Annotated in this window: 36 protein-coding genes (1 of these 36 cut by a window edge); 20 read left to right on the top strand and 16 right to left on the bottom strand. The window is 62.7% G+C overall.

Features of this window, described 5'->3' with window-relative positions:
* The first annotated feature begins 267 nt into the window (after positions 1-267).
* From NKJ26_RS22610 to NKJ26_RS22590, 5 genes are read left to right on the top strand one after another with little or no spacing between them, the layout of a single operon-like run.
* Entirely contained in the window at positions 268-549 is a 282-nt protein-coding gene (locus tag NKJ26_RS22610; protein ID WP_010909964.1) for an acyl carrier protein, read from the top strand.
* A 56-nt stretch (positions 550-605) separates the two neighbouring features.
* Positions 606-1,796: a beta-ketoacyl-ACP synthase gene (locus NKJ26_RS22605; RefSeq protein WP_352697224.1), complete on the top strand. Its 1,191-nt coding sequence runs from the start codon at positions 606-608 to the stop codon at positions 1,794-1,796.
* A gap of 49 nt (positions 1,797-1,845) precedes the next feature.
* Positions 1,846-3,117: a beta-ketoacyl-ACP synthase gene (locus tag NKJ26_RS22600; protein WP_352697222.1), complete on the top strand. Its 1,272-nt coding sequence runs from the start codon at positions 1,846-1,848 to the stop codon at positions 3,115-3,117.
* A 36-nt stretch (positions 3,118-3,153) separates the two neighbouring features.
* A complete protein-coding gene (locus tag NKJ26_RS22595) occupies positions 3,154-4,182 on the top strand; it encodes a zinc-binding dehydrogenase (protein WP_352697220.1) in 1,029 nt (342 codons plus the stop codon).
* A 5-nt stretch (positions 4,183-4,187) separates the two neighbouring features.
* Positions 4,188-5,174, top strand: a complete 987-nt coding sequence (locus NKJ26_RS22590; protein ID WP_352697218.1) for a lipid A biosynthesis lauroyl acyltransferase — start codon at positions 4,188-4,190, stop codon at positions 5,172-5,174.
* A gap of 113 nt (positions 5,175-5,287) precedes the next feature.
* On the opposite strand, the gene NKJ26_RS22585 is transcribed toward NKJ26_RS22590, so the two are convergent.
* A complete protein-coding gene (locus tag NKJ26_RS22585; RefSeq protein WP_352697234.1) occupies positions 5,288-5,716 on the bottom strand; it encodes a L,D-transpeptidase in 429 nt (142 codons plus the stop codon).
* A gap of 221 nt (positions 5,717-5,937) precedes the next feature.
* On the opposite strand from NKJ26_RS22585, the gene NKJ26_RS22580 reads away from it, so the two are divergent.
* The 5 genes from NKJ26_RS22580 (at position 5,938) to NKJ26_RS22560 (ending at position 12,469) form a co-directional block, all read left to right on the top strand.
* Complete coding sequence (locus NKJ26_RS22580) at positions 5,938-7,218, top strand: acetylornithine deacetylase/succinyl-diaminopimelate desuccinylase family protein (RefSeq protein WP_352697216.1); 1,281 nt, start codon at positions 5,938-5,940, stop codon at positions 7,216-7,218.
* A 161-nt stretch (positions 7,219-7,379) separates the two neighbouring features.
* Entirely contained in the window at positions 7,380-8,858 is a 1,479-nt protein-coding gene (locus NKJ26_RS22575; RefSeq protein WP_352697214.1) for an ABC transporter substrate-binding protein, read from the top strand.
* Positions 8,859-9,036: 178 nt separating this feature from the next.
* Positions 9,037-9,984: an ABC transporter permease gene (locus NKJ26_RS22570; RefSeq protein WP_352597981.1), complete on the top strand. Its 948-nt coding sequence runs from the start codon at positions 9,037-9,039 to the stop codon at positions 9,982-9,984.
* A complete protein-coding gene (locus tag NKJ26_RS22565) occupies positions 9,981-10,850 on the top strand; it encodes an ABC transporter permease (protein ID WP_352697212.1) in 870 nt (289 codons plus the stop codon). Before NKJ26_RS22570 ends, NKJ26_RS22565 begins: the two co-directional genes overlap by 4 nt.
* On the top strand, positions 10,847-12,469 hold the full coding sequence (locus NKJ26_RS22560; RefSeq protein WP_352697210.1) for an ABC transporter ATP-binding protein: 1,623 nt from the start codon (positions 10,847-10,849) through the stop codon (positions 12,467-12,469). The genes NKJ26_RS22565 and NKJ26_RS22560 overlap by 4 nt, the downstream gene beginning before the upstream one ends.
* Before the next feature lie 196 nt (positions 12,470-12,665).
* Here NKJ26_RS22560 and NKJ26_RS22555 read toward each other — a convergent pair whose 3' ends face one another.
* The 6 genes from NKJ26_RS22555 to NKJ26_RS22530 form a co-directional block, all read right to left on the bottom strand.
* On the bottom strand, positions 12,666-13,553 hold the full coding sequence (locus NKJ26_RS22555) for a LysR family transcriptional regulator (protein ID WP_352697208.1): 888 nt from the start codon (positions 13,551-13,553) through the stop codon (positions 12,666-12,668).
* Positions 13,554-13,814: 261 nt separating this feature from the next.
* Positions 13,815-14,438 carry a L,D-transpeptidase gene (locus tag NKJ26_RS22550; RefSeq protein WP_352597977.1) on the bottom strand — a complete coding sequence of 208 codons (624 nt, stop codon included), beginning with the start codon at positions 14,436-14,438 and terminating at the stop codon, positions 13,815-13,817.
* Between the two features lie 225 nt (positions 14,439-14,663).
* Complete coding sequence (locus NKJ26_RS22545; RefSeq protein ID WP_352697206.1) at positions 14,664-15,095, bottom strand: invasion associated locus B family protein; 432 nt, start codon at positions 15,093-15,095, stop codon at positions 14,664-14,666.
* 490 nt (positions 15,096-15,585) lie between these two features.
* Positions 15,586-17,490, bottom strand: coding sequence for an autotransporter family protein (locus NKJ26_RS22540; RefSeq protein WP_352697204.1), 1,905 nt, complete (start codon positions 17,488-17,490; stop codon positions 15,586-15,588).
* A complete protein-coding gene (locus tag NKJ26_RS22535) occupies positions 17,429-19,780 on the bottom strand; it encodes a beta strand repeat-containing protein (RefSeq protein ID WP_352697202.1) in 2,352 nt (783 codons plus the stop codon). The genes NKJ26_RS22540 and NKJ26_RS22535 overlap by 62 nt, the downstream gene beginning before the upstream one ends.
* 782 nt (positions 19,781-20,562) lie before the next feature.
* On the bottom strand, positions 20,563-20,994 hold the full coding sequence (locus NKJ26_RS22530; RefSeq protein WP_352697200.1) for a TerB family tellurite resistance protein: 432 nt from the start codon (positions 20,992-20,994) through the stop codon (positions 20,563-20,565).
* 120 nt (positions 20,995-21,114) lie between these two features.
* On the opposite strand from NKJ26_RS22530, the gene NKJ26_RS22525 reads away from it, so the two are divergent.
* Entirely contained in the window at positions 21,115-21,900 is a 786-nt protein-coding gene (locus tag NKJ26_RS22525) for a TSUP family transporter (RefSeq protein WP_352697198.1), read from the top strand.
* Between the two features lie 50 nt (positions 21,901-21,950).
* Positions 21,951-22,121, top strand: a complete 171-nt coding sequence (locus tag NKJ26_RS22520) for a hypothetical protein (protein WP_352597973.1) — start codon at positions 21,951-21,953, stop codon at positions 22,119-22,121.
* A gap of 565 nt (positions 22,122-22,686) precedes the next feature.
* On the opposite strand, the gene NKJ26_RS22515 is transcribed toward NKJ26_RS22520, so the two are convergent.
* Complete coding sequence (locus NKJ26_RS22515; protein ID WP_352697196.1) at positions 22,687-24,162, bottom strand: cobyric acid synthase; 1,476 nt, start codon at positions 24,160-24,162, stop codon at positions 22,687-22,689.
* A gap of 3 nt (positions 24,163-24,165) precedes the next feature.
* Positions 24,166-24,780, bottom strand: a complete 615-nt coding sequence (locus tag NKJ26_RS22510; protein ID WP_352697194.1) for a dimethylsulfonioproprionate lyase family protein — start codon at positions 24,778-24,780, stop codon at positions 24,166-24,168.
* Positions 24,781-24,918: 138 nt separating this feature from the next.
* On the opposite strand from NKJ26_RS22510, the gene NKJ26_RS22505 reads away from it, so the two are divergent.
* The 3 genes from NKJ26_RS22505 to mmsB are packed head-to-tail and all read left to right on the top strand — an operon-like array spanning position 24,919 to position 27,407.
* Complete coding sequence (locus NKJ26_RS22505) at positions 24,919-26,088, top strand: isobutyryl-CoA dehydrogenase (RefSeq protein ID WP_352697193.1); 1,170 nt, start codon at positions 24,919-24,921, stop codon at positions 26,086-26,088.
* Between the two features lie 21 nt (positions 26,089-26,109).
* Positions 26,110-26,478 carry a four helix bundle protein gene (locus NKJ26_RS22500; RefSeq protein WP_352597969.1) on the top strand — a complete coding sequence of 123 codons (369 nt, stop codon included), beginning with the start codon at positions 26,110-26,112 and terminating at the stop codon, positions 26,476-26,478.
* Positions 26,479-26,522: 44 nt separating this feature from the next.
* Entirely contained in the window at positions 26,523-27,407 is an 885-nt protein-coding gene (gene mmsB / locus NKJ26_RS22495) for a 3-hydroxyisobutyrate dehydrogenase (protein ID WP_352597968.1), read from the top strand.
* A 505-nt stretch (positions 27,408-27,912) separates the two neighbouring features.
* Here the strand turns inward: mmsB and NKJ26_RS22490 are convergent.
* The 5 genes from NKJ26_RS22490 to NKJ26_RS22470 all read right to left on the bottom strand — a co-directional run bounded on the left by NKJ26_RS22490 (position 27,913) and on the right by NKJ26_RS22470 (position 33,642).
* Entirely contained in the window at positions 27,913-28,557 is a 645-nt protein-coding gene (locus NKJ26_RS22490; protein ID WP_352597967.1) for a cytochrome c oxidase assembly factor Coa1 family protein, read from the bottom strand.
* Between the two features lie 136 nt (positions 28,558-28,693).
* A complete protein-coding gene (locus tag NKJ26_RS22485) occupies positions 28,694-30,073 on the bottom strand; it encodes an aspartate aminotransferase family protein (RefSeq protein ID WP_352697190.1) in 1,380 nt (459 codons plus the stop codon).
* Positions 30,074-30,123: 50 nt separating this feature from the next.
* Complete coding sequence (locus NKJ26_RS22480; protein WP_027024778.1) at positions 30,124-30,264, bottom strand: hypothetical protein; 141 nt, start codon at positions 30,262-30,264, stop codon at positions 30,124-30,126.
* 69 nt (positions 30,265-30,333) lie between these two features.
* A complete protein-coding gene (locus NKJ26_RS22475; protein ID WP_352697188.1) occupies positions 30,334-32,397 on the bottom strand; it encodes a prolyl oligopeptidase family serine peptidase in 2,064 nt (687 codons plus the stop codon).
* A gap of 84 nt (positions 32,398-32,481) precedes the next feature.
* A complete protein-coding gene (locus tag NKJ26_RS22470) occupies positions 32,482-33,642 on the bottom strand; it encodes an MFS transporter (protein WP_352697232.1) in 1,161 nt (386 codons plus the stop codon).
* Positions 33,643-33,968: 326 nt separating this feature from the next.
* On the opposite strand from NKJ26_RS22470, the gene NKJ26_RS22465 reads away from it, so the two are divergent.
* The 4 genes from NKJ26_RS22465 to NKJ26_RS22450 all read left to right on the top strand — a co-directional run bounded on the left by NKJ26_RS22465 (position 33,969) and on the right by NKJ26_RS22450 (position 40,098).
* Positions 33,969-35,546, top strand: coding sequence for a trimethylamine methyltransferase family protein (locus NKJ26_RS22465; RefSeq protein ID WP_352697187.1), 1,578 nt, complete (start codon positions 33,969-33,971; stop codon positions 35,544-35,546).
* A 134-nt stretch (positions 35,547-35,680) separates the two neighbouring features.
* On the top strand, positions 35,681-36,163 hold the full coding sequence (locus tag NKJ26_RS22460) for an endonuclease domain-containing protein (protein ID WP_502903172.1): 483 nt from the start codon (positions 35,681-35,683) through the stop codon (positions 36,161-36,163).
* Complete coding sequence (locus tag NKJ26_RS22455; RefSeq protein WP_352697185.1) at positions 36,163-38,733, top strand: GcvT family protein; 2,571 nt, start codon at positions 36,163-36,165, stop codon at positions 38,731-38,733. The genes NKJ26_RS22460 and NKJ26_RS22455 overlap by 1 nt, the downstream gene beginning before the upstream one ends.
* Before the next feature lie 9 nt (positions 38,734-38,742).
* Positions 38,743-40,098, top strand: a complete 1,356-nt coding sequence (locus NKJ26_RS22450) for a M24 family metallopeptidase (RefSeq protein ID WP_352697183.1) — start codon at positions 38,743-38,745, stop codon at positions 40,096-40,098.
* Here NKJ26_RS22450 and NKJ26_RS22445 read toward each other — a convergent pair.
* Together NKJ26_RS22445 and NKJ26_RS22440 are read right to left on the bottom strand one after the other, a co-directional pair.
* Positions 40,063-40,890: a phosphate/phosphite/phosphonate ABC transporter substrate-binding protein gene (locus NKJ26_RS22445; protein ID WP_352697181.1), complete on the bottom strand. Its 828-nt coding sequence runs from the start codon at positions 40,888-40,890 to the stop codon at positions 40,063-40,065. The genes NKJ26_RS22450 and NKJ26_RS22445 overlap by 36 nt on opposite strands.
* An 82-nt stretch (positions 40,891-40,972) precedes the next feature.
* Entirely contained in the window at positions 40,973-41,983 is a 1,011-nt protein-coding gene (locus tag NKJ26_RS22440) for a fatty acid desaturase (protein WP_352697179.1), read from the bottom strand.
* Between the two features lie 231 nt (positions 41,984-42,214).
* Between NKJ26_RS22440 and NKJ26_RS22435 the strand changes: the two genes are divergently transcribed.
* Positions 42,215-42,905 carry the 5' portion of a helix-turn-helix domain-containing protein gene (locus tag NKJ26_RS22435; RefSeq protein ID WP_352597960.1) on the top strand. 167 nt of this gene lie beyond the right edge of the window, so 691 of the gene's 858 nt are visible here — the first part of the coding sequence; the start codon lies at positions 42,215-42,217; the stop codon falls past the right edge of the window.

Genomic DNA, 42,905 nt, shown 5'->3' with positions numbered 1-42,905 from the left:
CCCCGCCGACCGCCCTGGGCACCGCTCCGGTACCGGACTGCTTGGCCGCCACCAGGGGGGGGGGTGTGGCTTACTCGAACACCCTTTTCCTCGGCCGTTCCCTAATTCACCGGGCCGTCGGGGGGCCCGGGCGCCCCTTCTTGCGTTTCTTGGGCACCTTACCCATTTGCGCCCGGCGTATCAGGCCTTTTCCTGCCGGGAAAAACCGATTAGACAGCGCCCAAACACATGCGGACAGATTCCGCCCGCAACCGAAGGAAAAGCCCCTTGTCCACCACGTTCGACAAAGTCGCCAAGATCATTGCCGACACCAGCGAGATCGATATCGACACCATTACGCCCGAGAGCCACACGATCGACGATCTCGGCATCGACAGCCTCGATTTCCTCGACATCGTCTTTGCCATCGACAAGGAATTCGGCATCAAGGTGCCGCTGGAAAAGTGGACCCAGGAAGTTAATGACGGCAAGGCATCCACCGACGATTACTTCGTCATGAAGAACCTGTGCGCCAAGATCGACGCGCTGGTCGCCGCCAAGACCGCCTGAGGTTGGGTGCGCGCGCGATCTTGACGCGCTCCGCCGCCTGACCCACAAAGCCGCTCATGAGCAGCCCCCGCGACGTCGTCATCACTGGTATCGGCCTTGTTTCCTCGCTGGGAGAAGGTCCGGAAGCCCATTGGCAGAAACTCTCGCAACCGGGTTTGCAGCCGGTGCTCGAAGCGGCACGCTTTGCGCCCTACACCATCCATCCGCTGCCGGAGATCGACTGGAACCTGCAGATCGCCAAGCGCGGCGACCAACGCCAGATGGAGACCTGGCAGCGGCTCGGCACCTATGCCGCCGGCCTTGCGCTGGACGATGCCGGCATCAAGGGCAATGACGACCTCTGCACCACCATGGACATGGTTGTTGCCGCCGGCGGCGGCGAGCGCGACGAGGCGGTCGACGCCGCCATTCTCGCCGCTTCGGAAAGCCGCAACGACCGTGACGTGCTGCTCAACGAGAAACTGACCACCGAACTTCGGCCGACCCTTTTCCTGGCGCAGCTTTCCAACCTGCTCGCGGGCAACATTTCCATCGTCCACAAGGTGACGGGCTCGTCCAGAACCTTCATGGGTGAGGAAGGTGCCGGCGTTGCCGCCGTCGAGACGGCCGCCGCGCGGATCCGCTCCGGCCAGTCGACGCATATCCTCGTGGGCGGTGCTTTCCAGACCGAACATTCCGACATGCTGCTCGGCTATGAGCTTGCCGGCTACCTGCACCGCGGCCCCTGGAAACCTGTCTGGCAAAGGCAAGGCGCCGAGGGCGGCGGCGTGGTGTCGGGCTCCGGCGGTGCCTTCCTTGTGCTGGAGCAGCGCGAACACGCGACAAAGCGCGGGCGCAGGATCTATGCCGAGCTCGGGCCGGTCGTGTCCGGCCGCGCCAGGCGCTCGCGCGGAGAGCTCGACGCCGAGATCGCCGCTCTGCTCGTCCAGGCGGCGCTGCCGGACAGAAAACTGCTCGCCCTGTCGGGCGCATCGGGGGCTCATGCGGCGACCACCGCCGAGAAGACAGCGTTCGATGCCAATCCGGCAATCGCCGCGCGCGGCTTCGCGACGCTGACCGGACATATGAAGGAAGCGCAGTTTCCTTTCGCCGTGGCGCTGGCCGCCTTGGCCGTCGACCGCAAGGCCGCCTACCCTGTTTTCGATGCCGCAGCCGAGAAGCCTTTCGAAGGCATTCCCGCAGCCGTCCTTGCAACGGCGATCGGCTATCACCAATTCGAGGGCGTGGCGCTGGTAAACGCCGCATAAGCGGCGCTGCGCGATCATGCTGCGGATATAACGCTCGAGGGGCTCCTGGATGGCCAATCTGAACGATCACATGGGCAGGCCCATCGTCGCCGTCACCGGCATCGGCGTGGTCACGTCGCTGGGCGTCGGCAAGACCGACAACTGGGCGGCGCTGACTGCCGGCAAATCGGGCATCCATCCGATCACCCGTTTTCCGATCGATCATCTCAACACCCGCATCTCCGGCATGGTCGACTTCCTGCCGTCGAGCTCGAAGGGCGCCAGCCCACTCACCTATGAACTGGCCGAAACCGCCGCGCGTGAAGCCGTCGCCGAATCCGGCCTCGATTCCGGCGATTTCGGCGGACCGCTGTTTCTCGCTTCGCCGCCGGTCGAACTCGATTGGCACGATCGCTTCTCGCTCTACAATTCCGACAAGCAGGATTCCGGCGGCGAAAGGCTGCTGCGGGTGGCGCGCGGCCTGAAGGAACTCGGCATTTTCGAGACGACGCAGTTCGGCTCGATCGCCGACCGGCTCGCCGATCTTTTCGGCACACGCGGGCTGCCGATAACGCTGTCGACTGCTTGTGCTTCCGGCGCCACAGCCATTCAACTCGGCGTCGAGGCGATCCGCCGCGGCGAATGCGACCGGGCACTGTCGATCGGCGCCGACGGCTCGGCAACCGCGGAAGCGCTGATCCGCTTCTCGCTGCTGTCGGCGCTGTCGACCCACAACGATATTCCCGAGAAGGCGTCAAAACCCTTCTCCAAGGATCGCGACGGCTTCGTGCTGGCCGAGGGCTCCGGCGCTCTCGTGCTGGAATCGCTGGAAGCAGCGTTGGCACGCGGCGCCACTGTTCTCGGCATCCTGCGTGGTTGTGGCGAAAAGGCGGACGATTTCCATCGCACCCGCTCGAAACCAGACGCTTCGCCCGCGATCGCGGCGGTCCGTGCCGTGCTTGCCGATGCGGGCCTCAGCGAAGACGAGATCGACTATGTCAACGCGCATGGCACCTCGACGCCGGAAAACGACAAGATGGAGCATCTGTCGCTGTCGACCGTGTTCGGCGAGCGCATCGGCTCCATGCCGATCTCGTCGAACAAGTCGATGATCGGCCACACGCTTTCAGCCGCGGGCGCCGTCGAGGCGGCGTTCTCGCTGATGACGATGCGCGAAAGCGTCATTCCGCCGACCATCAACTACGACAACCCGGACCCGGCCATCGTGCTCGACGTGGTGCCGAACACCAAGCGCAACGCCGAGGTTCGCACCGTTCTGTCGAACTCCTTCGGCTTCGGCGGCCAGAACACTTGCCTTGTCATGGCGCGGGAACCGGTCTAAGCGAGCCGCTTCCGCTCAACAGAACCGACGGGCTTCATGCGCGCACTGCAACTTATCGAGGATCGCCGTCTTGAAACGGTGGACCTGCCACCCCCGCCGCCGCCCGCACTCGGCGAAGTCACGCTGCGCATCAAGGCGGTGGCGCTGAACCACATCGACGTCTGGGGCTGGCGCGGCATGGCCTTCGCCAAGCGCAAGCTGCCGCTGGTCGTCGGCGCCGAAGCCTCCGGCGAGGTCGAGGCGGTCGGTCCCGGCGTTTCCAGCCTGCTGCCCGGACAATTGGTGTCGATCTATGGCGCCCGCACCTGCGGTCTTTGCCGCGCCTGCCGCGAAGGCCGCGACAATCTCTGCGAACATGTTTCGGGGGTTCACGGCTTCCATCTCGACGGCTTCGCGCAGGAGAAGATCAACCTGCCGGCTCGCCTACTGGTCCCCGCCCCGCCGGGCGTGACCGATATCGGCGCCGCGGTGGCGCCAGTCACCTTCGGCACGGTCGAGCACATGCTGTTCGACAACGCCAGGCTTCAGCCCGGCGAGACGATCCTTGTCCATGCCGGCGGCTCCGGCATCGGATCGGCGGCCATCCAGCTGGCGAAGCGGATGGGCTGTACGATCATCACCACCGTCGGCTCGAACGACAAGATCGACAAGGCCAAGGCGCTCGGCGCCGACCATGTCATCAACTACCGTGACGATCGCTTCGAAGGCGTCGTGCGCAAGCTGACGAAAAAGAAGGGCGTCGATGTCGTGTTCGAGCACGTCGGCGCCGACACTTTTGCCGGCTCGATGCTGTGCCTGAAGCGCGGCGGCCGCTTGGTCACCTGCGGCTCGACCTCGGGCGTGTCGACGCAGATCAACCTAATGCAGCTCTTTCAGCAGCAGTTGAGGCTGCTGGGATCCTTCGGCTGCCGCATGGAGAACATGACCAACGCCATGCAGAAGATGGCGGCGGGACAGGTCGCGCCGGTGATCGACACCGAGGTCGGCTTTGCCGACATCGATGCCGCGCTGAAGCGCATGGAAGGGCGCGACGTGTTCGGCAAGATCATCCTGCGCGTCGGCTAAAGCCCGTGTTCAAGAAGCTTCGCCGGGACTTGAAGTATCGTTACGGCAGACAACTGCGCCAGTTGAACTACTGGCTGGTAGCGCGTGCGGCGATGATGATCATCTCCGTGCTGCGTCTGCTGCCGGCCGACAGCGCGCTGAATTTCGCCGATCGCGTCGCCCGCCGTATCGGCCCAAGGGTGAGGCGCCATCAGGTCGCCGTCGACAATCTGCGCAAGGCCTACCCGGAGAAGAGCGAAAACGAGATTCAAGCCATCGCCTCCGACATGTGGGGCAACATGGCGCGGCTCGCCGCCGAATACATCTTTCTCGATGCGCTGTTCGACTATGACCCCGCCGCCAGCAAGCCCGGCCGCGTCGAGGTCAAGGGAACAGAACACTTCGTCGAGATCGCCGCTGAAAAGCAGCCGCATATCGTCTTCACCGGCCATCTCGGGAATTTCGAACTGCTGCCGGTGGCCGCCGCTACCTTCGGCATGAACATCACGGCGCTGTTTCGCCCGCCCAACAACCCCTACCTTGCCGACTACATCCTCTCGACGCGTCGTTCGACCATGGGTTCGTTGCTGCCGTCGATGGCCGGCGCCTCGTTTGCGTTGGCCGGGGTGCTGGAGAATGGCGGCAACATCGGCGTCCTTGTCGATCAGAAATTCTCCAACGGCCTGGAGACGACCTTCTTCGGCCGCCCCTGCCAGAGCAATCGCGTGCTCGGCACGCTCGCCCGCCACTACGATTGCGACGTCTATCCGGCGCGCTGCGTCAGGCTGCCGGGCAACCGCTTCCGGCTCGAGATCGAGGACAAGCTGACACTGCCGCGCACCGCCGACGGCAGCGTCGACGTCCATGCCACCACCCAGCTTCTCAACGACGTGGTCGAGCGCTGGGTGCGCGAGGACCCCGGCCAGTGGATGTGGTTCCACAAGAGGTGGGAGATCAGCGGCCGGCGCGCAAAGCGGCTCCCGCAGGCAACCGCACCAGCGGCAAATAGCTGATCTCCATCATCGGAAATGCCGGCAAACAAGCAAAAGCCGCGAGAATTACTCCTCGCGGCTGCTGCCTGATTGCGTGAAACACCAAGGTGGTGGATCACTGATCGATCAAAACCCTAGTTCACCACGACAATTCGCGTGTTGCCGAAGCCCACTTCCCGAACCATCGAATAGAACGTGGCGGCATTGGCCGTGTGCAGCCGCACGCAGCCATGCGAAGCCGGGCGGCCGAGTTGCCTGACGGCGCCGGTTCCGTGGATGGCATAGCCGCCATGGAAGAACACGGAGTACGGCATCGGCGACATATGATATTTGCGCGAATACCACATGCGGGCCGTTCGCTGCGGCCGATATGTCCCGCGCGGCGTGAAATAACCGCTGCGAGCAGTGGATACACTCCACCGGTAGACCGATTGGCCATATCTGACGGTCATCGTCTGTGACGAGACGTCGATGTTTGCGACGAGACTGGCTGCCCACCCCTGAACCGAAGCACCGCACAGCATCGTGACTAACACGGCTGCCATTAGAACTGTCTTTTTCATGCGACCAAACCCCTTTGATTGCCCTTGTCTGTCTGCCCTCACGTTGTTTTTCACCTTTTTAATGGCAGGTGAACGGCGTAACACACAGTCATTGACTAATTGGGCAATCCAAAGCAGCGAATTTGAACGATTTCCCGTGATAGTTGCCGCAACGACACGCCGCTTGGGCTCGACCATCAGCGGGCTTGCAAAACGGCAGGGATCGCTGCTCAACTCCCCGAATGAACGAACGACTCCTGCAAGCAATCGATAACAGGCGCGACGAAGTCGTCGCGCTGACCGCCGACCTGATCCGCTTCCCGACCATCAATCCGCCCGGCGAGGCGTACCGGCCTTGTGCCGAATATATCGGTGCGCGGCTGAAGAAGCGCGGTTTCGAAACCGAATTCATCCGCGCCGAAGGCACGCCCGGCGACACCGACCGCTACCCCCGCGTCAATGTCGTTGCCCGTTTCGATGGACGGTCCCCCGGCGCCTGCGTCCACTTCAACTCACATATCGACGTGGTCGAAGCCGGCGACGGCTGGACCGTCGATCCTTTCGCCGGCATCGTCAGGGACGGCAAGGTCTACGGCCGCGGCGCCTGCGACATGAAAGGCGGCCTGGCTGCCTCGATCATTGCGGCCGAGGCGTTCCTGGAAGTCTTTCCCGATTTTCCCGGCGCCATCGAAATATCCGGCACGGTGGACGAGGAGTCCGGCGGCTTCGGCGGCGTCGCCCATCTGGCCCGGCTCGGCTATTTCTCGAAACCCAGGGTCGACCACGTCATCATTCCCGAACCGCTGAACAAGGACCGCATCTGCCTCGGCCATCGCGGCGTCTGGTGGGCGGAGATCGAGACCAAGGGCGAGATCGCGCACGGCTCGATGCCGTTTCTCGGCGACAATGCGGTACGCCATATGGGCGCCGTGCTGCAGGCCTTCGAGGACGAGTTGTTTCCCGCACTCGACCGCAAGATGACGCGCATGCCGGTCGTACCCGAAGGGGCCAAGCGCTCGACGATGAACATCAACTCCATCCATGGCGGCCAGACCGAGGACTTCCGGCCAGGCCTGCCCTCGCCCAACGTGCCCGATTCCTGCCGGCTGACCATCGACCGCCGCTTCCTGCTCGAGGAAGATCTCGGCACGGTCAAGAGCGAGGTGACCGGCATTCTCGACCGGTTGAAGCGCGAGCGCAAAAAATTCGATTATGAGATCCGCGACCTGATGGAAGTGCTGCCGCTGATGACCGAGCGCGACGCGCCGGTGGTGAAAGCCGTCGCGCAAGGCATCCAGGCGATCTTCGACCGCGAGCCTGATTACGTCATTTCGCCCGGCACGTACGACCAGAAACACATTGCCCGCATCGGCCATATCTACGACTGCATCGCCTACGGTCCGGGCATTCTCGACCTCGCTCACCGGCCGGACGAATGGGTGGGGATATCGGACATGGTGGAATCGGCCAAGGTGATGGCGATCGGGCTCAACGTGCTGCTGCGCGGCTCAGCCACCGGATAAGGCTCGCATGGCGACAAGCTTCGACCTGCCTATGAAGCCGCGGGGACAAAAACATTCCCGGCGACGCCGCCGGGCAGCACGAAACGCAATTTACTCCGCGGCGAAATCACGCTTCTATCGCCCGGTTTGAGCGCGTGTCTGAACGCATGGGGAGTTGCACGATGAGATTGTGGAAAACCATCCTGGCCGCGACGGTCCTTTCGCTGGCCTTGGGAACGTCGGCCTTTGCCGCGCGAACCGACCTGGTCATCGGCATTCCGCTCGAGCCGCCGCACCTCGATCCAACCGCCGGTGCCGCCGCGGCAATCGATGAGGTTCTCTACGCTAACGTGTTCGAAGGCCTGACCCGGATCGGCCCGAACGGCGAGGTGCTGCCGGATTTGGCCGAAAGCTGGACCATTTCCGATGACGGCAAGGTCTACACCTTCAAGCTGCACAGCGGCGTGAAATTCCACGATGGCAGCGATTTCGACGCCAACGACGTGAAGTTCTCCCTCGACCGCGCCCGCGCCGACAATTCGGTCAATGCGCAAAAGGCGCTGTTCGCAGCCATCGACAAGGTCGACGTCGTCGATCCGGCGACGGTCAAGGTCACGCTGAAGAACCCGCAAGGATCCTTCCTCTACAATATGGGTTGGGGCGACGCTGTGATCGTAGCGCCCGAATCGGCCGACGCCAACAAGGAGAAACCGGTCGGCACCGGTCCGTTCAAGTTCCAGAGCTGGGCCAAGGGATCATCGATCACGCTGGTGAAGTCCGACCACTACTGGGGCACGCCGGCGTTCCTCGACAAGGTCGAGTTCCGTATCGTTCCGGATGCGGCGGCCTACATGCCGGCGCTGCTCTCCGGTGACATTCAGGCTTTTCCGTTCTTCGATGCCGACAGCGTCGGGCAGGTAAAGGACGATCCGCGCTTCAAGGTGGTGATCGGCTCGACCGAGGGTGAAACCATCCTGTCGATCAACAACAAGAAGCCGCCTTTCGACAAGTTGCAGGTGCGGCAGGCAATCTCCTACGCGCTCGACCGAAAGGCGATCATCGACGGCGCCTCGGCGGGCCTCGGCCAGCCGATCGGCTCGCACATGTCGCCGGCCAACAAGGACTATGTCGACCTCACCGGCCTCTATCCGCACAATGTGGAGAAGGCCAAGGAACTGTTGAAGGAAGCAGGCCTGGAGAACGGCTTCAAAGCGACGCTGAAACTGCCGCCACCCACCTATGCCAGGCTCGGCGGCGAAATCATCGCCTCGCAGCTTCGCGACGTCGGCATCGATCTCGAGATCATCCCGGTCGAATGGGCGCAGTGGCTGGACCAGGTGTTCACCAAGAAGAACTACGACCTGACCATCGTTTCGCACACCGAGCCCAACGACATCGATATCTATTCGCGCAAGGACTATTACTTCAACTACGACAATCCGACATTCGACAAGATGATTTCCGACCTCAACGTCACTTCCGACGAAGCCAAGCGCAAGGAACTGCTGGGAGAGGCGCAGAAAATCCTGGCCGACGACGCCGTGGTCGGCTTCCTCTACGAACTGCCCAAGGTCGGTGTCTGGGACGCCAAGCTGCAAGGGCTGTGGGAAAACGCGCCGATCCAGGCCAACGACCTGACCAAGGTGAAGTGGAGCGAGTGAGGCTGTTGGCCAAAAGGCGACGCTTGCGTTCCTTCGCGCCCCCCTCTGCCCTGCCCGTCCTCCGCAGCTGCAGCGCAGCTGCTGCGGAGGGTGGACCGGGCAGGACAGAGGGGGGCGCCGTAGGGCTATACCGTCGCTGGCTGTTTGCCTTAGGCGACGCAGCGTCCCCCCACCTCCCATGACCGCCTATCTCCTAAACCGCCTCGCCATCGCCGCCGCCACGCTGGTGGTGGCCTCCATGGTGGTTTTCGCAGTGCTGGAGATCCTGCCCGGCGACCCGGCGCGGCTGATGCTGGGCATGAACGCCAGCGCCGACCAGGTCGAGTTGCTGCGCAATCAGATGGGCCTCAACGCGCCGCTTGCCTTGCGATATCTAAGTTGGGCTGGCGGCCTGCTCAGCCTCGATTTCGGCCGTTCCTACACCTATTCGGTGCCGGTCATCGATCTCGTGCGTGAACGGCTTGGCGTCTCGCTTCCGCTGGCGCTGATTGCGCTGGCGCTCTCCACCATCATCGCCATTCCCGTCGGCCTGTTTTCCGCCAGCCGGCGCGGACGGGCCGGCGACACGGTGGCGATGGGCGCCGCTCAGCTTGGCGTCGCCGTTCCCAATTTCTGGTTCGCGCTGATGCTGATCTATGTCTTCGCCGTCTGGCTGCGGCTGGTCCCGGCCGGCGGCTTCCCCGGCTGGAGCGCAGGCATCTGGCAGGCAACGAAATCGCTGATGCTGCCGGCGGTAGCGCTTGCCTTGCCGCAGGCCGCCATCCTGGCCCGCGTCACCCGCTCGGCCCTGATCGAAGTGCTGAACGAGGACTATATCCGCACCGCCCGCGCCAAGGGCCTGCCCTATCGCGCCGTGTTGTGGCGGCACGCACTGCGCAACGCCATGATCCCGGTGCTGACCATACTCGGCCTGCAATTCGCCTTCCTGCTTGCCGGCACCATCATCATCGAGAATGTCTTCTACCTGCCCGGCCTCGGCCGGCTGGTGTTCCAGGCGATCACCCAGCGCGACCTGATCGTCGTCGAAAGCGTCGTCATGCTGCTGGTCGCCGCCGTCATTGCCGTCAACCTGATCGTCGACCTCTCCTATGCGGTCGTCGATCCGCGCCTGAGGACCCGGCAATGACGCTGCATATCGACATCCCCGAGGAGACGTTCGGCAGCATCCTGGCCAAGGCATTCAGGAACACCGCTTTCGTCGCCGGTTTCGTCATCACCATGCTGATCCTGGCGATGGCTATCCTGTCTTACATCTGGACACCTTACGACGTCGGCAGGCTGGTGATATCGGACAAGACGCAAGGCCCCTCGCTGGCGCACTGGTTCGGCACCGACCATTTCGGCCGCGACATCCTGTCGATGGTCATGGTCGGCGCCCGCAATTCGATCGCCGTGGCGTTGGTCGCTGTCGGCATCGGCATGGGCGTCGGCGTGCCGCTCGGCGCCTTTGCCGCGGCGCGAGGCGGCTTCGCCGACGAGGCGCTGATGCGCGTCAACGATCTCGTCTTCGCCTTCCCCGCGCTGCTGTCGGCGATCATGATCACCGCCATCTTCGGGCCGGGCGCGATCAACGCCATCATCGCCATCGGCATCTTCAACATTCCGGTGTTCGCACGCGTTGCCCGCGCCGGGGCACTGGCGATCTGGCCGCGCGAGTTCATTCTTGCCGCGCGCGCCGCCGGCAAGAGCAGCACGCAGATATCGATCGAACATGTGCTGCCCAACATCGCCACGCTGCTCCTGGTGCAAGGCACCATCCAGTTCGCGCTGGGCATACTGGCCGAAGCCGGGCTTTCCTATCTGGGCCTCGGCGCCCAGCCGCCAATGCCGAGCTGGGGCCGCATGCTGTTCGACGCGCAGACCCGCATGGTGGTGGCGCCGTGGATGGCGATCTTTCCCGGCATGGCGATCGTCGTCACCGTGCTCGGGCTCAATCTGCTCGGTGACGGCATCGCCGACATCCTCGACCCGAAATCACGGCGGCAGCGATGAGCCTGCTGGACATCGACAACCTGTCGCTGACCATCGGCGACACGCAGATCCTGAAGAACATGGAGCTTTCGGTAGCGCCGGGCGAGGTGGTGGGGCTGGTTGGCGAATCCGGCTCCGGCAAGTCGATGACCGCGCTGACGATGATGCGGCTTCTGCCCCATGCCGCGCGCGCCACCGGTCGCGTCTCGTTCGACGGCATCGACATCCTGGCCGCAAGCGAGGACCAGATGTGCGCGCTGCGCGGCGACGACATCGGCATGGTGTTCCAGGAGCCGATGACAGCCCTCAATCCGGTCAAGACCATCGGCGAGCAGGTGGCCGAGGGCATACGCTGGCACACCAGGGCCAGCCGTGCCGATGCCGAGCAGCGGGCGCGAAAAATGCTCGACCGCGTCGGCCTGCCCTCGGCAAAATTCCCGCTGTCGCGCTATCCGCACGAATTGTCCGGCGGCCAGCGCCAGCGCGTCGTTATCGCCATCGCCTGCGCCCTGAAGCCGAAGCTGCTGATCGCCGATGAGCCGACGACGGCGCTCGACGTCGTGCTTCAGGCGCAGATCCTCGACCTCCTGCGCGACCTGGTCGCGGAGGGCCGCATGGGCCTTCTGTTGATCTCGCACGACCTCGCTGTCGTGACCGAGATGGCCGACCGCATCACCATCCTGCGCCACGGCGAAGTGATGGAGGCCGGCGACACAGCGCGCACTCTGTCCGAACAGCTCCACCCCTACACGCGGCAGCTGGCGCAGGCCTCGATGCATGTGCCGGCGCGCGCCAGGCCGCATGGCGCCGGGACAGGCCAACCCTTGCTTGAAGTTGACCGCGTGACCCGCGACTATGCCGGCCGACGCACATCCCTGTTCAGGCGCGCTCCTGATATCCGCGCCGTCGACGACGTCTCCCTGTCGATGGCGCCGGGCCAATCCGTGGCGCTGGTCGGCCGCTCCGGTTGCGGCAAGTCGACCCTCGCCCGCATGATCCTGGCGCTGGACCGGCCAAGTTCGGGCACGATCCGCTTTCGCGGCGAGACCGTCACCGGCAAGAGCGAAGCGGAGCTGAAGCCGGCCAGGCGCGACATGCAGCCTGTCTTCCAGGATCCTTACGGCTCCTTCGACCCACGCCAGAAGGTCGAAAAACTGGTCGCCGAGCCCCTGCATGTTCTGGACAGGAAGCCTACGCGCACCGAGCGCCGCGAGATGGTGGCGCATGCGCTGCACGAAGTCGGCCTCGACCAGCGCGACATGGACAAATACCCGCACGAGTTTTCAGGCGGCCAGCGCCAGCGACTGTCGATCGCCCGCGCCATCATCACCCGCCCCAAGCTGGTCGTCGCCGACGAGCCGGTCTCGGCGCTCGACGTCTCGATCCGCGCCCAGATCCTGGACCTGTTCGCCGAGCTCAACCAGAAGCTCGGTATCGCCTACCTCTTCATCACCCATGACCTGACCGTCGCCCGCGCTATTACTGACGAGGTGCTGGTCATGCATGACGGCAAGATCGTCGAGCGCGGCAAGACGAACGAGGTGCTCGATCACCCGCGGTCCGAGGCAGCCAAGGCGCTGGTCAACGCCGCTCCCGACCTGCACCGGGCAATCGCACGACGGATGCAGGAGCAAGGGTGAACGGCCAATTCACGAAGCGAATTCGTCATGCCGGTGGGATGACGACAGGCCGACAATCCGTGAAAGTTCGGTCTTGCTTCAGGCGGACCCATGACACCCGACGGTCCGAGACTGTCCCAAGCAACAGCGCTGTAACCGCCCAGCCATCAAAGACATGTTTGACGAACCCTCCCTCCTACTAGTCGCTGCGGTAAATTCATGCAGCCAGAAAGAACTCTGCAAATCCCTCAAATACATTCGTAGCCTCTCTTAAGCTAATTCGCCTTTTGTTGTAGAACAAGGCAAACCGGGTCTTGAACGGCTTCCGCAGTGCCTCCGGCACCACAGTTCGGGTGATACCCATCGACTTGAATCTCGCGTCGAGCAACATTGCATAGCCGACGCCCTGCTCTACGAGGAACTTGAGTGACTCGCCGGTGACCTCCGCTACTACCTGATAGTCATTGACGTATTCATCTAGGTATCGAATGGTCGCGCCCAAATTTCCTGAACTCTTGGGTTCAAGAATTATTGGTAACGGCGGTGCTCGCCCGTCGGTGCGATTTCCCCCTGCGCCGACCCAATGCATCGGAAGCTCAATCGTAAGCTCCGGCGCCGATTCGTTTTGGCCAAGAGGTCTGAAAACCGCCGACAATTCAGCACTAGCATATCTTTCCGACAGCGCAGCAGCGCTGTCTACAGAAACACGGAAGCGCTTCACCAAGTCCAAGGCTCGCAACCGATGGGCAGTGTAAGTGGAGAATAACTCCGAGGAAATTCCAAGTGTCTTGCGTGTATCCGGGTGGACAGCTATGCTACCCAGCTCAGATTCCAGCCTTATTATCTCATCGAACAGTTCGACAATAGATGCCGCATCCGCGGCGACGATCATATCGTTTCCCACACGCTCTATTATGCGCCTGTTGGAGAGCTTTTCGAATTTCTTTATGTGGAAGGTAACTGCCGGCTGCGAAATTCCCAAGTCTAGCGCAACCTGGGTTAAACTCTTCTTCTTTAGAACATCACGAACCACGCGAATCGTATCGAAGGATAGTCGACTGATTCCGGCTCCGAATCCCGTTGTTAACCCCATCGTGCCTTCCATGATCGAATTTCATATCCGCCGCACAAGGAGCCAATCGTGCCGAAAGTAGCTTTGAGAAGCACTATCGCAGCACGCGGGAAAGAACTTTCCTCACGACGAATGTCTACTTCATTACTACGTTCGCCGATAATATCTTGCCCGCGTAACCGAATGGCTACATTGTCAAACCCAATTTCACTCTATCAGATTTTCATCCAAGACTCAAAACAAAAAAGATCCCACTATCGGAATCCCCAAAGAGACTTGGTTCATAATCGCTTCCTAAATAACAATTACCGCAGTGCCGACTTCCACTTTGTCAAAAAGCTCAATAATATCCTCATTTATCATGCGGATGCAGCCGGAAGAGGCTTCCGTTCCAATAGTCCAAGGCTCGTCGGTGCCGTGAATGCGGTAGAGCGTGTCTCTGCCACCTGCAAAAAGATAGAGCGCCCGTGATCCGAGCGGGTTGACCGGTCCAGGAGCAATGCGTTTCGGCAGATCAGGCGTTTGGGCATGCATATCATCGGTAGGATACCATGCCGGCCATTTCGCTTTACGTCCGACTTGCGCTTTGCCCTTCCAGCTATAGCCCGAGCGGCCGACCGCAACGCCGTAACGCAAGACGGTATTGGGGCCGGTGACGTAGAATAGTTGCTTCGCCTTCGTGTCGACGATGATCGTCCCGATCTGCTCGTGAACCACCATGGACAGTTTTTCAGGCCGAAACTGCCTGCGGAATTTGCTGCGATCCACTGGCCAAACCGGGTAGGGTTCTGTAGCGAAGCGCTCGGCCGGCACGGGAATGGATATGACGTCTTCGGTTGATGACGACGCGCATCCATTCAGCAAAGCAACAGAGCAGCAGAGCAGGAATGAGCGTCGGTCCATGGTTCTTTTCGCCATCAGTTTCGCCCTCGAAAGAGATCGATCAAACGTTTACCAACCAAAATCGGGGCAAACCGAGAAAGTGAGAAGCACGAGCCAAATGGAAAAACGGCGTACTGCGAAAAGTAGCGGTCATCTCCATTCCAGGCCCTCCATTTTGTCTTAATTACAGTGGCAAAAGCAGGAGACGGCCGATGTGATCGGACGAATAGCCTGTTGCTCACGCCATGCCGCTGTCGCCAATCATTTTGACACAAGGTCGGACAAACGCTTCAGCGATGTGGCGAGGCCTTTGAGTGAGACTTCCGTCCGGAAGGCTTGGTCGCCGACCGCAACCCCTTGTACTGTCGCCTTTTCGGCAGACAAAAGGGTCGTGAGCGCCGTTTCCGGGAGATCCAGTTCCACAATGCAGCCAGCTGGCAGGCAGGTTCGGAACGAACCGCGTATCAATTGCTGCTCATCAAGCTTAACATCCAAACCTTCCGCCAATAGAAGGCCAAATGGCGCGACGATGGTCATGTGAGCACCGGCATCATCGGCGGGCCCAAAGGATATCAAAAGCACGCGTTGACGGCTTTTCTGCTGCTGAAGCTCCTGCGAGGCCTGGCACACGCGCTTATTTGTACTTTGATTGTACTGACAGCTTACGGTCCAGTCGTCATAGACCTCGTTCAACGTGCTCGGCTCAACCGCAAGCGCTGAACCTGTAGCCATCAACGCAAACAGAGCAGAAATTCCCCACACTCGTATCATTATCGATCCATTTGGCCTGGCCTTCCGCAACAGACGGGATGTGCCGCCAAACGTCGGCACAACTGGCAGAACGTGCAGTTCAACTATCACGACGCAGCCGCGCCTGGCCTAGAGACCTCTGAACAGAACGCCGCCTGCAAGTACCGCGTATGCGCCGAGAAGGCACCATGCTGCATTGGCGCCTAGGATCGGCAGTGTGACACCCACTAGTGGTGCCAGTCCGATGAGTGCGAGTACAAGCGAGAATACAAAGATAGGAACGGTTGGTGCATTCAACTTCATCTGATTCATATCTCAATGCGATTGCTGACGTGCCGCGTCCGCTCGGTTCGACGCGTATCTTCTGTCGCCGCATACTTCACTATTTCCGGCATTCCGCCGCTTATGACTCGAGCACTCGAGAAGCCCGCCGTCACCATTTGACCCTGAGGCCGAGGGTTCCGCCGAGCTTGTGGCTGTCGCCAAAGTTGTCGAGGCTGGTCGAGGCATCGAGCTCGCCATAGACGGAGTACTTGTCGTCGTTCCAGTTGTAGGAACCGCCGACGCCGAGCTCTCCGGTCCAGGCATTGGCCTCGTTGGCCAGGTTGGTGCCCCACACCGACACCGCGGTCCCGTCGAGGAACTCGTGATAGACGTTGGCGATGCCATAGACATGGGTGCGGCGCAGCTTGCCGTCGCCGTCTTTCCAGGAACGCTCGTGGTCCGCCGAGATGCCGAGCCTTCCTTTCAGGCTGTCGCCATCGTCGAGCGACACCGTCTCGCCGCTCGGGCCGATGAAGCTGTCGAAGTCGACCGAGGAGTAGACCAGCTGCGCCTGCGGCGTGAGCGACCAGCCGTCGTGCAGCTGGATCCGCTTGCCGGCTTCCAGCGACAGCGCATAGCCGGTGGCGTTGTTGCCCTTCACGAGCGAGCCGAGCTCATCCGAGCCGAGGTCGCTGTCATACCAGCTGAACTGGCCCTGGCCGTCGACATAGAAGCCGTTCTCGCCATACCAGGTCAGCGTCGCTCCCACGCCATAGCCTTTGCTGGATATGTCGCCATTGCCATTGGGAGAGAAGGTATCGGCCGAGGCCTGGCCGTAGTGCACGTTGATGCCGCCGATCAGCTTGCCGCTGTCGGTCTCGGCAAGAAGCCCGTCGACCCCGGCCTGCAGCTTCCACAGATCGAAATCATACTGGGCATCGGTCGTCGACCGGTCCGATTCGACGTGGCCGTGGGCACCTTCGATGCGCGCCCAGATTGCATTCTGTTCGATCGTGGCCTTGCCGTCGGCATAATAGTCCGCCTGGTCATCGGTCACCATGCACTTGAAGTCTTTTGAAGCATCCTTGCAGAACACGGTATCAGGAACTGGCGCAGGTTCGTTCCAATAGCGATTGCCGACGCGCTGCTGCAGGGTCGGCAACCCGTTCAACTCCAGCAGCACTTGCGGATAGGCCTCATAGGTCGGCGTCGATGACGAGTATGTGGTGCGGAGATACCAATCGCCGTCGATTGGATCGGTAACGCCGTTCTTGAACAGTCGGTATTCGAACGCGCCGGCGATCGCCGGCCCGCCAAGGGTGAAGGTGCCGTTCGAGGCGCCATCGACCTGCACGACCAGGATGCCGTTGCCCACCGTCACCGCGCCGGGACCGCCCGCATTGGCGACAAACAGGCTGGTCGCGCCCGAGGTGTCGCCATTGACGACCAGGAGATCGGACGCGGATCCGTCCGAGCCGAGATAGGTATCGATGAGCAACTGGCCACCCTGGCCGATATAGTTGCCGCCGACAGTGAAGACATCGCCCACCACGCCGTCCTGCGTGGTGATGATGCCGGCATTGGTGACGTCGCCGGTCACCGTATAAACGCCGGCGCCGCCCCCGGTGCCGATGAAGGTCGAGCCGGCATCGATGTCGAGATTGCCGGTCAGCAGCAGCGCGTCCAGGGCCTCGAGATTGCCGCCACCGGTCAGGAACAGGCCTTGGCCCGGATCCGAGCCGACGGTGAGCGCGCCGTCGAGGATGGTCAACTGTCCGCCATCGACGGTGACCGTCTCCCAATTGATGATGTTGGCGCCGTTGGCCGAAACGGTGAGCCCGTCGAGCGTCAGCTTGTCGATCCAGCCATCGACGGTGGCGACGTCGTCGCCACCGTCGAGCACTTGCGAACCGTCATAGTTCGAGGTGGTGACGAGGGCCGTGTCCGACCCGTTCTGGCCATTGAAACCGCCTGTCAACGTCCCGCCCGACCAGTTGAACGTATCGTCGCCATCATTGGCTGACGCAACCGCGTCGTCGCCGTAGATGAAACCAACCTGCGAGCCCCCGGTCAAGTTGTAGACGTCGTCGCCGAGACCGAGGATGGTCTCCCGTCAGGGTGCCCGCCGTGGTGACCACCGTGTTGCCACCGATCTCGTCGACGCCATCCTTGTTGAGGTCGCCATCGCGGATCGCGATTCCGGAGGCGGAACCATCGATGATTGCCGCCGCGCCGACATCGACGGTGCCGCCGCCGGCTGCTATCGTATGGATGCCGGCCGCAACGCCCGAGCCTGACGTCACGGATCCGCCGGTCACGTCCACATCATAGGTGCCGCCGACGCTCTCCACCCAGAGACCATCCGCATTCGCGCCCGTCACCATCACGGTGCCGGCGCTCATCTGCAGCGAAGCCAGGCCAGAACCGGCCGTATAGCTCCCAACGCCTGACGCGGAGGCCCCTGATGTACTGACCGTACCGCCGCCCATGGTCGCAGTGGCTGTCGCCGTACTGGCTGAGTTGCTGATCTGCGCAAGGATGCCATAGCTGAAATCGCCCGTCGTGGTGATGGCTCCGTCGGTCATGGTTGCCACGGCATCGCCAAGCCCATTGGTGAGGCTGTACATGCCCAGGGAACCGATCCCGGTCGTGCCTATCGTCCCACCGCTCATGGTCGCCGAAACCGTCGCGGAACTGGCCGTGTTGCTGATCTGCGCAAGGATGCCATAGCTGGAATCGCCCGTCGTGGTGATGGCACCGTCGGTCATGGTTGCCACGGCATCGCCAAGCCCAGTGGTGAGGCTGTACATGCCCAGGGAAGCGATCCCGGTCGTGCCGATCGTCCCACCGCTCATGGTCGCCGAAACCGTCGCGGAACTGGCCGTGTTGTTGATCTGCGCAAGGATGCCATAGCTGGAATTGCCTGTCGTGGTGATGGCGCCGTCGGTCATGGTTGCCACGGCATCGCCAAGCCCATTGGTGAGGCTGTACATGCCCAAGGAACCGATCCCGGTCGTGCTGATCGTCCCACCGGCCATCGTCGCCGAAGCCGTCGCGGTGCTGGCCGTGTTGTTGATCATGCTCCAAAGAGCCGTTGCGCCCGCGCCCGTGGTCGATATGCTTCCACCGCTAATGAAGGTGTTTACGTCACCGAGGCCAATGGTGCGAGCGAACACGCCAAGACCGCCGTCCCCGGTTGTAGCCACGCTTCCGCCTGTCATGGTGAAGCCGACCGACCCCGATCCGGAAAAGTTGTTCCCATTGATGTCGACGCCATAGGCCTGACCGCCGGCAGTGGAAACGCTTCCACCCGTTATCGTCACCTGGCTGTCACCAGTACCGTTGTTTTGAATGGCGAGGCCTTTGGCGGCAATGGCCGTCGTGGTGATCGTGCCGCCGTCCATCGTGATTGCGGCGTCCGCCGCGCTGCTCGTATTGTTGACGGTGGCGTATGCGCCAAAGCCAAAATTGCCCGTCGTATTGATCGTCCCGGCGGTTATATGTATCTCAGCATCGCCTAGCCCGTCATTCACTGCCCTGAGGCCAAAAGCCTGGGTTTGGGAGGTGGTGATCGCGCCGCCTTCCATAAAGACGCTTGCCGTTCCGATGCCAGCCGGATTGCTGACATAGCTATAGATGCCGTAGGCATCGATCCCGACGGTGTTGATCGTGCCGCCGGTCATGGTCGCTATGGCATCGCCCATTCCGGCGTTTCTGGCAGCAAGGCCATTGCCCTTGAATGCGGCTGTGGATATGGAGCCGCCGTTCAAGGTTGCCAAAGCGTCGCCAGAACTTGTCGAATTGCCCGAAAATGTCGCGTTGCCAACCACCGCGAAGATGCCGTTCTCCTCGCCACCGGACGCGACGTTGGGATTGCCGTAGGAAACACTGATCGCGCCGGCGTCCATCGTGGCGACGGCATCGCCCGCGGTTCCCAGATTATCCACGAAGATACCGTGTTGCCCAACCCCAGTCGCCGTGATGGTGCCGACACTGACGGCTTCCACGGTTATTGTGCTGGTGTTGGAGCCGGACGACAGCAGTCGCACGGCAGGCGTCGCTACAGCCCCCACGACCATCACCGGATTGTTGAGATTCAGGGTCAAGCCGTCGGAATTCGTGTAAGTGATACCGGTTGGATAGGCGGCGCCGGCGCAGTTTAGCGTATCCGCGCCTACGGCTTCGGCACCGCATTCGTCCGCCGCCCAGGCCTGCCCTCCTCCCGACATCCCTTGCGGCAACAGCACCGGAGCGGCCAGCAGCGCCGCACCGATCACCCCCCTGGAGGCCGATGACGAGATGGCTGAGATCAAGCCTCCGAAACTCGGCGCATAACTGGCGACCTCGCCGCCCACCTTGGTCATCCGCCCGCCGCGCAGCACAATATTCTTGCAAATTTGCATTAGGTGATTCCAGTATTGTCTGACAAATGATCTATGCACGACTCATCTAGCTAGGAACAAATACGCGGATATGCTTGTTTATGGGCAAATAAGCGCCGAGGCTGGTGTTAGGCTCCCGCCGTCACCATTTGACCCTGAGGCCGAGGGTCCCGCCGAGCTTGTGGCTGTCGCCAAAGTTGATCGTGCCGTCACCGGCCTGCCCATCAACGTCTGCCAATGGATCGCAAACGATCACGTCGTTGCCGGCTGTCGCGGCCGGCGCGCATGCCGCCAAAGCCTGCCCCTGGCCGGCCAGAAAACCGGGGAGGAGAGCGGGTCACGACCATTGCCGCGCCGAGCGCCATTGTCGAAGCTGAGAGGGACAAGGCCCGCTGGACCCTGCACGAGCCCGCCTTCTGGCTCTCAACCTTCGCAATCCGCCCGCCCCTTGGGCGCATGCTCGCCGATTTTGGAAAAAGAGATCTTCAGCATTGTGGAACCCCCGACTACCCACGGTTGAATCAACCCCGTAGGCACATACAGGTTGAATCACTTGTTTATGGGCAAATCAGCGAGGGCCCTGCGCCGCGTCTTGAGTTCACATGCCTACGCATTGGGCAGCGGATGTATCTAATCTGCCACAGGGGCATCCGAGGTGTGCGCAGCAGGCCCGCGTCGGAGGCCTTTGCCCTGTGATCATCGGACAGCGGGGCGACCCTTCAAGGCCACACTGGGATGGTGGACGATCACCATCCCGGACAGGCTCACCCTTGCGGCTTCACGACATCGACCGGGCTGATGTCGAGCAGATCGAGCGTGCGGCGCAGCAGGCGCACCTCGCTCTCGGCTAGCTGCGAATCCGCCTTGGCTATTTCGGCCATGTGGCGGGCCAATTGCTTGCGCCGCTCGATATCGAGATCGCGGAACAGCGCCACGGCCTGCGAGCCATTGGTCTCGTAGCCGAACTCGTTGAGATATTCGATGACGCTGTCGATGCTGGTTTCCGCAATGCCGAAGGCGTCCCTGCAGATGCGCCGGAAGGCTATCATCTCGCTCTCGCTGACGGAGCCGTCGGCCAGGATCATGCGAAACAGCATCAGAAGTTCCGCCGACAGGACAGGGTCGTCCGCGACCTTGCGAACGCCCGGATCGCCGTCGAAGATGGATCGTATCTGGTCCAGCAATGCGAACGCCATCAGAGATGCCCCTTCCGATTCTTCTGCAATAGAGGTAGCGCGGAATCGGCCTTGCGCAAACCGGGCTGTCGTGGTCGAACCCGTCCAACCCTCCTGACAGCTGAATGCCCCATCGATCCGATGTTCGACCTCGCCACGCAGACCGTCGTCATGCTCGCCCTCGCCGCGTTTGCAGCGGGTTTTGTCGACTCGATCGCGGGCGGTGGCGGGCTGATCACCGTGCCGGCGCTGCTGCTTGCAGGTTTCACGCCGGTCCAGGCGCTCGCCACCAACAAATTGCAAGGCATGTTCGGCTCGGGCTCGGCGACCATCCACTATGCGTCCAAGGGCCATGTCGACCTGCGCCGGCAATTGCCGTCGGCGCTTCTGGCCGTTATCGGCAGTGCCATCGGCGCCTTGCTGGCGACGATCGTGCCGGGTGACGTTCTGCGCGCGGTCCTGCCCATCGTGCTGATCGCCATCGCGCTCTACTTCGCGTTCAAGCCCAACATGAACGATGTCGATCGCGCCGAGCGCCTGTCGCCATTCCTGTTCGGGCTGACCCTGGTGCCTGCCATCGGCTTCTACGATGGATTGTTCGGGCCAGGCGCCGGTTCCTTCTACATGCTGGCCTTCGTCGCACTTGCCGGCTACGGCGTGCTCAAGGCGACGGCGCACACCAAGCTGCTCAACTTCGCTTCCAACATCGGCGGCTTCGTCGTCTTCGCGGCCTTCGGCGTCGTCTACTGGAAGATCGGCCTGATGATGGGGGTTGCCCAATTCCTCGGCGCCCGCGTCGGCGCCGGCCTCGCCATGCGCATCGGCGCAAAACTGATCAAGCCGCTGCTGGTGGTCGTCTGCCTGGCGCTGGCGGTGAAGCTCCTGGCCGACCCGGCGAACCCGTTGCGAGCCCTGATTGGTGTGTGATCACACGCCTGATAGAATGCGGCTGTCGAATCATGTTGGAGGAGCCAAATATGAACCTTAGCGCGCCTACCCAGATCGTTTTTATCATCTCCGTAGTTATCGCCATCATCGGCATTCTTGCCGCGCTTGGCATTCTTGCGTTCATTCCAATCGCATCGGTGTGGATCGTTGTTGTTGCCTTCATCGTGCTAGCCGGCGGCTGCTTGTTGCGCGGCGCCTGACACGTATCCCTTGAAGTGGGGACCATGAGCGCCCGGTCAAAGGCCGGGCGCTTTTGATTCTGGTGAAGGGGTTTGATAGACCTACTGGCCGAAGGCGTGCCTCGGCGATTGGCGGAAACGTCCATCACTTCGTCATCCACGGGCGGAGCAAGGAGCGTTAGCGACGCGGCGCAGACCCGCGGATCCATGCCGCGACCTTGGCCAAGGAGTGCAGCGGAGCAGAATTCCGCACTGAAGCAGCGCTTCGAAGTAACGGCATGGATCCTATGGTCCGCGCCGCGTCGCTTCGCTCCTTGCTCCGCCATAGGATGACGAAGCGATTTCTGCTGATCGCGCCGCGAAATTAGCAAGTTAACCCGCGAAAGGCGTCGTTGTGGCAGCCGCGAGTTCATCTGCCGCGACCCGGAGGACATGTCTGGTCGTTCGGCACCTACTGGCCGAAGGCGTGCCTCGGCGATTGGCGGAAACGTCCATCACTTCGTCATCCACGGGTCCGCGCCGCGTCGCTTCGCTCCTTGCTCCGCCATAGGATGACGAAGCGATTCCTGCTGATCGCGCCGCGAAATTACCTGGCCAGCGCAAAAATCGCGTCGCAGTCGAGGTGGGTCTCCAACTCGGCCGCGACCTCGTCCAGCGCCCGCTCGACTTCGGCCCGGTAGTCGATGCCGCCGCCCCTGACACCGAGGCTTTCGAGGAATTTGCCGCGAAAGGCGTCGGCGCCAAACAGCCCATGCATGTAAGTGCCCCACACCTTGCCATCGGCTGATACAGCACCGTCATCGGCGCCATTGATGATCGCCGATGGCCGCAGCCTATCCGGTCCGGTGGTGCGGCCGAGATGGATCTCGTAACCTTCGAGCGGCAAGTCGAATTGAACCGAGCGGGCGCCGACATTGCGTACCGTCTTCTCCGGTTCCATCACCGTTTCGATGTCGAGCAGGCCGAGCCCTTCGGCTTCGGTGACGCTGCCCTCGATCCCATCGGGGTCGCGCACGACGCGGCCAAGCATCTGGAAGCCGCCGCAAATGCCGACGACATGGCCGCCGCGTTTGCGGTGGGCCAGCAGATCGCGGTCCCAGCCGTTCTCGCGGAACTTCAGGAGGTCGCCGATGGTCGACTTGGAGCCCGGAATGACCACCAGTCCGGCATCGGCCGGCAGCGGTCTTCCGGGCGGCACGAACACCACTTCTACCTGCGGCTCGGCCTTGAGCGGGTCGAGATCGTCGAAATTGGCGATGCGGCCAAGCATCGGCACCGCCACCTTCAGCGCCCGCGCCTCGCCGGAAGCAAGCCGCTCCAGCACGACGGAATCCTCAGAGGGCAGCCGCGCCGCCGCTTTCAGCCATGGCACGACGCCAAAACAGCGCCAGCCGGTGAATCGTTCGATCGACTTCAGCCCGTCATCGAACAGCGAGACGTCGCCGCGGAACTTGTTGATGAGATAGCCGACGATCACGCGCCGGTCCTCTTCCGGCAGGATCAGATGGGTGCCGGCGACCGAGGCGATGACGCCGCCGCGATCGATATCGCCGACCAGCACCACCGGCACGTCGGCACGCGTGGCGAAGCCCATATTGGCGATGTCGCGGCTTCTGAGATTGATCTCAGCTGGCGAGCCGGCGCCCTCGACGATGACCAGATCGGCGCCCTCGCCGACCTTGCCCCAGGAGTCCAGCACGGCGTCCATCAGTTGGCCCTTGAGCTCCTGGTAGTCGCGCGCCCGCGCCTCGCCGAAAACCTTGCCCTGCACGATGACCTGCGCGCCGACATCCGTCTGCGGCTTGAGCAGCACCGGATTCATGTGGACCGATGGCGCGACGCCGCAAGCGATTGCCTGCAGCCATTGCGCACGGCCGATCTCACCGCCGCCATGGTTGTTGTCGCCCGCCATATTGGCGACGGCGGCATTGTTCGACATGTTCTGCGGCTTGAACGGCCGCACCTTCAGCCCGCGGTTCCTGGCGGCGCGGCAGAGACCGGCGACCAGCACCGTCTTGCCGACATCCGAACCCGTACCTTGCAGCATGATGGCTTTGGCCATGGCTCAGCCCCTGCCCTGCGCCATGGTTGCGGCGATATCGGATTTCTGCGCCAGCGGCCCGCCACGCCAGATATAGAGCGCCAGCAGCGGCTCGTTGGCCGTGCGCATGGCGTGATTGACGTTCGAGGCATGATGCACGACCTCGCCGGCCCCGCGCTTGCGAAAATCGCCCTCACCCATCCGCCATTCCGTCCCGCCGGTCAAAGGAATGTAGATCTCCTCGGCGACATGATGATGATCGGGATAGACGATTTCGGGCCCGAGGATCAGCAGGCCGGCGGCGACTTCGTCGTTGGCAAAATGGCCGCGCGTGCCGAACACTTCCAGCCAGCCGTAATTGTCGAGGAATGCCTTGCCGAAATCCGCCTCGCCATAGGTCTGTCCCCAGCGGAAATCGTTGCGCTGTTTCGCCAGCAGTTGCACCAGCGGCTTGGCTTGCGCCGGCGCCAATTCCGCTGCGCGATCGAGGTGATGCAGGCAGCCGAGCGGATGCGGCTCGAGCACGCGGGCCGGCATGTCCCAATCGATGCGCGCCACGGCGTCGCGCACCAGGGCATCGTCCACGGAAGCGAGATAGGCGTGGAACCGTCCCAACAGTTCATCGAATTTTGTCGTCACATCTCGCTCCGGACAAGCATTGATACACAACCGCTCCGCGGAGGGTCGGGTTGCGCGGCGGCATCATTGGTCTAGATTGGTGCGCGCGCAAAGCCAAAAACGACAGGCCAGCAGGTCGGAGACATCAGGGAGCACGCCATGGACGCCGCGGTCGATGCGAGCACCAGCCAGTTCGAACTCAACGAGGAGCAGCGCGCCATCCAGGAGATGGCGCAGGCCTTCGCCGCCGACCGCGTCGCGCCGAACGCGCTGGAATGGGATCGCAGCAAGCACTTCCCCGCCGATGTGATCCGCGAGACCGGGCCGCTCGGCCTCGGCGGCATCTATATCAAAGAAGATGTCGGCGGCTCGGCGCTCGGCCGGCTCGACGCCGTGCTGATCTTCGAGGCGCTGTCGCATGCCGACCCGGCCTTTTCGTCGTTCATTTCGATCCACAACATGGTGGCATCGATGATCGACCGTTTCGGCAATGACGAGCAGCGCCGGCGCTTCCTGCCCAAGCTGACCTCGATGGAATGGCTGGCGAGCTATTGCCTGACCGAACCGGGCTCCGGCTCCGATGCCGCGGCGCTGAAGACGCGCGCGGTAAAGAGCGGCGGCGACTATGTGCTCAACGGCACCAAGCAGTTCATCTCGGGCGCCGGCGACAGCGATGTCTACGCCGTCATGGTACGCACCGGCGCCGAAGGTCCGAAAGGCATTTCCACCATCGTCGTGCCCAGGGATGCGCCCGGCCTCTCCTTTGGCGCCAACGAGCACAAGATGGGCTGGCACATGCAGTCGACCCGCCAGGTCATCTTCGAGGATTGCAAGGTGCCGGCGGAAAACCTTTTGTCGGGCGAAGGCGCCGGCTTCGGCATCGCCATGGCCGGGCTGGACGGCGGCCGGCTGAACATCGCCGCCTGCTCGCTGGGCGGCGCGCAATCGGCGCTCGACAAGGCGCTGTCCTACACCGCCGAGCGCAAGGCCTTCGGTTCGAAGATCAACCAGTTCCAGGCTTTGCAGTTCAAGCTGGCCGACATGGAAACCGAATTGCAGGCGGCGCGCATGTTTCTCTATGCCGCCGCCTCGAAACTCGACCGCAAGGCGCCGGATGCCGGAAAATGGTCGGCGATGGCCAAGCGTTTCGTCACCGACACCGGCTTCGCCGTCGCCAACGATGCGCTGCAGCTGCTCGGCGGCTATGGCTACCTGCACGACTACGGCATCGAGAAGCTGGTGCGGGACCTGCGCGTCCACCAGATCCTCGAAGGCACCAACGAGATCATGCGCGTCATCATCGCGCGGGCGTTGATCGGAAGGCAGTAGGCAGTAGGCAGTATGCGAGAGATGACCGGCAAGATCGAGTCGTACAAGGATCTTATTGTTTGGCAGCAGGCGATGGATCTTGCTGTCGCCGCCTATTCGTTGACCAAGGCATGGCCAAAGGAGGAATTGTATGGGTCGACCAGCCAAATCCGCCGTTCAGCGACCTCTATCCCTGCAAACATCGCCGAAGGCTATGGCCGAGACAACAGAGGCTCTTATCAGCAGTTTCTCCGGATCGCCCAAGGCTCACTGAAGGAGTTCAAGACACACCTCCAGATCGCCGAACGCATTGGCCTTGCCATGCATGATCAAGCTGGTCGCTTGCCGATATCGACCGAAGGCATCGGCAAGATGCTTCGCCAGCTCATTCTCAGACTTACGCCAGAATAGACCGCCTACCGCCTACCGCCTAATCCCAATCCCGGAGCACCACCATGACCACCATCGCCTTCATCGGCCTCGGCAATATGGGCAATCCGATGGCCGCCAATCTGGTCAAGGCCGGGCATCAAGTGCACGGCTTCGATCTGGTGCCTGAAAATTTGACGATCGCGCGCGATCACGGCGTGACAATCATGGCCAATGCGCCAGCCGCCGTGAAGAACGCCGACGTGGTGATCACCATGCTGCCGGCCGGCAAGCATGTGCTGTCGGTCTATGGGGACATTGCGCTCAAGGCCAAAAAAGGCGCGCTGTTCATCGATTCCTCGACCATCGACGTCGAATCGGCGCGCAAGGCGCATACCATCGCAGCAAAACACGGCCTGCTGTCGATCGATGCGCCGGTTTCGGGCGGCACCGGCGGTGCGGCGGCCGGCTCGCTGACCTTCATGGCCGGAGGGTCCGACGATGCCTTCGCCGCCGCCGAGCCGATCCTGAAGCCGATGGCCGGTCGCATCGTCCATTGCGGCGGCGACGGCGCCGGACAAGCGGCCAAGATCTGCAACAACATGATCCTCGGCATTTCGATGATCGGCGTCGCCGAAGCCTTCGTGCTGGCCGAAAAGCTCGGCCTGTCGCATCAGGCGCTGTTCGACGTCGCGTCCACCTCTTCGGGCCAATGCTGGTCGCTGACCACTTACTGTCCGGTGCCCGGTCCGGTGCCGACCTCCCCCGCCAACCGCGACTACAAGCCGGGGTTTGCCGCCGCCCTGATGCTGAAGGACCTGAAGCTCGCACAGGAAGCCGCTCAGGATTCCGGCGCGGTGACCCCGTTGGGCGCCGAGGCGGCGCAGCTCTACGCGCTGTTCAACGCCCAAGGGCATGCAGGCGATGATTTCTCCGGGATCATAAATTTTCTGCGCGGTGCCAATCCGTAAGGCGTCGAATGCAGGGCGAGAATCCGGGGTAACGGGTTCGACGCGTTGAAAGCAACAAACGAAAAACCCGCCTGTGCGGCGGGCCGTCGGCGCAAATCTGAACCATGGATAAATATCTACCATAGCTGCACTCACCCTGTCAAGAAAAAATTCCTATCATGAAAGGCTGCCGGCATCGCCGGTTTTGGCCGTCGCCAGGCCTTTTCCAACGTGCGTTCGGCACCCCTGGCGTCGAATGTGGGTTTTTTCGCGCATTTCGAGAGGAAACCCGCCAAATTTAGGTTTGCTTAAGCTCTCGATAACCCCGCGGTAACGATGTCCCTATAAAACGGATGACGAGGCGGACATATCGCATCCGCCCGGCGCTCCGGATCAGGTCTCGCGTACCGGAGCCCGTAAGTTTCGCCAAGTGTTTGCGTAGCGAAGCGCCATGCGTATCTGGCAAAGCCGCGTTCCCGATGGAGCGCGGTTTTTGCATTTCAGCCATTTCGTCGCCGGCCGACTTCTATATTCCGATCGCCGCGCTGGGGATCTGAACATGGTCTTCGTTGATGAGTACGATCGGCGCATCGACCCCATCCACCTTGAGGACGAGCAGGCGCAGGCTCCAGGTCCCAGCCGTCCGGGTCGCGGTCGCGAACGCGGTGCCCTTGCCAGTGGCGCCATGGACCGGAATGCTGAACTGCGCGTCGCCGGCACCGTTCGCGTCGACGTTGAGATGGCCGCCAACCCAGAACCTGTCGGTCACGTCGTGACCGATAGCCGCTTTCACGCGATCATCGCCGCGCAGCCTGTCCATGGTCATGTGGTAGGCGTCGCTGCCTTTCAGCACGTAGGGAATGCTGCCGACCATCGCCGCGCAGCCGCCGATCCCGACCATCCACACGATCAGTCCGGCGATCGCCCAATTGCGCTGTGTCTTGCGGAACTGCTCGGCGTCGCGCCAGGCGCGATTCCGCCACGCCCAGCGGCTGCCGCGCGCGCCAAGCACGATGATCATGATGATGTTGACGAACGGGACCAGCGCCAGCAGCGCGATAAAGGTGCTGTTGCCGATGCCCCAGATCCAGTTCAGGAAAAAGGCACCCCAGTTCCAGCGGTCGAGCTCGGCCGGAATTTCTGCTGGCTGGTTGAGCGGTTGTCCTGCCATGTTATCCCCCTCGGCAAACTGCCTTGGCGGGTTGTAGCCGATAGCGCCGACGACCGGAACCCTCGCTCCGCCACGGACAGATACAGGAGACGTGAACGGCCGGGCGCCCCGATCACGGAACGCCCGGCCATAATGCTCACCGTTTGCGAAGATCCGCTTGCGCCAGGTCCAGCGCCTTGCCGATGCGCTCGCAAGCCATGTCGATCGTGTCGCGGGCCCAGATCAGCGGCGGCGACAGGATCATCGTGTCGCCGGTGGCGCGCAGCATCATGCCGTTGGCGATCGCGTGGTCGCGCACGCTCACCGCCGCACTGCCCGCCGGCAGGAACCGCTCCTTGGTCGCCTTGTCCTTGACGATCTCGATCGCGCCCATCAGGCCGATCGAACGCACCTCGCCGACCAGCTCGTGCCCGGCGATGCGCTCCTGCAAGGCTTTTGCGAAATAAGGACCGGTGTCGTTCCTGACACGATCGACCAGCCCTTCCCGCTCGATGATCTCCAGGTTCTTCAACGCCACTGCACAGGCCACCGGGTGGCCGGAATAGGTGTAGCCGTGATTGAACTCGCCACCCTTTTCGATCAGCGTCGAGGCGATGCGGTCGCCGACCAGCAATGCCGATAATGGCTGGTAGCCCGAGGTCAGCGCCTTGGCCGTGGTGATGGTGTCGGGCTCGATGCCGAGCGTTTGCGCTGCAAACCATTCGCCGGTGCGGCCGTAGCCGGTAATAACCTCGTCCAGCATCAGCAGAACATCGTATTTGCGGCAGATGCGCTGCACTTCCGGCCAATAGCTGACTGGCGGTATCTTCACGCCGCCCGCTCCCATCACCGGCTCGCCGATGAAGGCCGCGACCCTGTCGGCGCCGGCTTCGAGGATGGCGTCCTCGACCGCCTTGGCCGCGCGCAAGCCGAAATCGTGATCGCTCTCGCCAGGCAGCGCCAGCTCATAGGCATAGGGCATCATCACATGGACGATGTTGGGCACCGCCCCGTTGAGCTGCTTGTGCATGGCATCCATGCCGCCGAGCGAGGTGCCGGCGACGGTCGAGCCGTGATATGCCATCTTGCGGGAGATGATGCGGTTCTTCTCCGGCTTGCCCTCCAGCACCCAGTAATGGCGAACCAGACGCAGCGCCGTGTCGTTGGCCTCCGACCCGGAGGAGCCGTAAAACACCCGATTGATGTGCTTCGGTGCGATCTCCGCCAGCTTTTTGGACAACAGCACCGGTGTCGGCGTCGAGCATTTGAAGAAGGAATTGTAGTAGGGCAGCTCCTTCATCTGGGCATAGGCGGCCTCGGCCAGTTCGTCGCGGCCATAGCCGACGTTGACGCACCACAGCCCGGCCATGCCGTCGAGGATTTCGGTCCCTTCGGAATCGTAGATGAACGGCCCATTGGCATGGGTGATGATGCGCGAACCCGCCTCGCGCAGTTCCTTGTGGTCGGTGAAGGGATGCAGATGATGCGCGGCGTCGATCTGCTGAAGCTGCTTCAGCGAATAATTCTGGTAGGTCATGGATTTGATCTTTCCTCTGGATTCTGTCCGGCTGCGCCGGGGCGAATGCGTCAGAGGAAGGCGGGCGGCGAATAGCCGATGCGAGCGCACAGCCGCAAAAGCTCGGCGCGCAACGTGCGCGGTGACGGTGTCACCGCGACCCGCAATGCACTGATCTCGAATGCGCCAGCCAACATCCCCGCGAGAGCCATGGCTGGCACCTTAGAGCAAAGGACGGTCGAGGTGAACCACCCTTTGCTAGGCTGCCTTGTGGAACGCATTCAAGCCTTGGCGCCGAGCGCCCGTTGCAGGAACACATATTTCATCGCCGCCTGCGCCGCCTGCGGCCGGCGGTCGCCACGGCCGCCATGTCCGCCTTCGGTCTCCTCGAAGAACAGCGTGTTGGCGTGGCCGGCCGCCTGCAGGCGGGCCGCCATCTTGCGCGCATGGCCGGGATGGACCCGGTCGTCGGCGGTCGAGGTGGTCAGCAGCACCGGCGGATAGGCGTGGCCGGCCGCGACATGCTGGTAGGGCGAGTAGGCGGAAAGCCATTTGGCGTCTTCCGGTTTCGAGGGATCGCCATATTCGGCCATCCAGGAGGCGCCGGGCGGCAATTCGGTATAGCGCAGCATGTCGAGCAGCGGCACCTCGATGATCACGGCGCCGAAAAGATCCGGGTTCTGCGTCAGGGAAACACCGGTCAGCAAGCCGCCATTCGAACCACCCTGGATGCCGAGCGAAGCGGCCGTGGCGATGCCGCGTTCGACGACGTCCTGTGCCACCGCTGCAAAATCGTCGAAGCCGTTCTGGCGGTTGCCCTTGAGCGCCGCCTGATGCCAGGCTGGGCCGAACTCGCCGCCGCCGCGGATGCAGGCCTGCACATAGGCGTTGCCCTTCTCCAGCCACAGCCTGCCGCGCACGCCGGCATAGCCGGGCAGCAACGGCACTTCGAAGCCGCCATAGCCGTAAAGCAGCGTCGGCACCGGACCTTTCTGGTCGCGCCGCCGGACGACGAAATAAGGGATCATCGTGCCGTCCCTCGAGCGCGCCTCGAACTGTTCCGAAATCAGCGGCGACGCATCGAAGCGGGCCGGCTGCGATTTCACGGTGGCAAGCGTCTCGCCATTGTCGTCAGACCAGATGATCGAGCTCGGCGTCAGGAAATCGGTGAACGAGAAGGAGACGCTGGAGCCGAAATGCTCGGCATGGCTGATGCCGACATTGCCGTTTTCAGGCAGTGCGACAGGTTTCAGCGACCAGCCGTCCTGGTTGCGCTCGCAGACCACGACCTTGCCGCGCACATTGTCCATCAGATTGATGAACAGCCGGTCCTGCGTTCTGGCGAGCCCGGCGATGGAGACGCGATGCGCCGGCGCGAACAGGGTCTCGATCGCCCCCAGCGCCCCTGTTTCGATCCATTGTGCGAAATCGAACGAGTAAAGCCCGTCCGGTTGGCACGCCGTGCCGTCTGGCGCCGTCCACGGCGTGCGCACCCCGAACACCATCTGGTCCTTGAAAAGTGCCGTATTGGTGACGTCGTCGGGCAAAGGAATGCACCTGTTTTCACCCGACGGGAGATGCAGGAAACTGTGCGATGCGAAGAAGTCGAGCGTTCGCGCCAGAAACACATGGCGCTTCCCGCCGTCGAACTCGACGCCGGCCCCCACGGCCAGGTCCTCTTTCTGCGCCTCGAAGATCAGTGTCGCGTCTTCCAGCCTGGTGCCACGCTTCCACAATCTGATCACGCGCGGATACCCGGACTCCGTCTTGTCGGTCTCCTCAAAGGCAGCCGAGACGATGACCGTGTCCTCGTCCAGCCAGCAAAAGCCCGACTTCGAAGCCGGCGCGCGAAATCCGCCCTCCACGAATGACTTGGTGGCGATGTCGAACTCACGCATTTCGCTGGCATCGCCGCCGTCCGGCGACATCGAGAGCAGGCTGAGATTGAAGTCGGGATAAAGCCGGCTGGCGCCGCTGAACACCCATTTGATCCCCTCCTTCGCCGCAAGCTGGTCGAAGTCGATGATCGTCTCCCAATCGGGCTTCTCGGTCTTGTAGGAAGCAACCGTCGCGCGGCGCCAGAGGCCGAGCGCATTGGTCTTGTCCTGCCAGAAATTATAGACGTCGCCATTGAGCGCGGCCCCGACCGCGATGTTGTCTTCGGCCGTCATCAGGTCGAGCGCGGTCTGAAACGACGTTTGATAGGACGGATCGCCCTGCAGTTCGCCAATCGTGATCTCGTTCTGGCCATGCACCCAGTCGAGCGACTGCTGGGACGTCCTGTCTTCCAGCCAGAGGAACGGGTCTTCCGTGTTGGGTTCCGGCTTCGTGCTGGGCTTGGTCATGAATACTCCGATAGGCAGGGTTCGGGACGCAACATCGACATGCCGGGTCCGATATTCAATAGCCGCGGCATCTCAGCCAAGGATTCAGGCTTTCCCGCGACCGGCGACGCTCGCGATCGCCAGCGCGAGGCACAGCAGGCCAAGCGTGATCGGCAGCCCGCCGGCGCCCAGCACATCCATGGCGCTCCCCGTCACAGGCGGTACGGAAATGCCGCCGACGCCCCACATCAAGGAGAATGCGGCATTGCCGGCAACCAATTTCGAGCCGGTGAAGCGCTCGCCGAGCTCGATGATCGACATCGTATAAATGCCGTAGGAAACCGCGCCCCAGACGAAGATCATCGGCCAGATCAGCGGCGTTTCGATCAAAAACGGCAGCAGCACGCATCCGAGCACCGTGATGGCCGTACAGATCAGCCGCACCAGCCGCGCCGTCACCCTTTCCGCCAGCAGACCGAGCGGCACCTGCATGGCGATGTTGCCGGCGATCATGATCGAGAGCAGCGCCGACATGCGGACCTCGGTGAGGCCGTAATGCGTGCCGTAGACAGGCAACAGCGCCAGCGCCGCCTGTTCGAAGCCGGCGGCGACGATAACGGAAAACAGGAGCAGCCAGGCCAGCGGCACGAAACCCAGGACGGAAACCCGGTTATCGGCCTCGTCCACCTTCGGCAGGCGCGGCAACACTGAAGCGAGACAGATGCCGCACAGCACGAAAGCGGAAATGCCGACCAGGAATGGCGGCCAGCCTTCCGTGCCGACGGCAAGCAGGCAAAGCGGCCCAGCGGCGAAACCGGCCGAGATGATGGTCGAATAGACGCCCATGATGCGGCCGCGGCGAGCCGGCGGCGCCAATGCGATCACCCAGATCTCGCTCAGCACATAAAGCGGATTGGTCACCACGCCGATCAGGAAGCGCAGCGGAAACCACAGATAGACATTCTGCGTCCAGCCGATCAGCGCCAGCACGAGCGCCGAAAGCGCGGCACAGGTGAGCGCCGTACGCCCTGCCCCGAACCGTCGCGCCAGCGCCGGGATCAGCGGCGACGACAGGATGAAGCCGACAGGCGTCATTGCCGCCGACAGGCCGATCATCGCCGGCGAGACGCCCTGGCGCTGAAGGATGAAGCTCAGCATCGGATAGGACAGCCCTTGCGCGATGGCGAACACCGAGACGGTCGCGATCACGCCGGTGATCGCCGCCCACTGCATTCCCTCGCCAATCTCCGAATCCGCCGAGGCCATCATCCTACCTTTGCTGCGCGGCAAGTCCCGGACGACCTGCCTTGTTTCCGCATCAGCGAGCTCAGCCCTTGCGCCGCGCCTAACATGGCAAGTACCGGCCATCGGGGCCCACAAGGCTCGTTGGCTACCGTTTCAAGCCGCACAAAGGAAGGGCCGCCCACGGGAATCCGCTTGCGCCAACCGGATGGTTGATCAAGGCGATATCTCGGCATGCCACTGCCGTCCGGGCATGTCGCTTCCCTCGCTCTAGTGGTCGCCGCCTCCGCAATGGCCGGCTGGCCGGCGGTCCATTATGCCGCCCGCTATCGCATCCTACGAGGACCATCATGACCGCCGCCCTACAACCCTTGGAACCGGCATTGGCCACCGATCGTGCCCGCCGCGGCGGGCGCGCCGGAAAGCGCGCCGGCGGCTCGGCTGCGTTCGAGCAGCCGGCTTTCCGCCAGCTGAAAAACCCGCTCGCGCCGACCAGGCTGGTTTCGGACGACGAGCTGGAATCGATCCACCTCGCCTCCTTGCGCGTGCTGAGGGAAATCGGCGTCGACGTTCTGCATGACGAGGCCCGCCGCATCATGAAGGCCCACGGCGCCGACGTGCGCGACGGCAGCGAGCGGGTGCGCTTCGACAGCGACATGATCCTCGAACTGGTGTCGCACTGCCCGTCGGAATTCACCATCCATGCCCGCAACCCCGCGCATAATGTGCGCTTTGGCGGCAACAACGTGATCCTTTCGATGATGGCGTCGGCGCCCAATTGTTCCGACATCGATCGCGGCCGCCGGCCCGGCAACCAGCAGGACTACCGCAACTTCCTCAAGCTCGCGCAGATGCACAACATTCTGAACTGCACCGGCGGCTATCCGGTCGAGCCGATCGACATTCATCCGTCGGTCCGCCACCTCGAATGCATCCGCGATCTCGCCACGCTGACCGACAAGGTGTTCCACATCTATTCGCTCGGCAGGGAACGCAATGTCGACGGCATCGAGATCACCCGCATCGCGCGTGGCATCAGCCATGAGCAGTTGCTGGAAGAGCCGTCGGTGTTCACGATCATCAATACCAATTCACCGCTCAAGCTCGACGTGCCGATGATGGAAGGCATCATCCAGATGTCGAGCAAGGGCCAGGTCGTCATCGTCACGCCGTTCACCCTTTCGGGCGCCATGGCGCCGGTCACGATCGCCGGTGCGCTGGTGCAGCAGAATGCCGAGGCGCTGTCCGGCATGGCCTTTGCCCAGATGGTGCGCAAGGGCGCGCCTGTCGGCTATGGCGGCTTCACCTCCAATGTCGACATGAAGTCCGGCGCGCCGGCCTTCGGCACGCCGGAATACATGAAGGCGCAGCTCGTCGGCGGTCAGCTTGCCCGCCGCTACAACATCCCCTACCGCACCTCCAACACCTGCGCTGCCAACACAGTCGACGCGCAGGCGGCCTATGAGAGCGTGTTCTCGCTGTGGGGCGCCATTCAGGGCGGCGGCAATCTGATGATGCATGGGGCCGGCTGGCTCGAGGGCGGCCTGCGCTGCTCCTATGAGAAGACAATCCTCGACATCGATCTGCTGCAGATGGTGGCGGAATTCCTGACCCCGCTCGACCTTTCCCAGGAGGCGCTCGGCTTCGACGCCATCCAGTCGGTCGGACCTGGCGGCCATTTCTTCGGCACCCAGCACACGCAGGACCGCTACAAGACCGCCTTCTACGCACCGATCCTCTCCGACTGGCGCAATTTCGAGACGTGGGCGGAAGCCGGCTCGCCGACGGCGCTCGAAAAGGCCAACAAGGTGTGGAAGGAGCGGCTGGCCTCCTATGAGGAGCCCTACATGGACCCGGCCATCCGCGAGGAGCTCAACGCCTTCGTCGAAAAGCGCCGCTCCGAAGGCGGCGCGCCGACCGACTTTTGATCGGCTATTTGATGAGCGGTCGACCCCCCCTACGTCGAGCTGCGCTCGACACCTCTCCCCCGATCGACGGGGGAGAGGAAAGACGCGAGCTTGGCAAGGCTGGCGCCTTTCCTCTCCCTCCGGAGGGGGGAGAGGTGGCGCCGCGAAGCGGCGACGGAGTGGGGGAAGCCGCTCCCAAGACGCGCAGCCGCCGAAAATCAGGCACAACCCAGCGCGCCAGAAAACTTAGGCAAGCAGGCAACCAGGCGGAAGCATTGCTGTGGCTTGAGCTAAAGACGCGCAAGCTTGGCGGCTATCGCTTTACCCGCCAGTTCTCTATCGGACCATACTACGCTGACTTCTGTTGCCGCGAAAAATGGCTGGTTGTCGAGCTCGACGGCTCACAACACGCCGACAGTTCCTATGACCGCCGCCGCGACGATTTCATGCGCGCCCAAGGCTATTCGATCCTGCGTGTCTGGAGCCATGACGTCCTGGAACATCGTACTCCCGTCTGTGACACCATCCTTGCCGCGCTTGATGGCAGGCTGGCCGAAGACGTCGCTGCCTCCGATCTCCGCTTTGTCTTCGCGCCCCGCTCACCCGATTCAGTTTCTCTAAAAACGGACCTATCTTGATGAAATCTCACGTAAAAGCGGTTGTCATTGGCGGCGGCGTCGTCGGCTGCTCGGTGCTCTATCACCTGGCCAAGGCCGGCTGGACCGACATCATGCTGATCGAGCGCTCGGAGCTCACCTCCGGCTCGTCATGGCATGCGGCGGGCGGCTTCCACACGCTGAACGGCGATCCCAACGTTGCCAAGCTGCAAGCCTATACGGTGCAGCTCTACAAGGAGATCGAGGAAATATCGGGCCAGTCCTGCTCGCTGCACCTGACCGGCGGCGTGATGCTGGCCGATACGCCCGAGCGCATGGATTTCCTGCGGCTGGCCCACGCCAAGGGCCGCTATCTCGGCATGGACACCGAGCTGATTACGCCATCCGAGGCCAAGGCGATGTTCCCGCTGATGGACGAGACCAACTTCGTCGGCGCCATGTGGGATCCGGTCGAAGGCCATCTCGATCCGTCGGGCACCACCATCGCCTACTCCAAGGCGGCGAAGAAGCTCGGCGCCGAGATCGTGCTGCGCAACCGCGTCGTCGAGCTGACGCAAGAGGTCGACGGCACCTGGAACGTCGTCACCGAACAGGGCACGGTTCATGCCGAGCATGTCGTCAACTGCGGCGGCCTGTGGGCACGCGAGATCGGCCGCATGGTCGGCGTCGAGCTGCCGGTCCTGGCCATGGAGCACATGTATCTCTTGACCGAGCCGATGTCCGAGGTCGAGGAGTTCAACAAGTCGACCGGCCGCGAGATGATCGGCGTGCTCGACTTCAAAGGCGAGATCTACACCCGCCAGGAGCGCAACGGCATCCTGCTCGGTACCTATGAGAAAGCCTGCAAGCCGTGGTCGCCGGTCAACACGCCCTGGGATTTCGGCCACGAATTGCTGCAGCCCGACATCGACCGCATCGCGCCGTCGCTGGAAATCGGCTTCAAGCATTTCCCCGGCATCGAAAAGGCCGGCATCAAGCAGATCATCAACGGCCCCTTCACCTTCGCGCTTGACGGCAACCCGCTGGTCGGCCCGGTGCAGGGCCTGACCAATTTCTGGTGCGCATGCGCCGTCATGGCCGGCTTCAGCCAGGGTGGCGGCGTCGGCCTTGCCCTGTCCAACTGGATGGTCCATGGCGACCCCGGTTTCGATGTCTGGGGCATGGATGTCACCCGCTTCGGCGAATGGGCCGGCCTGCGCTACACCAACGCCAAGGTACGCGAAAACTATTCGCGCCGCTTCTCCATCCGCTTCCCCAATGAGGAATTGCCGGCGGCGCGCCCGGCGCAGACGACACCGCTCTACGACACGATGCTGGCCAACAACGCCGTCATGGGCGACAGCTGGGGTCTCGAAACGCCGCTCTGGTTCGCGCCGAAGGGCAAGGAGCCCAAGGACATCGTTTCCTTCCACCGCTCCAACGATTTTGGACAGATCGGCGAGGAAGTGCGCGCCACGCGCGAACGCGTGGGCGTGACCGAGATCGCCAACTTCGCCAAATACGAGGTTTCGGGGCCGGCAGCGGAAGATTTCCTCAACCGGCTGATGACCAACCGCATGCCGAAGACAGGCCGCATCGTGCTGACCCCGATGCTCAACGAATTCGGCAAGCTGATCGGCGACTTCACCATCGCCAAGGCAGCCGAGGACCGCTTCATGATCTGGGGCTCTTCCGCCGCGCAGAAATACCACATGCGCTGGTTCGAAAAGCATTTGCCGAAGGACGGTTCGGTCCGCATCCACCGTTTCGACCAGACATTGGTGGGTCTGTCGATCGCCGGGCCGAAATCCCGCGATCTCTTGCAAAAACTTGTCGACGTCGACATCTCGACCAAGGCTTTCCGCTTCATGGATTTCCGCGAGATGGCGGTCGGCGGCGCGCCTTGCCTTGTCAACCGCATCACTTATACCGGCGACCTCGGCTACGAGATCTGGATGCCGCCAGCCTACGAGCGCCTGGTCTACAAGGCCATCAAGGATGCCGGTGAGGAGTTCGGCCTCGTCGATTTCGGCATGCGCGCTCTGCTGTCGATGCGCCTCGAAAAGAATTTCCCGACCTGGTTCCGCGAGTTGCGGCCGATCTACGGCCCGTTCGAAGGCTCGATGGACCGCTTCATCAAGCTCGAGAAGAACGACTTCATCGGCCGCGAGGCCGCCGCCAAGGAACAGGCGGAAGGGCCGAAACTGCGCCGCGTCTCCTTCATCGTCGACGCGGCGGACGCCGATGTGATGGGCGACGAGCCGATCTGGGCCAAGGTCAGCAAGGACTATGGTTCGGTGGAAAAGCCGCATGGTTACGGCGCACCCCGCTTCGACGACAAGGGCAAGGAAGTTCGCGGCTCCAGGGCGGCCGAAGGTGCGTCCGCCGTGCGCGGCATTGTCGACGGCGACTGGCGCGTGGTCGGCTGGGTGACCTCGGGCGGCTATGCGCACTATGTCCAGAAGTCGATGGCGCAAGGCTATGTGCCGGCGGCGCTGGCCGGGGATGAAAGTGCCGGCCTGTTCGAGATCGAGATTCTCGGCCATCGCCGTCCGGCCCGCATCAACATCGAAGCGCCTTTCGACCCGAGCGGCGAGAAGATGCGGACCTGAGGCGCGACCATGGACAGCGCGGGGCCAAAAGGCAGCTTTGGCCGGCATCGCAAGATCATGCCGTTCGAGCCGGGCTCGATCGAGGCGCTGCGCGACGCCTCCCGCCAGAAGGCGGCTGATCTAAACCAGCATGTGCAGGGCTATGGCGCGACAGCCGAAGCAGAATGGGCGGCGGCAGGCATTGCCGCCCCCGACTTGGCCGAAATGCGCAAATACCGGCTCGACCGCATCCGTGCCGAACTGAGGCGCCGCGGCTACGCCGGCGCGCTGCTCTATGACCCGGTCAACATCCGCTACGCCACGGATTCCACCAACATGCAGCTATGGGTGGCGCACAATCCGACACGGCATTGTTTCGTTGCCACCGAGGGGCCGGTGGTGCTCTTCGACTATTTCTCCTGCGAGCATCTGTCGGACCATTCCGGCGTCGTCGACGAGGTTCGCCCCGCCGTCTCGTGGATATATCTCTACAGTGGCGAGCTCACCGAGCAGAAAGTCCGCCGCTGGGCGGCCGGCATCGCCGATCTGGTGCGGGAACATGGCGGCGGCAACAACCGCATCGCCGTCGACCATATCGATCCGGAAGGCGTGGAGGAACTTGCGCGCCTCGGCATTTCCATCGGCAATGGCGAAGCGGTGATGGAGACTGCGCGGCTGATCAAATCACCCGACGAGATCCTTGCCATGCGCCGCGCCATCGTCGCCTGCGAGGCGGCGATGGGAGAGATGAAACAGGCGCTGAAGCCCGGCATCTCCGAGAATGAATTATGGGCCGAACTGCACCGCGGCAACATCGCGCGCGGCGGCGAATGGATCGAGACGCGGCTGCTGGCATCCGGCCCGCGCACCAATCCATGGTTCCAGGAATGCTCCTCGCGTGTCATCGAGGCTGGCGATCTCGTCGCCTTCGACACCGACCTGATCGGCCCCTACGGCTTCTGCGCCGACCTGTCGCGCACCTGGCTGTGCGGCGATGCAGAGCCTTCGAACGAACAGCGCGACCTGTTCCGGATCGCCGCCGACCAGATCGCTCACAATACCGAATTGATGCAGCCGGGCGTCGCGTTTCGCGACCTTGTCGAACGCTCGGCGGTGCCGCCCGGCGACTGCTTTCCGACCCGCTACGGCGTGCTCTATCACGGCGTCGGCCTGGCCGACGAATACCCGACCTTGCCGCATGCCAGTGACTGGACATCAGATACGCCCGATGGCGTGCTCGAACCAGGCATGGTGCTGTGCGTGGAAAGCTATATCGGCAGGCTCGGCGGGCGCGAGGGCGTCAAGATCGAGGAGCAGGTCCTCATCACCGGCACCGGCAACCAGCAGCTTTCAACCTACCCGTTTGATGCGAGGCTGCTCGGCTAGCCCGGCAAGGGCCTCGCGCAATGCCCTGACCGTCTTTTCCGGCGTTGTCCCAGCGGTGATGAACGGCAGGCCTTTGCGCCGTGCTGTCCAGCCGACGACCGCCACCGCTTGCGCTGCAGGCTCGAAACGCCGCGCCAGGAACCAGCTTTCGCAGTCGATCGCCGCGACATCGGCTTTGCCCTCGGCCACGGCGACGATGGAGTCGCGATGGCCGCCGCTTTCGCTGCGCGACGAAAAGATATCGAGGCTTTCGCCCTGGGCCTCGAGGTCGCGGGTCAATGCGATGATGCCGGACATGGAATCGAGGCTGTTGAAGGTGAAGCGCCTGCCGCGGATCAGATCGAGCGGAAGGAAGGCGCTGCCGTCCGCCGGTGAACGAACCTCTGCCCCCTCGCCCATCCGCATCACCAGCGCGCTCGAATAGAGTTCGCCTTGCCCGCCTTCGTAAGCGTCGTAGCTCGGCTGCCCGACCACCTGCACGTGCCGTGACAGGCCGAATTCCATCGGTCCCCAGCAGGTCTGCGCGAACAGCAGCGCCGGGTGCAGCCAAACCTGGTGAAAATCGAGTTCGTCCGGCGGCAATGTCGCCGGGTCGGGCGCGATAAGTTTTCCCTGGGCATCACGAATGCCGCCCGGCACCGGCGGCAGATCGCCATTGCGCCGCACGATGGTTTCCGGCGCATCGATACCCCTTTGCCGGAACGCATTGCGCAACCCAGCCCATTGTGCGTCGACCTCGTCGCGCACCTCGGGCCAATCATACATCGGCAACGCCGCAACCAATTCGCTCATGCCGGGATCTGACCGCTATGCCTGGGATTGAAGGGAACCGACCAAAGCAGTCTAGCAGGCAGCGCCTGCTTGCTGCAAAAGCTCATTCCTTCGGCGGCTCAGCCGGGACCGGCACGGTGCCGAGCCCATTGATGTTGCGCGCCCTGACGCGTGGCTTGAATGCCCTGCCCGGTTCCGCCGCGCGCCGCAGCACGGGATGCACGACCGGCTCCTTTGCCTTGAAGGCATAGGCTTTGATCAGGGCGAAATAGTTCGGATAGGCATAGCCGTTGTTCATCCGCAGCCATTCCTCGCGGCGATCGCGAAACAGCTCGGGCAGCTTGTACCAGGCCACCGTCGGCGTCTTGTGGTGGACAAAGTGCAGATTGTTGTTGAGGAACAGAAACGACAGCGGCGAGCGCTCGACGATGACCGTGCGGCCTTCGGGATGCTCGGACCATTGATGCTCGGCGAAGGTGCGGATCGCGATCAGCGACTGGCCGAGCCAAACCGGCACCAGAATGTAGAGCCACAGCGGAATACCGAAGCCGAACTCGACGGTCGCCAGCACGACAGCAAGGCCGATCGCGTGCAGCAGCCAGGCTTTGCGGACTGCCTTGTCGCCGGCAATCATCTGCTTGGCGTCGTCGATGAAGAAGCCGACGCAGGACAACCAGGGGCCAAGCACGAACCGGCCGGCCATGGTATTGTTGATCTTGAGCAGGAATTTCAGCGTCGGCGGCAGGTCGTCATGCTGCCAGAGCGCCTGGTAATAGCTCTCGGGATCGTCGAGCGGATCGGTCAGCCGCTCATCGGCGTGGTGGCGCAAGTGAAGCGTCTTGAAGCGGCGGAACGGCCAGACAAGCCCGATCGGCAGAAAGACGAAAGCTTCGTTGAGCAGCGCGTTGCGCGTCGGATGGCCGTGCAGCACTTCGTGCATGAGCGACGACTGCAGTGCCAGGATGAAGCCGAGGATGGCAAGCGCCAGGATCGGATAATTCGGCCAGAGCAGCAAGCCGATAGCGAGCCAGGCTCCGTAGCAGAAGAAAGCGAGAGCCACGGTCGGCCACTCGATTGCCGGTGCATTGCGTCGCCTGATGCTCTTGCCTGCCATGCGATCGACCACTGTCCCTCAGTCGCCGGAACCCCTATCGATTCCTGACAGCATTGTGTCAGGAGGAGTGATTCCACTCAACGAGACAAAGTGCACAAAATGTTGCGATTGCGAATTTATGACCGCATATGTTATACATTGTAAACAGTTTCGGGGATTCATTTACGCCTGAGGCCTGGCTTCGGCCCCGCTTTGGGGCAAAAATTTTCTCCCAATGCGCGGAGTCGGATGATGGACAAACGGGACCTGTCAGCGATCTTTAGGGAGCGTTTGAAGCTGCTCCTGACACGGTCCGATCTCAACCAGTCGGCCTTCGCCACCGCTGTCGGCATCGATCGGTCGGCACTTTCGCAGCTGATGTCCGGCGCCTCGACCCGGCTGCCGCGCGCCGAAACGCTGCTCAACATCGCCGCCGAATTCAAGATTTCGCTGGATTGGCTGCTTGGCCTCAGCCAGGACGAAGGCGTCACGGGCGAAATCCGCGAAAGCCTCGAGATCGAGGAGGCTCCCGACGGTTTCGACCGCACCCTGCTCGCCAAATGGTTCGCCGAGGCGGCCGGCACAAAGATCCGCTATGTACCGGCCGGCATTCCCGATCTTCTGCGAACACGCGCGCTGGTCGACTACGAAGCCAACATCACCAACCGGAGCCGCCTGGCACAGGCCAGCGAGACCCAATACCGCATCGAATACAACCGGCGCCCGGAAACCGACATGGAAGTCTGCATGCCGCGCCATACGCTGGAGATCTTCGCACGCGGCCTGGGCGTATGGGATCGTTTTCCGGAAGCCGACCGCCAGCAACAGCTCGCCCACATGGCAACGCTGCTCGACGACCTCTACCCGACCTTCCGTCTGTTTCTCTACGACGGCCGCATGCGCTATTCGATCCCGCTGACCATTTTTGGGCCCTACCGCGCTG

This window comes from Mesorhizobium sp. M0152, assembly GCF_040322415.1.
Taxonomy (GTDB): Bacteria; Pseudomonadota; Alphaproteobacteria; order Rhizobiales; family Rhizobiaceae; genus Mesorhizobium.
This window is presented reverse-complemented; position numbering and strand designations above follow the sequence as displayed.

Excerpts from the sequence above, each read along its gene's own strand:
- NKJ26_RS22530 (WP_352697200.1), bottom strand. The coding sequence starts at position 20,994 with ATGGCGTTCGCATTGCTGGACCAGATACGATCCATCTTCGACGGCGAT.
- NKJ26_RS22575 (WP_352697214.1), top strand. The coding sequence starts at position 7,380 with ATGAGATTGTGGAAAACCATCCTGGCCGCGACGGTCCTTTCGCTGGCC.
- NKJ26_RS22455 (WP_352697185.1), top strand. The coding sequence starts at position 36,163 with ATGAAATCTCACGTAAAAGCGGTTGTCATTGGCGGCGGCGTCGTCGGC.
- NKJ26_RS22515 (WP_352697196.1), bottom strand. The coding sequence starts at position 24,162 with ATGGCCAAAGCCATCATGCTGCAAGGTACGGGTTCGGATGTCGGCAAG.
- NKJ26_RS22465 (WP_352697187.1), top strand. The coding sequence starts at position 33,969 with ATGACCGCCGCCCTACAACCCTTGGAACCGGCATTGGCCACCGATCGT.
- NKJ26_RS22520 (WP_352597973.1), top strand. The coding sequence starts at position 21,951 with ATGAACCTTAGCGCGCCTACCCAGATCGTTTTTATCATCTCCGTAGTT.
- NKJ26_RS22580 (WP_352697216.1), top strand. The coding sequence starts at position 5,938 with ATGAACGAACGACTCCTGCAAGCAATCGATAACAGGCGCGACGAAGTC.
- NKJ26_RS22440 (WP_352697179.1), bottom strand. The coding sequence starts at position 41,983 with ATGGCAGGCAAGAGCATCAGGCGACGCAATGCACCGGCAATCGAGTGG.
- NKJ26_RS22600 (WP_352697222.1), top strand. The coding sequence starts at position 1,846 with ATGGCCAATCTGAACGATCACATGGGCAGGCCCATCGTCGCCGTCACC.
- NKJ26_RS22555 (WP_352697208.1), bottom strand. The coding sequence starts at position 13,553 with ATGGAAGGCACGATGGGGTTAACAACGGGATTCGGAGCCGGAATCAGT.
- NKJ26_RS22565 (WP_352697212.1), top strand. The coding sequence starts at position 9,981 with ATGACGCTGCATATCGACATCCCCGAGGAGACGTTCGGCAGCATCCTG.
- NKJ26_RS22560 (WP_352697210.1), top strand. The coding sequence starts at position 10,847 with ATGAGCCTGCTGGACATCGACAACCTGTCGCTGACCATCGGCGACACG.
- mmsB (WP_352597968.1), top strand. The coding sequence starts at position 26,523 with ATGACCACCATCGCCTTCATCGGCCTCGGCAATATGGGCAATCCGATG.
- NKJ26_RS22525 (WP_352697198.1), top strand. The coding sequence starts at position 21,115 with ATGTTCGACCTCGCCACGCAGACCGTCGTCATGCTCGCCCTCGCCGCG.
- NKJ26_RS22595 (WP_352697220.1), top strand. The coding sequence starts at position 3,154 with ATGCGCGCACTGCAACTTATCGAGGATCGCCGTCTTGAAACGGTGGAC.
- NKJ26_RS22535 (WP_352697202.1), bottom strand. The coding sequence starts at position 19,780 with ATGACCAAGGTGGGCGGCGAGGTCGCCAGTTATGCGCCGAGTTTCGGA.
- NKJ26_RS22475 (WP_352697188.1), bottom strand. The coding sequence starts at position 32,397 with ATGACCAAGCCCAGCACGAAGCCGGAACCCAACACGGAAGACCCGTTC.
- NKJ26_RS22505 (WP_352697193.1), top strand. The coding sequence starts at position 24,919 with ATGGACGCCGCGGTCGATGCGAGCACCAGCCAGTTCGAACTCAACGAG.
- NKJ26_RS22570 (WP_352597981.1), top strand. The coding sequence starts at position 9,037 with ATGACCGCCTATCTCCTAAACCGCCTCGCCATCGCCGCCGCCACGCTG.
- NKJ26_RS22490 (WP_352597967.1), bottom strand. The coding sequence starts at position 28,557 with ATGGCAGGACAACCGCTCAACCAGCCAGCAGAAATTCCGGCCGAGCTC.
- NKJ26_RS22500 (WP_352597969.1), top strand. The coding sequence starts at position 26,110 with ATGACCGGCAAGATCGAGTCGTACAAGGATCTTATTGTTTGGCAGCAG.
- NKJ26_RS22450 (WP_352697183.1), top strand. The coding sequence starts at position 38,743 with ATGGACAGCGCGGGGCCAAAAGGCAGCTTTGGCCGGCATCGCAAGATC.
- NKJ26_RS22550 (WP_352597977.1), bottom strand. The coding sequence starts at position 14,438 with ATGGCGAAAAGAACCATGGACCGACGCTCATTCCTGCTCTGCTGCTCT.
- NKJ26_RS22485 (WP_352697190.1), bottom strand. The coding sequence starts at position 30,073 with ATGACCTACCAGAATTATTCGCTGAAGCAGCTTCAGCAGATCGACGCC.
- NKJ26_RS22445 (WP_352697181.1), bottom strand. The coding sequence starts at position 40,890 with ATGAGCGAATTGGTTGCGGCGTTGCCGATGTATGATTGGCCCGAGGTG.
- NKJ26_RS22585 (WP_352697234.1), bottom strand. The coding sequence starts at position 5,716 with ATGAAAAAGACAGTTCTAATGGCAGCCGTGTTAGTCACGATGCTGTGC.
- NKJ26_RS22605 (WP_352697224.1), top strand. The coding sequence starts at position 606 with ATGAGCAGCCCCCGCGACGTCGTCATCACTGGTATCGGCCTTGTTTCC.
- NKJ26_RS22480 (WP_027024778.1), bottom strand. The coding sequence starts at position 30,264 with ATGGCTCTCGCGGGGATGTTGGCTGGCGCATTCGAGATCAGTGCATTG.
- NKJ26_RS22470 (WP_352697232.1), bottom strand. The coding sequence starts at position 33,642 with ATGGCCTCGGCGGATTCGGAGATTGGCGAGGGAATGCAGTGGGCGGCG.